At 57.0% G+C, this 56732-nt stretch carries 57 protein-coding genes and 1 pseudogene (2 of these 58 running past the window's edge); 39 read left to right on the forward strand and 19 right to left on the reverse strand.

Going from position 1 to position 56732, the window contains the following annotated elements:
- The 3 genes from ACGS9J_RS11590 to ACGS9J_RS11600 form a co-directional block, all read right to left on the reverse strand.
- Positions 1 to 1242 carry the 5' portion of a GMC family oxidoreductase gene (locus ACGS9J_RS11590; protein ID WP_442231063.1) on the reverse strand. Its footprint begins 540 nt before the window's first position, so 1242 of the gene's 1782 nt are visible here — the first part of the coding sequence; its start codon is at positions 1240 to 1242; its stop codon lies off the left edge, out of view.
- 2 nt (positions 1243 to 1244) lie between these two features.
- Positions 1245 to 1970, reverse strand: a complete 726-nt coding sequence (locus tag ACGS9J_RS11595) for a gluconate 2-dehydrogenase subunit 3 family protein (RefSeq protein ID WP_442231064.1) — start codon at positions 1968 to 1970, stop codon at positions 1245 to 1247.
- 308 nt (positions 1971 to 2278) lie between these two features.
- Positions 2279 to 2944, reverse strand: a complete 666-nt coding sequence (locus ACGS9J_RS11600) for a transglycosylase SLT domain-containing protein (protein ID WP_442231065.1) — start codon at positions 2942 to 2944, stop codon at positions 2279 to 2281.
- A 109-nt stretch (positions 2945 to 3053) separates the two neighbouring features.
- On the opposite strand from ACGS9J_RS11600, the gene ghoS reads away from it, so the two are divergent.
- From ghoS to ACGS9J_RS11625, 5 genes are all read left to right on the forward strand, one after another.
- Positions 3054 to 3353: a type V toxin-antitoxin system endoribonuclease antitoxin GhoS gene (ghoS, locus tag ACGS9J_RS11605; protein ID WP_442231066.1), complete on the forward strand. Its 300-nt coding sequence runs from the start codon at positions 3054 to 3056 to the stop codon at positions 3351 to 3353.
- A gap of 131 nt (positions 3354 to 3484) precedes the next feature.
- On the forward strand, positions 3485 to 4429 hold the full coding sequence (locus tag ACGS9J_RS11610) for a metal ABC transporter substrate-binding protein (protein WP_442231067.1): 945 nt from the start codon (positions 3485 to 3487) through the stop codon (positions 4427 to 4429).
- Positions 4426 to 5316: a manganese/iron ABC transporter ATP-binding protein gene (locus tag ACGS9J_RS11615; protein WP_442231068.1), complete on the forward strand. Its 891-nt coding sequence runs from the start codon at positions 4426 to 4428 to the stop codon at positions 5314 to 5316. The genes ACGS9J_RS11610 and ACGS9J_RS11615 overlap by 4 nt, the downstream gene beginning before the upstream one ends.
- A complete protein-coding gene (gene yfeC, locus ACGS9J_RS11620; RefSeq protein ID WP_046373759.1) occupies positions 5316 to 6176 on the forward strand; it encodes an iron/manganese ABC transporter permease subunit YfeC in 861 nt (286 codons plus the stop codon). Before ACGS9J_RS11615 ends, yfeC begins: the two co-directional genes overlap by 1 nt.
- Complete coding sequence (locus ACGS9J_RS11625; RefSeq protein ID WP_442231069.1) at positions 6176 to 7036, forward strand: metal ABC transporter permease; 861 nt, start codon at positions 6176 to 6178, stop codon at positions 7034 to 7036. Before yfeC ends, ACGS9J_RS11625 begins: the two co-directional genes overlap by 1 nt.
- Before the next feature lie 37 nt (positions 7037 to 7073).
- On the opposite strand, the pseudogene ACGS9J_RS11630 reads toward ACGS9J_RS11625, so the two are convergent.
- A pseudogene (locus tag ACGS9J_RS11630) lies at positions 7074 to 7163 on the reverse strand (GNAT family N-acetyltransferase); the annotation flags it as partial.
- A 206-nt stretch (positions 7164 to 7369) separates the two neighbouring features.
- Between ACGS9J_RS11630 and ACGS9J_RS11635 the strand changes: the two are divergent.
- Positions 7370 to 8239, forward strand: a complete 870-nt coding sequence (locus ACGS9J_RS11635; RefSeq protein WP_442231070.1) for a fructosamine kinase family protein — start codon at positions 7370 to 7372, stop codon at positions 8237 to 8239.
- 46 nt (positions 8240 to 8285) lie between these two features.
- Here ACGS9J_RS11635 and ACGS9J_RS11640 read toward each other — a convergent pair whose 3' ends face one another.
- Positions 8286 to 8846 (reverse strand): YniB family protein, encoded by a 561-nt coding sequence (locus ACGS9J_RS11640; protein ID WP_442231071.1) that lies wholly within the window; start codon positions 8844 to 8846, stop codon positions 8286 to 8288.
- A gap of 195 nt (positions 8847 to 9041) precedes the next feature.
- Between ACGS9J_RS11640 and ACGS9J_RS11645 the strand changes: the two genes are divergently transcribed.
- From ACGS9J_RS11645 to ACGS9J_RS11660, 4 genes are all read left to right on the forward strand, one after another.
- Positions 9042 to 10322, forward strand: coding sequence for a protease (locus ACGS9J_RS11645; RefSeq protein WP_442231072.1), 1281 nt, complete (start codon positions 9042 to 9044; stop codon positions 10320 to 10322).
- A 64-nt stretch (positions 10323 to 10386) separates the two neighbouring features.
- Positions 10387 to 11052: a hexitol phosphatase HxpB gene (gene hxpB / locus ACGS9J_RS11650; protein WP_442231073.1), complete on the forward strand. Its 666-nt coding sequence runs from the start codon at positions 10387 to 10389 to the stop codon at positions 11050 to 11052.
- A gap of 398 nt (positions 11053 to 11450) precedes the next feature.
- Complete coding sequence (locus tag ACGS9J_RS11655; RefSeq protein ID WP_442231074.1) at positions 11451 to 11999, forward strand: metal-dependent hydrolase; 549 nt, start codon at positions 11451 to 11453, stop codon at positions 11997 to 11999.
- 184 nt (positions 12000 to 12183) lie between these two features.
- On the forward strand, positions 12184 to 13575 hold the full coding sequence (locus tag ACGS9J_RS11660) for an L-cystine transporter (protein WP_442231075.1): 1392 nt from the start codon (positions 12184 to 12186) through the stop codon (positions 13573 to 13575).
- Positions 13576 to 13644: 69 nt separating this feature from the next.
- Here the strand turns inward: ACGS9J_RS11660 and phnX are convergent, their stop codons facing one another.
- Positions 13645 to 14454: a phosphonoacetaldehyde hydrolase gene (gene phnX / locus ACGS9J_RS11665; protein WP_442231076.1), complete on the reverse strand. Its 810-nt coding sequence runs from the start codon at positions 14452 to 14454 to the stop codon at positions 13645 to 13647.
- Between the two features lie 8 nt (positions 14455 to 14462).
- Positions 14463 to 15566, reverse strand: coding sequence for a 2-aminoethylphosphonate--pyruvate transaminase (gene phnW / locus ACGS9J_RS11670; protein ID WP_442231077.1), 1104 nt, complete (start codon positions 15564 to 15566; stop codon positions 14463 to 14465).
- Positions 15567 to 15710: 144 nt separating this feature from the next.
- On the opposite strand from phnW, the gene phnR reads away from it, so the two are divergent.
- Positions 15711 to 16430: a phosphonate utilization transcriptional regulator PhnR gene (phnR, locus tag ACGS9J_RS11675; RefSeq protein ID WP_442231078.1), complete on the forward strand. Its 720-nt coding sequence runs from the start codon at positions 15711 to 15713 to the stop codon at positions 16428 to 16430.
- Positions 16431 to 16502: 72 nt separating this feature from the next.
- Here phnR and kdgR read toward each other — a convergent pair whose 3' ends face one another.
- Complete coding sequence (gene kdgR, locus ACGS9J_RS11680) at positions 16503 to 17294, reverse strand: DNA-binding transcriptional regulator KdgR (RefSeq protein ID WP_442231079.1); 792 nt, start codon at positions 17292 to 17294, stop codon at positions 16503 to 16505.
- Positions 17295 to 17527: 233 nt separating this feature from the next.
- Here kdgR and ACGS9J_RS11685 point away from each other — a divergent pair, with 233 nt between their 5' ends.
- Positions 17528 to 18922, forward strand: a complete 1395-nt coding sequence (locus tag ACGS9J_RS11685; protein ID WP_442231240.1) for an MFS transporter — start codon at positions 17528 to 17530, stop codon at positions 18920 to 18922.
- Positions 18923 to 18969: 47 nt separating this feature from the next.
- Here the strand turns inward: ACGS9J_RS11685 and htpX are convergent, their stop codons facing one another.
- The gene (gene htpX, locus ACGS9J_RS11690) at positions 18970 to 19848 is read right to left on the reverse strand and encodes a protease HtpX (protein WP_442231080.1); all 879 of its coding nucleotides are present in this window, start codon (positions 19846 to 19848) and stop codon (positions 18970 to 18972) included.
- Positions 19849 to 20299: 451 nt separating this feature from the next.
- Here htpX and ACGS9J_RS11695 point away from each other — a divergent pair, with 451 nt between their 5' ends.
- On the forward strand, positions 20300 to 20533 hold the full coding sequence (locus ACGS9J_RS11695; RefSeq protein ID WP_442231081.1) for a hypothetical protein: 234 nt from the start codon (positions 20300 to 20302) through the stop codon (positions 20531 to 20533).
- 64 nt (positions 20534 to 20597) lie between these two features.
- Here ACGS9J_RS11695 and ACGS9J_RS11700 read toward each other — a convergent pair whose 3' ends face one another.
- From ACGS9J_RS11700 to ACGS9J_RS11720, 5 genes are all read right to left on the reverse strand, one after another.
- On the reverse strand, positions 20598 to 21431 hold the full coding sequence (locus tag ACGS9J_RS11700) for a radical SAM/SPASM domain-containing protein (RefSeq protein WP_442231082.1): 834 nt from the start codon (positions 21429 to 21431) through the stop codon (positions 20598 to 20600).
- A gap of 250 nt (positions 21432 to 21681) precedes the next feature.
- Complete coding sequence (locus ACGS9J_RS11705; RefSeq protein ID WP_442231083.1) at positions 21682 to 21816, reverse strand: hypothetical protein; 135 nt, start codon at positions 21814 to 21816, stop codon at positions 21682 to 21684.
- A gap of 266 nt (positions 21817 to 22082) precedes the next feature.
- On the reverse strand, positions 22083 to 24116 hold the full coding sequence (gene prc / locus ACGS9J_RS11710; RefSeq protein ID WP_442231084.1) for a carboxy terminal-processing peptidase: 2034 nt from the start codon (positions 24114 to 24116) through the stop codon (positions 22083 to 22085).
- A 19-nt stretch (positions 24117 to 24135) separates the two neighbouring features.
- Complete coding sequence (gene proQ, locus ACGS9J_RS11715) at positions 24136 to 24846, reverse strand: RNA chaperone ProQ (RefSeq protein ID WP_442231085.1); 711 nt, start codon at positions 24844 to 24846, stop codon at positions 24136 to 24138.
- 95 nt (positions 24847 to 24941) lie between these two features.
- Complete coding sequence (locus ACGS9J_RS11720) at positions 24942 to 25439, reverse strand: GAF domain-containing protein (protein ID WP_442231086.1); 498 nt, start codon at positions 25437 to 25439, stop codon at positions 24942 to 24944.
- Between the two features lie 245 nt (positions 25440 to 25684).
- Here ACGS9J_RS11720 and yebS point away from each other — a divergent pair, with 245 nt between their 5' ends.
- The 10 genes from yebS to ACGS9J_RS11770 all read left to right on the forward strand — a co-directional run bounded on the left by yebS (position 25685) and on the right by ACGS9J_RS11770 (position 37557).
- Entirely contained in the window at positions 25685 to 26932 is a 1248-nt protein-coding gene (gene yebS, locus ACGS9J_RS11725) for a membrane integrity lipid transport subunit YebS (protein WP_442231241.1), read from the forward strand.
- Positions 26901 to 29531, forward strand: coding sequence for an MlaD family protein (locus ACGS9J_RS11730; RefSeq protein ID WP_442231087.1), 2631 nt, complete (start codon positions 26901 to 26903; stop codon positions 29529 to 29531). Before yebS ends, ACGS9J_RS11730 begins: the two co-directional genes overlap by 32 nt.
- 102 nt (positions 29532 to 29633) lie before the next feature.
- The gene (gene rsmF, locus ACGS9J_RS11735; RefSeq protein WP_442231088.1) at positions 29634 to 31070 is read left to right on the forward strand and encodes a 16S rRNA (cytosine(1407)-C(5))-methyltransferase RsmF; all 1437 of its coding nucleotides are present in this window, start codon (positions 29634 to 29636) and stop codon (positions 31068 to 31070) included.
- 278 nt (positions 31071 to 31348) lie between these two features.
- Positions 31349 to 31885, forward strand: a complete 537-nt coding sequence (locus tag ACGS9J_RS11740; RefSeq protein ID WP_442231089.1) for a Csu type fimbrial protein — start codon at positions 31349 to 31351, stop codon at positions 31883 to 31885.
- A gap of 2 nt (positions 31886 to 31887) precedes the next feature.
- Complete coding sequence (locus ACGS9J_RS11745; RefSeq protein WP_442231090.1) at positions 31888 to 32391, forward strand: Csu type fimbrial protein; 504 nt, start codon at positions 31888 to 31890, stop codon at positions 32389 to 32391.
- Positions 32392 to 32396: 5 nt separating this feature from the next.
- Positions 32397 to 32945 (forward strand): Csu type fimbrial protein, encoded by a 549-nt coding sequence (locus ACGS9J_RS11750; protein ID WP_442231091.1) that lies wholly within the window; start codon positions 32397 to 32399, stop codon positions 32943 to 32945.
- A 23-nt stretch (positions 32946 to 32968) separates the two neighbouring features.
- Complete coding sequence (locus ACGS9J_RS11755; RefSeq protein ID WP_442231092.1) at positions 32969 to 33733, forward strand: fimbrial biogenesis chaperone; 765 nt, start codon at positions 32969 to 32971, stop codon at positions 33731 to 33733.
- A 76-nt stretch (positions 33734 to 33809) separates the two neighbouring features.
- Positions 33810 to 36230 (forward strand): fimbria/pilus outer membrane usher protein, encoded by a 2421-nt coding sequence (locus ACGS9J_RS11760; RefSeq protein WP_442231242.1) that lies wholly within the window; start codon positions 33810 to 33812, stop codon positions 36228 to 36230.
- Positions 36231 to 36248: 18 nt separating this feature from the next.
- On the forward strand, positions 36249 to 37181 hold the full coding sequence (locus ACGS9J_RS11765) for a Csu type fimbrial protein (RefSeq protein ID WP_442231093.1): 933 nt from the start codon (positions 36249 to 36251) through the stop codon (positions 37179 to 37181).
- A gap of 136 nt (positions 37182 to 37317) precedes the next feature.
- Entirely contained in the window at positions 37318 to 37557 is a 240-nt protein-coding gene (locus ACGS9J_RS11770; RefSeq protein ID WP_442231094.1) for a DUF1480 family protein, read from the forward strand.
- A gap of 54 nt (positions 37558 to 37611) precedes the next feature.
- Here ACGS9J_RS11770 and ACGS9J_RS11775 read toward each other — a convergent pair whose 3' ends face one another.
- Together ACGS9J_RS11775 and ACGS9J_RS11780 are read right to left on the reverse strand one after the other, a co-directional pair.
- Positions 37612 to 38214 (reverse strand): hypothetical protein, encoded by a 603-nt coding sequence (locus ACGS9J_RS11775; protein WP_442231095.1) that lies wholly within the window; start codon positions 38212 to 38214, stop codon positions 37612 to 37614.
- Position 38215: 1 nt separating this feature from the next.
- Positions 38216 to 38608, reverse strand: coding sequence for an ASCH domain-containing protein (locus ACGS9J_RS11780; protein WP_442231096.1), 393 nt, complete (start codon positions 38606 to 38608; stop codon positions 38216 to 38218).
- A gap of 343 nt (positions 38609 to 38951) precedes the next feature.
- On the opposite strand from ACGS9J_RS11780, the gene yniD reads away from it, so the two are divergent.
- The gene (gene yniD / locus ACGS9J_RS11785) at positions 38952 to 39044 is read left to right on the forward strand and encodes a small membrane protein YniD (RefSeq protein WP_369982358.1); all 93 of its coding nucleotides are present in this window, start codon (positions 38952 to 38954) and stop codon (positions 39042 to 39044) included.
- Between the two features lie 18 nt (positions 39045 to 39062).
- Complete coding sequence (locus ACGS9J_RS11790; protein ID WP_017892602.1) at positions 39063 to 39200, forward strand: hypothetical protein; 138 nt, start codon at positions 39063 to 39065, stop codon at positions 39198 to 39200.
- Positions 39201 to 39231: 31 nt separating this feature from the next.
- Here ACGS9J_RS11790 and ACGS9J_RS11795 read toward each other — a convergent pair whose 3' ends face one another.
- Positions 39232 to 39402 (reverse strand): hypothetical protein, encoded by a 171-nt coding sequence (locus tag ACGS9J_RS11795; protein ID WP_442231249.1) that lies wholly within the window; start codon positions 39400 to 39402, stop codon positions 39232 to 39234.
- A gap of 165 nt (positions 39403 to 39567) precedes the next feature.
- On the opposite strand from ACGS9J_RS11795, the gene ACGS9J_RS11800 reads away from it, so the two are divergent.
- Positions 39568 to 39777 (forward strand): hypothetical protein, encoded by a 210-nt coding sequence (locus tag ACGS9J_RS11800; RefSeq protein WP_442231097.1) that lies wholly within the window; start codon positions 39568 to 39570, stop codon positions 39775 to 39777.
- 429 nt (positions 39778 to 40206) lie between these two features.
- On the opposite strand, the gene ACGS9J_RS11805 is transcribed toward ACGS9J_RS11800, so the two are convergent.
- A complete protein-coding gene (locus tag ACGS9J_RS11805; RefSeq protein WP_442231098.1) occupies positions 40207 to 41550 on the reverse strand; it encodes a 2-hydroxycarboxylate transporter family protein in 1344 nt (447 codons plus the stop codon).
- A 466-nt stretch (positions 41551 to 42016) separates the two neighbouring features.
- Here ACGS9J_RS11805 and pckA point away from each other — a divergent pair, with 466 nt between their 5' ends.
- From pckA to aroQ, 5 genes are all read left to right on the forward strand, one after another.
- A complete protein-coding gene (pckA, locus tag ACGS9J_RS11810; RefSeq protein ID WP_442231099.1) occupies positions 42017 to 43636 on the forward strand; it encodes a phosphoenolpyruvate carboxykinase (ATP) in 1620 nt (539 codons plus the stop codon).
- A gap of 395 nt (positions 43637 to 44031) precedes the next feature.
- On the forward strand, positions 44032 to 45411 hold the full coding sequence (locus ACGS9J_RS11815; RefSeq protein ID WP_442231100.1) for an MFS transporter: 1380 nt from the start codon (positions 44032 to 44034) through the stop codon (positions 45409 to 45411).
- A gap of 24 nt (positions 45412 to 45435) precedes the next feature.
- Positions 45436 to 46698: a gallate dioxygenase gene (locus tag ACGS9J_RS11820; RefSeq protein WP_442231101.1), complete on the forward strand. Its 1263-nt coding sequence runs from the start codon at positions 45436 to 45438 to the stop codon at positions 46696 to 46698.
- Complete coding sequence (locus ACGS9J_RS11825) at positions 46695 to 47525, forward strand: amidohydrolase family protein (protein WP_442231102.1); 831 nt, start codon at positions 46695 to 46697, stop codon at positions 47523 to 47525. Before ACGS9J_RS11820 ends, ACGS9J_RS11825 begins: the two co-directional genes overlap by 4 nt.
- A 12-nt stretch (positions 47526 to 47537) precedes the next feature.
- A complete protein-coding gene (aroQ, locus tag ACGS9J_RS11830; protein WP_442231243.1) occupies positions 47538 to 47966 on the forward strand; it encodes a type II 3-dehydroquinate dehydratase in 429 nt (142 codons plus the stop codon).
- 3 nt (positions 47967 to 47969) lie between these two features.
- On the opposite strand, the gene ACGS9J_RS11835 is transcribed toward aroQ, so the two are convergent.
- Complete coding sequence (locus ACGS9J_RS11835; protein ID WP_442231103.1) at positions 47970 to 49196, reverse strand: LysR substrate-binding domain-containing protein; 1227 nt, start codon at positions 49194 to 49196, stop codon at positions 47970 to 47972.
- Between the two features lie 128 nt (positions 49197 to 49324).
- Here ACGS9J_RS11835 and galB point away from each other — a divergent pair, with 128 nt between their 5' ends.
- From galB to ACGS9J_RS11875, 8 genes are all read left to right on the forward strand, one after another.
- Complete coding sequence (galB, locus tag ACGS9J_RS11840; protein ID WP_442231244.1) at positions 49325 to 50065, forward strand: 4-oxalmesaconate hydratase; 741 nt, start codon at positions 49325 to 49327, stop codon at positions 50063 to 50065.
- The gene (locus ACGS9J_RS11845) at positions 50062 to 50775 is read left to right on the forward strand and encodes a 4-carboxy-4-hydroxy-2-oxoadipate aldolase/oxaloacetate decarboxylase (protein ID WP_442231104.1); all 714 of its coding nucleotides are present in this window, start codon (positions 50062 to 50064) and stop codon (positions 50773 to 50775) included. The genes galB and ACGS9J_RS11845 overlap by 4 nt, the downstream gene beginning before the upstream one ends.
- A gap of 1 nt (position 50776) precedes the next feature.
- On the forward strand, positions 50777 to 51868 hold the full coding sequence (locus tag ACGS9J_RS11850) for a 4-oxalomesaconate tautomerase (RefSeq protein WP_442231105.1): 1092 nt from the start codon (positions 50777 to 50779) through the stop codon (positions 51866 to 51868).
- Between the two features lie 13 nt (positions 51869 to 51881).
- On the forward strand, positions 51882 to 52769 hold the full coding sequence (locus ACGS9J_RS11855; RefSeq protein WP_442231106.1) for a DUF1932 domain-containing protein: 888 nt from the start codon (positions 51882 to 51884) through the stop codon (positions 52767 to 52769).
- A 141-nt stretch (positions 52770 to 52910) separates the two neighbouring features.
- Complete coding sequence (locus ACGS9J_RS11860; RefSeq protein WP_442231245.1) at positions 52911 to 53366, forward strand: GlcG/HbpS family heme-binding protein; 456 nt, start codon at positions 52911 to 52913, stop codon at positions 53364 to 53366.
- 34 nt (positions 53367 to 53400) lie between these two features.
- A complete protein-coding gene (locus ACGS9J_RS11865) occupies positions 53401 to 53922 on the forward strand; it encodes a sugar dehydrogenase complex small subunit (protein ID WP_442231107.1) in 522 nt (173 codons plus the stop codon).
- Positions 53915 to 55531, forward strand: coding sequence for a GMC family oxidoreductase (locus ACGS9J_RS11870; protein ID WP_442231108.1), 1617 nt, complete (start codon positions 53915 to 53917; stop codon positions 55529 to 55531). Before ACGS9J_RS11865 ends, ACGS9J_RS11870 begins: the two co-directional genes overlap by 8 nt.
- Positions 55528 to 56732, forward strand: partial view of a c-type cytochrome gene (locus ACGS9J_RS11875; RefSeq protein WP_442231109.1) — the 5' portion only. 94 nt of this gene lie beyond the right edge of the window; the window shows 1205 of its 1299 coding nt (coding positions 1-1205); it begins with the start codon at positions 55528 to 55530; its stop codon lies off the right edge, out of view. Before ACGS9J_RS11870 ends, ACGS9J_RS11875 begins: the two co-directional genes overlap by 4 nt.

The raw sequence follows: 56732 nt of genomic DNA on the forward strand, positions 1-56732 counted from the left end.
AGGCGTTGGCAAACCGGAAATGGGCTTGGTCCCCGCCTGGTTGACCCAGAACGGCGATCCGCCGACAAAGCCTTCTTTGGCATGGTCAAAGTTATCGGCGTTGAAGTCGTCGACCCCAACACCATTACCGCCGGCGCCGATGAACGGGTTGGTGAACACGTCCTTGTCGAAGAACGCCTTGATGGTGGTCATGTTCTGGTAGGCGAAGTTGCGCCCTACCACACCCTCGCCGGTAACCGGATCGTAGGGTTTACCAATGCCGGACAGCAGCATCAGATGCACGTTGTGGAACTGGAACGCGCCCAGGATCACCAGCTCCGCCGGTTGCTCGACTTCACGGCCCTGCGCATCGATATAATTCACCCCGGTGGCACGGGATTTATCGGCGGTCAGATTGACTTTCAACACGTTGGCGTTGGTACGCAGCTCGAAGCGTTTCTCCATGCGCAGCGCCGGCAGAATGTTGACGTTCGGCGAAGCCTTGGAATACATGTAGCAGGCGTAACCGCTGCAGAAACCGCAGAAGTTGCACGGCCCCATCTGCGCGCCGTACGGGTTGGTGTAGGAATCCGAGGTGTTGGCAGAAGGCAGGTTATACGGGTGATACCCCACTTCCCGCGCCGCCTTCTCAAACAGCTGGGCCGAGAAGGTGTTTTTCTGCGCCGGCAGCGGGAAGTCGTCCGAGCGGTCGCCGGCAAACGGGTTGCCGCCCTTTTGCCCTACTTTCTGGCCTTTGACGGTCCAGGCGGTACCGGAGGTGCCGAACACTTTCTCGGCCTTGTCGAAGAACGGCTCCAGCTCCGCGTAGCTTACGCCGAAATCCTGAATGGTCATGTCTTTCGGGATAAAGCTCTTGCCGTAGCGCTCTTCGTAATGGCTGCGCATCCGCAGTTCAATAGGATCGACCCGGAAATGCACGCCGGACCAGTGCAGACCCGCGCCGCCCACGCCGGTGCCCGGCAGGAACGCGGCCAACTGACGGTAAGGTACCGCTGTCTGGCTGGTATTGTGACGAATGGTCACGGTGCTTTTCGACAGATCCTGGAACAGTTTGCGGCGAATATTATAGGTCAGCTCGTCGATCACCTGCGGGTAGGAACCGTCCGGGTAGGTATCGCGCATCGGACCGCGCTCCAGCGCCACCACGTTCAGGCCCGCTTCGGTCAGCTCTTTGGCCATAATGGCGCCCACCCAACCGAAACCGACGATCACCGCGTCTACTTTTTTCATTACCGTTGCCATTGTTACCCCCTCTCCCCACGAATCGATACTGGAGGTAAGGGATAACGTTCCCCTCGCTCAACCCAGTCCATAAAGTCGGCGCGTGCGCCCGGAAAATTAATCAGCTTCCAGCCAACCATGTCTTTGTTACCGCCATGGATCGGATCGCTGAAGAAACCTTCGCGGGTGTTTTGCAACAGGTAAGAGAAGAACAGTTTTGCAGGCAACTGCGAGAATTCCGCCTCTCCGGACTCAAACTTCTGCAACAGCGCATCCTGCTGTGCCGCGTCCAGTTCAGCAAAAGGTTTGCCGGCCGTTTTCTTGCAGTAGGCATCGGCATCCGCAATGCCCAGGTTGTAGATCTGTTTTGGCACCAGCGGCAGTTGATAACCCATTTCTTTCGGAGCATCCGGGTTAAACGGCCCCTGCATGTACCAAATAGACCCGGTGGCATACGGGGTATTCATCTGGCGATCGATGAACTCCGGCACCCCGGCTTCCAGCGCACCGGGGCCACGATCGTCCGCCGGGATCAGGCGCGCCGAAGCGGCTTTGACGAAAGCCCACTCTTCTGGCGTAAAGAAAGTCGGTTGGTAGTCTGGTTGTTTCGGGGTGTCTGTTGCTGCGACCGCCGGCAATGGGGCTGTCAGCGCACTTACGCCACTGCCACCAATCACCGCTGCGGGAATTAAAGTCATCGATTTCAACAGGAAATCGCGCCGTGAATTGTTAGTTTTATCGTCCGACATATCACATTCCATCCAAAGATAATCACAACTATTTAACCTCAACCTTGCGGTCGATGCGGGTTTTAAACACAAATTGTTACTTATTTGTATATTTATTGAAGACCACAATCTGAGCAAACGCCAAAATGTTACCGGTAACTTGTTGAATGAACGTAAAGATTTGATGGCTAATGTAAAATTAACTATTCGTGCGGTTTTTCAGGTAACAGGATGGGAAATAACGAAAAATGGGAGATGCGTCGCGAATTTATCGCGAGCCAATAAAAAAACCGGCTGCTGATGCGGCCGGTTTTACACAGAAATTTTGGCTAGGGTGACATCGCCTGGTAGGCAGTGGTCACCTTCCATAAATAGCGCGGTGCCTGTGGGGCCGGATGCTTTTTCTGGATGTGTTGATAAAACTCGTCCGGGCTCATCTGGTTGATGCGGTTGACCGCCACGCGCTTGTCTGACGCGAAAGTGCGTAGCATGGCACCCGCCCCATTCACGTAAGAAACGATGGTGGCGTAACGCAACGTTTGTGGGTTGTTTATCCCGGCTAGCTGCTGGCTTTGAAGAATATTGATATAGGCCGTTCCCAGATCAATATTGACCGCCGGATCCTTCAACTCACGCGAGCTTGGTTGCCCGCTTCTTCCTTTCAGACGATAGGCATCACGCCCGGCGGTTGAAGGCTTCAGTTGCATCAATCCCACGGCATTCGAAGTGCTGACTGCGTTCGGGTTAAACCCGGACTCCACCTGAATAATCGCTTTAATCAGCGTTTCGTCAACGCCATAGCTGCTGGCGGCCTGACGAATGTAATCGTTATAGGCTATCGGTGTCCCCGTGCGGTTTACCGGAGCCTGCGGGGGGGTCTGTAACCAACCGCCACGCGATGTGCCACTGCCTGAATTATTGGTTGCTGTTTGCGGGTCTTTGGCGCACCCCGACAAGAGCAAAATTGCCGTCAGGCAACCTATTTTTGTTTTCACAGAATCCCTCACTCCTTTCAATGAGTTGCGTAGCATATACAACTTGTAAGGACGCCTGTATGGTTTTTTTGGTCTACTCTCAAGCTACTCGTATACCAAGAGGTGATTTATGAGTCAATCTGCAACGACGTGTTTTGTGGTGACTTTTCGCTATCAGGAAGAAGGATTAGCTGATTTAGCCAAGCTGACAGGACAATTAACCCTGCAGGGATTTGTCACGTCGGTGAGCGACGAAAATGGCGTTCCGCACGAGCTGGGCAGCAACAGTTTTGCGTTAATAACCCCACAGGATCAAGCAGATGTGCGACTACTGGCGGAGAAGCTTGGGCAGGTCGCCTTGGGCAAAGCGCCGGAGGTCGATATCGTCACCTATGAGGACTACCTAAAGCGGTTACATGCTGATACATAAAATGCTATAACTCACTGCGCGGTATTATTTCCCTCATTGCGGAAATAACCGGCAGTTAGCCTGCAGGTGATGCTTGACTTTGCTCTAATTGATATTGATAATCATTTTCATTTGAGCCAGGAGATGTCACCATGCATTTGAAACAACGCGCTTTTCCCCGCCTGTCCTTTAATCAAGTCAGGGTATTTTTCCGCCCTTTCGCCCTGCTGTGCCTATTATTGACCGCCGGTCTTGCCAGCCATGCCGCATTGGCGGAAAAAAAGCTGCGCGTGGTGACCACCTTTACCATCATCCAGGACATCGCGCAGAACGTGGCCGGTGACGCGGCCACAGTGGAGTCGATCACCAAGCCGGGCGCCGAGATCCACGATTACCAACCGACGCCACGCGATATCGTCAAGGCGCAGCACGCGGATCTGATCCTGTGGAACGGCATGAATCTGGAGCGCTGGTTCCAACGCTTCTTCGAGAACATCAAGCAAGTGCCCGCCGCCGTGGTCACCGAAGGCATTACCCCGCTGCCGATCCGCGAAGGGCCGTATAACGGCAACCCGAATCCGCACGCCTGGATGTCTGCCAGCAATGCGCAGGTGTACATCGAGAATATCCGTAAAGCGCTGGTGCAGCACGACCCGGCCAATGCCGAAACCTACAATCGCAATGCCAAAGCCTACGCCGCCAAAATTGCCGCGCTGGATGCCCCGTTGCGCGAACGCCTGTCGCGCATTCCTGAGGCCCAGCGTTGGCTGGTCACCAGCGAAGGTGCCTTCAGCTATCTGGCGAAAGACTATCAGTTGAAAGAAGTCTATCTGTGGCCAATCAATGCCGATGAACAAGGCTCACCGCAGCAGGTCCGCCGGGTAATTGACGCCGTGCGCGCCAACCATATCCCGGTGGTATTCAGCGAAAGCACCATTTCTGACAAGCCGGCCAAGCAGGTCGCGAAAGAAACCGGCGCAAAATACGGCGGCGTACTGTATGTCGACTCCCTGTCCACTCAGGATGGCCCGGTACCGACCTATATCGATCTGCTCAATGTCACCGTACAAACTATTGCCAAAGGATTTGATCAATGACCACCGAGGTTTTTGTCCGCCCTGAGTTGAGCGTGGACGACGTTACCGTAACCTACAACAATGGCCATACCGCGATCCACAACGCCAGCTTTACCCTCAGCGGCGGCGCCATCTGCGCGCTGGTGGGCGTCAACGGCAGCGGCAAATCGACCTTGTTCAAAAGCATCATGGGCCTGGTCCGGCCCACCACGGGCCGGGTACAGCTCAACGAACAACCGGTCGCGCAAGCGCTGAAGAAAAACGTTATTGCCTACGTTCCGCAAACCGAAGACGTCGACTGGAATTTCCCGGTGCTGGTGGAAGACGTAGTGATGATGGGCCGCTACGGCAAGATGAACTTCCTGCGAATTCCTTCAAAGGAAGACCGCCTGCGGGTGGATAAGGCGCTGGAACGCGTTGGGTTGAGCGAACTGCGCACCCGCCAGATCGGCGAGCTGTCCGGCGGCCAGAAAAAACGCGTCTTTCTGGCGCGTGCGCTGGCGCAACAAGGCAGCGTTCTGCTGCTGGACGAGCCCTTCACCGGCGTCGACGTCAAGACCGAGAACGCCATTATCGACCTGCTGCGTGCGCTGCGCGATGAAGGCCACCTGATCCTGGTGTCGACCCATAATCTGGGCAGCGTGCCGGAGTTTTGCGATCGGGTGATCCTGATTAACCGCACGGTATTGGCTGCCGGCCCGACCGAAACCACCTTTACCCAGAGCAACCTGGAACAGGCCTTCGGCGGCGTGCTGCGCCATATCAATCTGTCAGGGCCGGACCTGCACGACGACAACGACCCGCGCACCGTGACGGTATTGACCGACGATGAACGCCCGGCGGTGTTCTATGGCCATACCAAGAGCGATCCGCCCGCGCAAAGCCAGCCAAAGGAGAAACAACCCTGATGCTGGAACTTCTGCTGCAACCCTTCAGTTACAACTACATGGTCAAAGCCATTTGGGTCAGCGCCATCGTCGGTGCCGCCTGTGCGTTCCTTTCGGCCTACCTGATGCTGAAAGGCTGGTCGCTGATGGGCGACGCGCTGTCCCACTCGGTGGTGCCCGGCGTCGCCGGTGCCTATGCGCTTGGCCTGCCCTACGCCGCCGGGGCCTTCTTCACCGGCATGCTGGCCGCGCTGGCGATGACGCTGGTGCGCCACGTTACCCGCCTGCGTGAAGACGCCATTATCGGCTTTATCTTTTCCACCTTCTTTGCCGTGGGCCTGCTGATCGTTTCACTTAATCCTACTTCGGTTAACGTCCAGTCGATTATCTTCGGCAATATCCTCGGCATCGCCGATGAAGACGTATTGCAGGTTGAGATTATCATTGGGGTTTCGCTGCTGATCTTGTGCCTGGTGTGGAAAGACCTGCTGGCGGTGTTCTTTGACGAAAACCACGCGGTGTCGATCGGCCTGTCGCCGTTACGGTTAAAAATCCTGTTCTTCACCCTGCTCAGCGCCTGTACCGTAGCGGCGTTACAAACCGTTGGCGCCATTTTGGTGATCGCCATGGTGATCACGCCGGGGGCCACAGCCTATCTGTTGACCGACCGTTTCAGTCGACTGGTGATCATCGCCATCGTGATTGGCGCGCTGACCAGCGGCCTCGGCGCTTATCTGAGCTTCTTCCTCGACGGCGCGACCGGCGGTGTGATCGTAACCCTGCAAACGCTGGTGTTCCTGGCGGCCTTTTTCTTCGCCCCCAAACATGGCCTGCTGGCGTCCAAACGCCGCGTGGCGCGTGAACAGACCGGAGGCCACTGATGGAAACCCTGTATCAACTGCTCAGCGAACCCTTCGCCTACCCGTTTATGCAGCGGGCGATCCTGGCCGCCATCGTCACCGGCGTGGTGTGTGCGGTGCTCTCCTGCTATCTGGTGCTTAAGGGCTGGTCGCTGATGGGCGACGCCATCTCGCATGCGGTATTGCCCGGCATCGTGGTGGCGTTCGTGCTCGGTATCCCGGTGGTCATAGGGGCGTTCTTCTCCGGCATTTTCTGCGCGGTAGCCACCGGTTACCTGAAAGAAAACAGCCGGGTGAAAGAGGACACGGTGATGGGCATCGTCTTCTCCGGCATGTTTGCCTTCGGGCTGGTGCTGTTTTCCCGCATCGATACCGATCAGCATCTGAGTCATATCCTGTTCGGCAATATGCTGGGCATTACCGACGCAGAGCTGAAGCAGACTCTGCTGATGGCCGGCATTACCCTGGTGGTGGTGCTGTTGAAGCGCAAAGATTTGATGCTCTACTGTTTCGATCCCAACCATGCCAAAGTGATTGGCCTGCCGGTGAAACTGTTGCACTACGGGCTGCTGTGCCTGCTGGCGCTGACCATTGTCGCCTCGCTGCAGGCCGTCGGGGTCATTCTGGTGATTGCGATGCTGATCGCGCCGGGCATCATTGCCTTTATGCTGTGCCGCAGCTTCGACCGCATGCTGATTGTCGCCACGCTAGTGTCGGTCTTCTCCTGCGTGCTCGGCACCTTGATCAGCTTCCACATCGACGGCGCCACCGGCCCCTGCATTGTGATAGTCCAGGCCATTCTGTTCGTGTTCGCCCTGCTCTACAGCAAATTCAAGCCGTTACAACGTCACAAGGAAAGCTTGCTCAACGTGAAACCTTAAAACGGACGGCGGTGCGCAATGGCACCGCCGCTTCGCATTACTGCTGCCGGTAGATATCCGGTCGGACAATGTGCCAGACAAAATCCTCGCGGTTTATCGCTTCATAGCCCACCTTCTGGTACAGCCAGAACACAATTTGGTGAAACATCGCTCTCGCGCCGCCAAGTTGCAACAGACGCAGTGCTTAAATTAATCAATAGCGTATATACTTTGAGCAAACGCGGTGGCGATAAAATCGCCTATTGTTGGCGCCAGCTGTGCGCCAGGTCGTGTTTTCACCGGGCTAAAGACGCTAACCTAATGAATTCGCAGGCAGTACAGAGGGGGTGTACCATGTGGCAAGCCGTTAGCCGTCTGTTAAGTGAACATCTTGGCAGCGAAGAAATCCGCGAAAAGACCGAACTGGCCGGGGGTGAAATCCACCCGGCGTGGCGCGTGAGTTACGGTGACAACCCGGTGTTTGTCAAATGCGATGCTCGCGAACTGTTGCCCATCTTCACCGCCGAGGCCGATCAACTGGCCCTGCTGGCGCGCAGTAAAACCGTGCGCGTGCCACAGGTGTACGGCGTCGGCAGCGATCGTGATTACAGCTTTTTGCTGTTGGAATACCACCCTCTGAAGCCCCTCGACGCCCATGGCGCCTACTGTCTCGGCCAACAGCTGGCCAATCTGCACAAATGGAGCGAACAGCCGCAGTTCGGCCTCGACTTCGACAACGACCTGTCCACCACCCCGCAACCCAATGCCTGGCAACGTCGCTGGTCAGAGTTTTTTGCCGAGCAGCGCATTGGTTGGCAGTTGCAGATGGCGGCGGAGAAAGGCATGACCTTCGGTGATATCGATGAGATTGTCGACGCCGTGTATCTGCGTTTGCAGCATCATCAGCCGCAGCCTTCGCTGCTGCATGGTGATCTGTGGCCGGCCAACTGCGCCATGACCGCAGACGGCCCGTTGCTGTTTGATCCGGCCTGTTATTGGGGGGACAGAGAGTGCGACCTGGCGATGCTGCCGCTGTACCCGGAATTGCCACCGCAGATTTATGATGGCTACCAGAGCGTCTGGCCGTTGGAGAACGGGTTTATTGAGCGTCAGCCGCTGTATCAGCTGTATTACCTGTTAAACCGCAGCAACCTGTTTGGCGGTCAGCATCTGGTCAAGGCTCAGCGCGCGGTAGAAGCCTTGCTGCATCCAGAAACCCGATAAACTAAAGGCGCTGATTTCAGCGCCTTTATCTCATTGCCTCTCGCTATCAGGCCGCGCCGGCCAGTTGGCCGAGCAGCTTGATCACAAACCAGGCGATCACCGCAATCACCACCGGTAAAATGTACAGCGGGAAGTATTGCAGCAAAATGGTGTGGTGCGGCAGTGTAATACGTTCTTCCAACTGCGCACGCGTGTGCCCTTCACTGCCTTTGGCCTGCTCGAGGATCATCTGATCCTCTAACCCTTCACGGATAAACTTCACCTGGCGTGACATACGCGCGCCGGAGGCCTGCAGTGCCAGCCCGACAAAAATCAGAATATAAATGAGGATAAACATCAGATTCGCGCCGCTGAACAGACTTTTCTCTACGTCCGGCACCGGTGAGTTATACCAGAAGACATTCAGGAACGAAGTATTGAAGCGCACCATATCCACCATCACGTGGATGAAATCCAGCATTACCGCATTGATGCCTTTGGTCTTTTCGCTGTGCTGATAAACAAACATCAGCATTGAGATCAGCGTCGACAGTAACGCAGGGATGAAAACTACCCAGCCAAGAATACGTTTTATAATGGCGATGCGCCCAGCCTGTTGATACGTCATGTGTTCCCCTTGTAAGCGACGTAACCGTAATCGGCTAAGTCTACCTGTAGTTACCGAACCTCGCCCACCGTTTTCTTCAGCGTTGCTGTGCTACAAGCGTAGCCGCGATTATCCGAAATCAACAGCTTAACGGCAGCCGCGCATTAGCGGGAAATAGTTATATAGTTAAATCAATCCATTTAAACAGGGGCCTCCATGATTCGGCTGATTATCTTATTGCTGGGCGCGCAAGCTCTGCACGGTCAGCGCCGTCTGTTAATGCTGTTCGGCTGGGGCTGGATCGCCGTCGGGGCACTGATGCTGCTGGACGTGCTGCAGGACGGCCGTTCCGTGCTGGCGTTGGATGCACTGGCAGTGCTGCTGGCGCTGGAGGGATTGGTGGCGATTTCTGCCGCGTTGGTGATTGGCTCTTCCGCCAGTCGGCCGGTGCTGCTGAAAGGGCTGGGCTTTTTGTTTCTGGCCTTTATGGTGCTGGACGTACCCGCCGACGATAACATCGTCGCCACGCTGGTGTTTGGCAGCGCGCTGTTGCTTGATGGGGCGGTTCGCATCGCCTCCTCCACGGTGATCCAACACAGCCGCTGGAAACCGGTCGCGCTGGCGGGCAGCGGCGAGATCCTGCTGTCGCTGATGATTTTTATCGGCTGGCCGGTGCCGCACCGGATGACGGTGCCTTTTTGTATCGGCGTGATGATCCTGCTTTCCGGCTGGGCGCTGTTGCGCATTGCGCGGCGGCTGGAGAGTTTTTCACTGAATCAGAATCCACAACACCCCGCGCAGCCCGCGACGAATGAAGCCACCCCGCTCACGGTGCATGTCTGGACCCCCACGGGGTCGGCCAAAGATGCTCGTCGACGTTACATTGTCGATCGCTACATCGCGGCGGTGGACGGCAGTGGCAATATTTCCACCGGACATGCCGCCCTGGCGTTAGCGCCGGATTTGTATATCAGCCACTATCCGCTTAACGATATCCGCCAATCCGCACAGGATTTCCGCCGACTGTTGCATTCCGGGGAGCAGAACAACGTCGACGGGCGCTTTCTGCCGGGTCTGCAACAGGAAGTGGCGGCCTGGTGCCCGCCGAACAAAAAAATTCAGTTTCACCGCTATAACCCAACGGCGCTGCGCGCCTTCTGGCAGCGTTATCAGCAGGATGCCACTTACAATTTGACCCGCCGCAACTGTTCCACCACGGTCATCCAGGCACTGGATAGCGCGTTGGAAGGCGTGCTGGGTGATAAACATCTGTGGCGGCGTTTCCTGTTGCTGATACTCGATCCCAATTTGTGGATGCTGGCGGTACTGCGCAGCCGGGGTGAAAGCATGACCTGGACGCCAGGGCTGGTGCTGGATTATGCCCGCATGCTGCAGCAGGTCACCGAACGTCAGCATCAGCGCTGGTGGCTAAAACTGCAGGAGATGTGGCGGATCCTGCGTTTTGGCAAGGCGCAGCCACGCAGGCAAAAGTTTTAGTCTCGCCGTCGGCGATGATAAAGTGTCGGGCACATTCACCGGCATCGGCAGGAGTTAACCGTTAATGGCCTATTCGCAACGCATTGAAACCGCTATTTTTGATATGGACGGTTTATTGATCGATTCAGAACCCCTGTGGCTACAGGCGGAGCTGGATATCTTTGGCGCACTGGGGCTGGATCTGTCCGACCGCCACAAGCTGCCGGATACCCTGGGCTTGCGCATCGATCTGGTGGTGAAGATGTGGTATCAGGCAATGCCGTGGCAAGGGGCCTCGCAGGAGGAAGTCTCCGCACGGATTATCGAACGCGCCATCGAGCTGGTGCGCGAAAAACGCCCTTTGCTGCCCGGCGTACGCCAGGCGCTGGAACTGTGCCGCAGCCTGGATCTGAATATCGGCCTGGCCTCCGCCTCGCCGCTGCACATGCAACAGCAAGTGCTGCAGATGTTTGATCTCGAGGGTTACTTTGATCAGTTGGTTTCCGCCGAGTATCTGCCTTACAGCAAACCGCACCCTGAAGTGTACCTGATCGCCGCCGAACGCCTCGGTAGCGATCCCCTGCGCTGCATCACCCTGGAAGACTCGTTCAACGGCATGATTGCCACCAAGGCCGCGAGAATGCGTTCTATCGTTATCCCGGCGCACGAGTATCACCATGATGGCCGCTGGGCACTGGCCGACCACAAACTGGAAACGCTGGAACAACTCACGTCTGAGCACCTGGCATAATTTTCGCGGCATCGGTTGTCCCCCGGTGCCGCTATCATTACCTTTACCTTCCCCGCTCCTGCTTAATTTCAAAACCACGTTCTGCGTCATAAAATAAATAAAACATTATTTCATTTTTATTGAGTTACTGTGCCGCCCTCTTTATGCTGGCTCACCAGAAAGTGGCCGGACGATCGGCATCGGCTGTCACTGCCACGCAGCCTGACCCTGTCGCCCGGCGCTTTCTCCTCCCTTCATCCGTCTTCACGCATCACAAACGCGCAATGCTTGACCACTTAAGTAACAAACCATTGTAAAACCAAGTAAAATAAACAATTGGTTACAGGGTAACTGCTTCCACTACTGGGAATTTTCCCATATACTGGATAAATTAACAGTTTATTAGTCGGAACAGCAGTATGACCGCGGAAGGGCATCTTATTTTTTCTGTCGCTTGCGCGATTTTCGCCAAGAAGGCCGAGGTGACGCCGGAGCTGGCCACTGGCGACTGGTGGCATATCATTCCCGCCGCGCTATTGACCTCGCTGCTGCCCGATATCGATCACCCCAAGTCGGTGCTCGGCCAGCGCCTGCGCTGGATTGCCATTCCGATCTCACGCGCTTTCGGCCACCGCGGTTTTACCCATAGCCTGTTAGCGATCGCCGGCGGCATGGCGCTGTTCCAGCTTGACGTGCCGCGCAGTTGGCCTATCCCGGCCGACGTGCTGCATGCCATGATCATCGGTTATTTCAGCCATCTGCTGGCAGATATGCTCACCCCGGCCGGCGTGCCCTTATTGTGGCCGTGCCGCTGGCGTTTTCGCCTGCCGCTGCTAAATTCTCAGAAAGGCAATCAGCTCGAGCGCGCCCTGTGCTTGTGTCTGGTGGCTTTCGCGATCTATTGGCAAGGCGGATGCACCATTCCAGTGCAGTCATATTTAGAGCAAATAAAAAATATCAGACTGTGATCACAAAAAATCGGCCACTTAAGCGCCAAAAAGCCCATTAATTAAACAAATTCACACAGCGAGTTATATCAAATTCCATTTGGATATAAGTGAGCCGTTACGCAAACTGTTACGATATTTAGTATCGCTACGCCATGGTGCATAGCCATTTTCATATAAGAAGAAATAATTGGAGACATTGGGGATGAATTTTCCGCTGGTTATTAACGTGGTGATTTTTGTCGCCCTCCTTTTGCTGTTGGCGCAAAGTCGCCATAAGCAATGGAGCCTGGCGAAAAAAGTACTGGTCGGCCTGGTCATGGGCGTGCTGTTCGGTCTGGCACTGCAACTGGTTTACGGCTCGGACAACCCGGTACTGAAAGATTCCATCAGTTGGTTCAACATTGTCGGTAACGGCTATGTGCAACTGCTGCAAATGATTGTCATGCCGCTGGTCTTCGCCTCGATTCTGAGCGCGGTCGCCAAGCTGCACAACGCCTCCTCCCTGGGGAAAATCAGCTTCCTGACTATTGGCACCCTGTTGTTCACTACGCTTATTTCGGCGCTGGTGGGCGTACTGGTGACCAACCTGTTCGGTCTGACCGCTGAAGGCCTGGTGCAAGGGGCGCAGGAAAGCGCGCGTCTGTCTGCGATCCAAAGCAACTATGTGGGCAAACTGGCCGACCTGACCGTGCCGCAGATGGTGCTGTCCTTCATCCCTAAAAACCCGTTTGCCGATCTGACCGGTGCCAGCCCAACGTCGATCATCAGCGTGGTGATCTTCGCGACCTTCCTCGGTGTGGCGTCGCTGCAACTGCTGAAAGATGACAAACCGAAAGGCGAACGCGTACTGGTGGCTATCGATACCCTGCAGGCCTGGGTGATGAAGCTGGTGCGTCTGGTGATGAAACTGACCCCGTACGGCGTCCTGGCGCTGATGACCAAAGTGGTAGCCGGCTCTAACGTTCACGACATCATCAAACTGGGTAGCTTCGTGATCGCCTCTTATCTGGGTCTGGCGATTATGTTTGCGGTGCACGCTGCCCTGCTGGCCTTCACCGGCGTTAACCCGATGAAGTTCTTCCGCAAGGTATGGCCGGTCATCACTTTCGCCTTTACCAGCCGCTCCAGCGCCGCCAGCATTCCACTGAACGTGGAAGCGCAAACCCGTCGCTTGGGCGTGCCGGAATCCATCGCCAGCTTCTCGGCGTCGTTCGGTGCCACCATTGGCCAGAACGGCTGTGCAGGCCTGTACCCGGCCATGCTGGCGGTGATGGTTGCCCCAACCGTCGGAATTAACCCGCTGGATCCGGTGTGGATCGCCACCTTGGTCGGTATCGTCACCATCAGCTCCGCCGGTGTGGCCGGTGTGGGTGGCGGCGCGACCTTCGCCGCGCTGATCGTGCTGCCGGCAATGGGCCTGCCAGTGACGCTGGTTGCCCTGCTGATTTCGGTTGAACCGCTGATCGACATGGGCCGTACTGCCCTGAACGTCAACGGTTCGATGGCTGCCGGTACCATCACCAGCCAACTGATGAAGCAAACTGACAAGTCCATTATGGACAGCGAAGACGAAGTGGAACTGGCTCACCAGTAAATTTCGTCGGCAATAAAAAACCGGGGCTGCTCAAGGCCCCGGTTTTTTTTATTGGCGTCATTCACTCACTCAGGGCTGTTCGCCCGCCGCCAACCGCTGATTGATTTCGGCGATCACCTCCGGTAATTGCGCCAGCGAATCAATCACGTAGTGCGCCCCGGCGGCATACAGTTTTTCGGTCGCCAACGCGCGCCGCCTGTCGATTTCCGCCGCACTCATTTGTTGGTATTCCTGCCAGGTGGCACCAAATTCATTGCCGGACAGCGCCAGCCCGACGCTCCACATACCCGCATTCAATCCCTCGCTGATGCCCGGCACGGCGTCATCCACTTTCACGCAGTGCGCCACCGCATCGATACCCAACGCAATCACGTTCTGCAGTGCCATCCACGGGCCAGGACGGCCGCCAACGGCCAAATCGTCAGTAGCGACCCAGTGATCCGGCGCATAACCGCGTTGGGCCGCCGCCGGTGCCAGCACTTCCATCACCGCCCGCGGATAGCCGGAGCAAGAACCGATCTTGATCCCCTGCTCACGCAATGCGGCAATCACCTGAGGAACCCCTTCGATCGGATCGGCAAAGTCGACCACCTTGGCGATTTGCAACGGCATAAAGGCCCGGTACAGCGCATCAATGTCCTGATGGCTCATGGAACGGCCAAGCTGCCGCCGCCAGCGCGCATCCACCTCAGGCAGTTTGCCCAAGGCCTCGATGTGCTGCCACTTGCCCAACCCCATCGGAATACGCGCTTGTGCCAGGCTGATGTCGATATCAAAGGTCTGCTTAAAGGCTTCGACAAAAATCTGCGTCGGCGCAAAAGAGCCGAAATCTACCGTGGTGCCGGCCCAATCCAGTATCACTGCGTTAATCTGGCGCATGCTCATCCTTATTGATTCCAGTACATTGCCTGCCCGACCGCGGCCAGCAAACGTTCGATATCCTGCGGGTAAATTTCGCCGATATTGCCCATGCGAAAACAGTCACTCTGCGACACCTTGCCCGGATAGATGACAAAGCCCTGCTGCTTGAGGCGCTGATAAAACTCCGTAAAGCGGTAGGTCTCCGCCTCAGGCGAATAGAACGCGGTGATGATCGGCGAGTGCAGCTCGTCGTCGAGCAGGGTCTCAAACCCCAGCTTTCGCATCCCAGCCACCAACCGCTGCTGGTTAGCGCGATAACGGGCATGGCGGGCACCAACGCCCCCTTCCTGCTCCAGCTCGCGCAATGCCTGCGCAAAGGCCAGCAGGGTATGCGTCGGCGAAGTAAAGCGCCATTTGCCGGCGTTATCCTCCATGCAGCGCCACTGGGCATACAGATCCAGTGACAGCGAACGCGAGCGCCCGGCGCATTTTTCCAACTCGCTACGGCGGGCAATCACGAAGGCAAAGCCCGGCACGCCCTGAATGCATTTATTGGCGGAGCTGATCAGGTAATCAATGCCCAGCGCATCCACATCCAGCGGGATACCGCCAAAACTGCTCATCGCATCGACGATCAGGGTTTTGCCATTACGCGCCGCCAGACCAGAGACGCGCTGCAACGGATTGAGCATGCCGGTGGTGGTTTCGCAATGCACCATGGCGATATGACTGATACCTGCATCGTCTTTCAATACCGCCTCCATCGCCTCGACATCCGGCTCATTCACCTCACCGCAGTTAAATGCGTGGTGATTGATATCCATCAGCCGGGCCATTTCGATCATCCGCGCACCGTAAGCGCCGTTATTGACGATCAGCAGCTTGTCCTGCGGCCCGATCACCGTGCCCAGCACCGCCTCGACCGCAAAACTGCCGCTGCCCTGCAACAGCACCGAGGTGTAGCCTGTCGACTGGGTCGCCAATGCCTCCAGCTTCTGGCGAATGCTCTGCACCACGCCCAGGTTGTAATCTTCATCCCAGGTACAGCTATCGAACAGCATCGCCTCCTTCACCGTTTTTGAGGTGGTCAGCGGGCCGGGGGTTAACAGCAGGTAATTGTGCTCAGACATTTCACTCACCCATTTGGTCTATACCAGATTGCCGTTATACTGACGGCAACCTGACCCCCGGGTCAAACGCCAACCGCTGATGAAACAAAAAATTCATCTGCGCATGTATAATAAGCGCGTGCCGTAACGCCATAGCGAGATGAAATGAAAGACCTTCAGGGTGAATTGCCCCACTACCTGCAAATCAAGGAACAGCTGCAGGCGCGCATTACTCGCGGCGCATTGCAGGCGGGCGATAAGCTGCCTTCCGAGCGTGAACTGTGCGCCATTTTTTCCACCACCCGCGTCACCGTGCGTGAAAGCCTGGCGCAGCTGGAGGCCACCGGCGCCATTTACCGTGCCGATCGCCGGGGCTGGTTTGTTACGCCGGAGCGGCTGTGGCTGGATCCGACACAAAACACCAACTTCCACCGGCTTTGCCAGGAGCAGGGACGCACGCCGCGCACCGCGTTGTTATCCGCCGAAAAAACCACGGTGCCGCTCGACGTAATGCAGCCGTTGGCGCTGGAGCCGTTTGATCAAGTCTATCTGCTGCGCCGCGTGCGCTATGCCGATGACCGGGCGATTTGCTATTGCGAAAACCACTGCCTGCCGCAGCGGGTGCCTGAATTGCTGAGCCAGGAGCTTAACGGCAGCCTGACCGAGGTTTATCAACAACAATACCGTCTGATCTACCACAGGATGCACCTGTCGTTTTACCCGACCGCCCTGCCATACCACGCCGCCACGGCGCTGGGCGCCATGGTTGGCCTGCCTGCACTGCTGCTGCGTCGATTGAATTACGATCAGCACGGGCGCATTCTCGATTTTGATATCGAATACTGGCGTCATGACAGTCTGCGCATAGAGGTTGATACGCTGTAATCTCTCTGGCATAGACCAAAAAAAGGCGCTACCGGTGTATGGCAGCGCCCTTAATTATCCCCACTGACACAGTCAGAACGGGTAGTGGTGGTAGCCCATTTGCTCGGAAATGTTGCGCGCGGCGGTGTGCAGTCGTTTAACGTAATCTGCCCTGGCGTCTTCAGAGTAACGAATCGACGGGAAGGAAATGCTCAGGCCGGCGGTTACCACGCCAAAGCGGTCAAATACCGGCACCGCGATGCAGCGCAGCCCTTCTTCCTGCTCTTCAATGTCCTCGCCCACGCCCTGTTCACGCACCTGTTCCAACTGCGACAACAGCGCAGCAGCATCGCTCAGGGTATTTGGCGTGCTGCGAGTGAATTCGATCTGCGACAGAAGTTGCGCCACTTCCGCCCGGTCACGCCAGGCCAGCAACACTTTACCTATCGCCGTACTGTGCAACGGGTTGCGACGGCCGATGCGCGAATACATGCGCAGGTTATACTGCGCGTCGATTTTGTGGATATAGACGATGCCGTCTTCGTCCAGCGCCCCCAGGTGGATGGCTTCCCGGGTGTGGTTCGACAGCTCGCGCATTTGGATATCGGCGCTGCGGATCAGATCGACGCTCTGCAGCGACTTGGCCCCCAGTTCAAACAGCTTGAGCGTCAGCGCATATTTTTCCGATTCGCCCTCCTGCGACACATAGCCCAGTGACTTCATGGTCTGCAGAAAACGGTAGACGGTGCTTTTGGACATCATCACCCGCTGTGAAAGTTCGGTAATGCCGATCTCGCGTTCTTCGCCCAGCGCCTGCAAGATACCGAATACCTTCAGCACAGATGAAACCGCATCCGGTTGTTTATCTGGATCTGCGTTAACCATAGTCAATATCCCACCCAGCTTTTGTGTTTTAAGAAATTTGAACAAGGGTTTCAGTATACGCGGTACCCCAGAAGCCACGCAATCAGGCCCGGGGAGGAATGCCCTCGGGGGGACGGATTGGCCCGCCCGGCTCTCATCGGTTATTACAATTGGACGGGAAACTGTGGATGCAATCGCAGACGAATATGATTAGCATGGTAATACTCCCCCGGATTAATACCTTCGAGATCAACATGCGTTCTTGTACCGACGGCCTGCCCGTCCCGCAACGCTATGGGGCAATCCTCGCCATTGCCCTCGGCATCACCGTTTCCGTGCTCGACGGCGCGATCGCCAACGTGGCATTGCCCACTATCGCCCGCGATCTGAACGCCAGCCCGGCCAGCTCCATCTGGGTGGTGAACGCCTACCAGTTGGCCATCACCATTTCACTGCTGTCGCTGGCCTCGCTCGGCGATCTGATTGGCTATCGCCGTATCTATCAGGCGGGTCTGCTGGTCTTCAGCATAACCTCGCTATTTTGCGCATTGTCCGACTCGCTGACGACGCTGACCATTGCCCGCGTGCTGCAGGGCTTTGGCGCGGCGGCCATCATGAGCGTCAATACCGCGCTGATCCGCATTATCTATCCGCAACGTTTTCTCGGGCGCGGCATGGGCATCAACTCGCTGATTGTCGCTTTTTCCTCGGCCGCCGGGCCCACGGTCGCGGCAGCCATCCTGTCGGTGGCTTCCTGGCAATGGCTGTTTGCCATCAACCTGCCCATCGGCATTGTGGCGCTGCTGCTGGGGATGAAATATCTGCCCGGCAACAGCCAGAAAAGCACCAACCAGCGTTTCGATCCGACCAGTGCCGTGATGAACGCCCTGACTTTCGGGCTGTTGATCACCGCCATCAGCGGCTTTGCCCAGGGCCAGAGCCTGACGCTGATTTTCAGTGAAATCGCCGCGCTGTTGGTCATCGGTTTCTTCTTCGTCCGTCGCCAACTGCGCCAGGAGTTTCCACTGCTGCCGGTCGATCTGCTGCGTATCCCGATTTTTGCCCTGTCGATGGGCACTTCGATTTGTTCGTTTGCCGCGCAAATGCTGGCGATGGTGTCGTTACCCTTCTTTCTGCAAAGCACGCTGGGCCGCGATGAAGTCGCCACCGGACTGTTGCTGACCCCCTGGCCACTGGCGATTATCGTCATGGCACCACTGGCCGGACGGCTGGTGGAGCGGATCCATGCCGGATTATTAGGCTGCATCGGCCTGGCGGTATTTGCGTTGGGGTTATTCCTGCTGGCGCTGCTGCCACATAACCCTTCGGATCTGGACATTATCTGGCGCATGGTGCTGTGCGGTGCCGGCTTTGGGCTGTTCCAATCACCCAATAACCACACCATCATTTCCGCCGCCCCACGTAACCGCAGCGGTGGCGCCAGCGGCATGCTGGGTACCGCCCGCTTGCTGGGACAAACCTCCGGCGCCGCCCTGGTGGCGTTGATGTTCAATCTGTTCCCCGCCTCCGGCACCCACGCCTCGCTGATCCTGGCGGGCAGCTTCGCCACGCTGGCGGCAGCGGTCAGCAGCCTGCGCATTACCCAACCCCGTGCGCAAGCGGTAGAAAGCAGTCAGCAAGCCAAATAACAGGCATAAAAAACCCCGGCAAGCCGGGGTTCTTCAGGTACTTTGGGTTACTTCAGATACTGGCCGGAACGCAGCGCTTCGATACGTTTATCGAGCGGCGGGTGCGACATGAACAGTTCGCTGAACGACTTGGATTTGCCGTTAATGCAAAACGCCATCATGCTGCCCGCTTCCTGTGGTTCGTAGCTGGTTTTCAGCCGTTGCAGCGCCGCGATCATCTTCTCGCGGCCCACCAGTTTGGCGGAGCCTGCATCGGCGTAGAACTCACGGTGACGCGAGAACCACATGGTGATGATGCTGGCCAGAATGCCGAACACCAGTTCCAGTACCATCGACACGCCGAAATAGATCATCGGGTTGCCGTTACCTTCCCCTTCGCCGTCACGGTTGCCCAGGAAGCCGGCGGCCACCTGTGCAATCAGGCGTGAGATAAAGATCACGAAGGTGTTCACGATACCCTGAATCAGCGTCATGGTGACCATGTCGCCATTGGCGACGTGGCTGATTTCGTGGGCGATGACCGCCTCCGCTTCGTCACGGCTCATGCTCTGCAGCAGGCCGGTACTGACGGCGACCAGCGAAGCATTACGACGTGCGCCGGTGGCGAAGGCGTTAATGTCCGGTGCGTGATAAATAGCGACCTGCGGCATGGCAATGCCCGCCTGCTGCGACTGACGGCGCACCGTTTCCAGCAGCCAGTTTTCGGTTTCGTTACGCGGCTGTTCAATCACTTCCCCGCCGACGGAGCGCAGCGCCATCCATTTGGACATCAGCAGTGAGACAAACGAACCGCCGAAACCGAACAGACCGGCCATGATCATCAGGCCCTGAACGCTACTGGATTGGATTCCTGTCAGGCTGAGCACCAGCCCGAAAACCAACATCACCGCCAGGTTGGTGAGCAGGAACAGAGCTATACGCATCATAAAATGTTTACTTCCTCATAAATGTTAACAAAACGCTGCCTCGGATACCCTAGATGGTATGGGCATTCGTCACAGTTTCAAGAGTTGCACGTCATTAACCTACTAAAAATACGAAACTTTACAAAAACGACGCTCAAGCAATACCTTTCAAATTGTAAACGATTGTTGCACAAAGCGGTGGGTTTTTTGACGGAAAATCAGCGCCGTTTGTTATTCAAACGCCCCAGGGGCGTAAAACCGAAACCCTCGGCATGCATCGGCAGAGCTAAATCGCTCATCCTGGCCCCACAGAGAGTTTTACGTCGACAAGCTCCCTCGGGCGCACCCATTAAAAAACTGTACGCGGAACGTAGCAGGAAGAAGACAGACAGGGCAGTAATTCCGGCTTTCCGCCCCTGCTATAGATGCAAATGGCGGTGTCAGCTGGCCGCCAGGGGGAGATTTTGAGGGGATGACACGCCGAAAACGGTGGGCCTTCAATGAGTATCTGATAGCGGAAGCGAAGAAAGCACGCAGCCAGCAGCCAACGGAGTACCCGCACGCCAAAAAATCGGCGCATCTGGTAGAGAAAATTGCCGACTTTGCAGCATCTATCGGGCTGACGTTTACCGAACTGGAGGCTGAGAAACGCAGCGCCATCATGATCAAGGTGTATGCCATGAAAAACCACCGTATGCAGGAATAGCTGCATGTTTTACTTATGATTATGAAAAAGTCTAACTAAATTAAAAAGCGCAGATTACACTGCGCTATGTAATCCCTACACATTTCTTACACATATCAAGATTAAACACTCCTGATCTTATCTCTTTCCTTACCCTACGAAACTCTTGGCTGTACCATATATCAAGAAGACTGTTGTCGTTGACGTTACCAAAAACATGCGACTCGCCAAAGTCATTAGTGCAAACAACATTTCCCGTATGCGTGATTGATATTTCATCTGAAAGGTAATAACACCGTTCCATTTTCCTTTCTTTCTTTGGCTTAACTGAACCGGCCCTGTTGAAAAGAGTTATATTATCCAAAGACCTAACCTTTAATGTTCCATGTTTGGCATATTTGCTATCAATAATGCTGACAATGTTCTTAGGCATTGTTTTAGTGTGTTGTGTTACCAAGAAACCAGTAACACCAGCATCAATACAGGCGTCATATCGCTCCTTACTAAGCCTTATTCCATTTGTGTGAATTATTATTTGAGATTTAGGAAGCTTATATCTGACATAACGCATCAATTCTGGAAGTCTTTCATCCAGAAGTGGCTCGCCAAAGAAATGGGGAGAGATTCGACCCGAATAGTTAATTTTCGATAGATCATCGATTGCCTTTTTAAAGGTTTCTATAGGCATTAGGTTTTTCCCCCTTCCATCTTTAAAAGAAGCAGGGCAATAGCTACATTCTAGATTGCAATCTGAATTTATCTCAAAGTCAAGAGCAGTAAATATATCTCGCTCCCTGAAGCCATATGTCAGTATTTTGTTTAACTCATTATACCAGCCCCTCAGAGTAGGTTTGATAACCTCAGGGGTATTCTGTGCTAAAAGACGATAAAACGAATTCAATACCAGAGGAAGTCTCATTGTTGACACCACGATGTTTTGAATGATTCATAACCTATAGCACGTCAATTCGATAACTGTAAATTGGCATAGTTCTTATTATCCATGCTGACCCTGCCGCTGATCGCCTCAGTACGCCCCGGCGCTATGGTCAACGGCCAACGTATAACCCGTGTTGCATATTGTCGGTGTTCGTCAAAGCATATCTGCTGCGCTACAGCTGCAGGCGGGTGCCACCACAATCGGCGATGGCGTGGCTAACATCCTCACCCTACTGACCAAAACCCTCGACCTGGTCGACGCTGGCACAACGAACGGCAGAGCATACCCACAGCAACACCGGCACCCCAACAAACGCCGCCGAGATAGCACAGGCATCGGCAACAGCCACCGCGCTGAAAGACAAATACAGCCCTCTGATCGGCTAGACCAGAAAGCCCTCGAAACCAAACCCACCATTTAAACGCAACCAGCGGCCCATCACGAGCCGCTGCTGCATCATGTCGAAGATGGCAAAATGTGAACAACACAGGTCGCAATGAGGTCAACAACCTACAAACGTGGTCGTATTGTGGGCAATGAAATTATAAAAACCAATAAAATCAACAGATAATACAAACAAAAAACGCACCCGAAGGTGCGCTTTGCGTTTTGCTTGCTGACTCGGCTGAGTTACTTCGCCGCCGGCTGCGCCTGTTCAAGGTGCGCCAGATCCAGCGCGATATGCACGGTTTCATCCAGATATGGGTCTGGTTCCTGGTAATCCTTCGGCAGATCGTCCAACGCCTTCAGTGGTTTCTTACCGGCGCGCTTCAGACGGTCATTAACGCGCTGCAAACGGGTCGCATCATCATCGTGGTTCTCTTTCTCGCGCTGGGCAAGGTTGAGTGAAACGATGTTGCGCTTGTCCTTCAGTGCCTTGTAATGCGCGATATCCTGCGCGATGTACTGGAACTCAGGATCCTTGGCGATACGCTGCTCATGATCTTTCAGCAGTTCAGGATCGAAAGGTTTCAGATCGCCGGTTTTGGTGTAGGTCGCCGCATTAATGCTGTCCCACGGCATGGCGTTATCTTCAAAGGCTTCACCGGTTTCCGCAGGATCAATGCCGCTTGGCATCAGGATATCCGGGGTCACGCCTTTACGCTGGGTGCTGCCGCCATTCACGCGGTAGAACTTCTGAATGGTGTATTGCACCGAGCCCAACGCCGGCCATTCAGGGCGCAGCATCTGATCGTAAATGCGGTTCAGCGAACGGTACTGCTGCACGGTGCCTTTACCGAAGGTCGGTTCACCGACGATCAGCGCACGGCCATAGTCCTGCATCGCCGCGGCAAAGATCTCGGAAGCCGAGGCGCTGAAACGGTCGACCAGCACCACCAGCGGCCCTTTGTAGTAGGTCACGCCGTCGGTATCCGCGTCTTCACGCACTTTGCCGTTGTTGTCACGTACCTGCACCACCGGACCGCTCGGAATGAACAGACCGGACAGCGATACTGCTTCGGTCAGCGCGCCGCCGCCGTTGGTACGCAGATCGATGATCAGGCTCTTGACGTTCTGCTTGGCCATCTTCTGCAACTGAACTTTCACGTCATCGGTCAGACCGACGTAGAAGCCGGGAATGTCCATCACCGCGACTTTCTCTTTGCCGACGGTCTTGATGGTCATTTTCACCGCGCGATCTTCCAGACGGATGCGTTCACGGGTCAGTGTCACTACGCGAGTTTTGGTGCCCTTGCCCGCAGGCAGGATATCCAGGCGCACTTTACTGCCCTTCGGTCCCTTGATCAGCGAAACCACATCGTCCAGACGCCAGCCGATGACATCAACCATAGGTTTGCCTGCCTGGCCAACGCCAACAATACGGTCACCCACGGTGATCGCCTTGCTCTTCGCCGCCGGGCCGCCTGGCACCATGGAGTTGATCAGGGTGTAGTCGTCATCCATCTGCAACACCGCACCGATGCCTTCCAGTGACAGGCTCATCTCAGTGTTGAACTGTTCGGTATTGCGCGGGGACAGGTAGTTGGTATGCGGGTCGATTTCATGCGCGAAGGCATTCATCGCCAGTTGAAATACGTCTTCGCTGTTGCTTTGCGTCAGACGCTTGATCGCGAACTGATAGCGTTTGGTCAGCGTTTCGCGAATTTCCTTGTCGGTCTTGCCGGTCAGCTTGAGGTTCAGCTCGTCATATTTGACTTTGGCATCCCACAGGCTGTCCAGTTCGGCCTTGTCTTTCGGCCACGGCGCTTTGCTGCGGTCGAGATCGATAGTGTCGTTGCCGGTGAAGCTCATTGGCTTTTCCAGCAGCGACAAGGCATAGGTGTAACGCTCAAAACGGCGTTTCTGGGCCAGATTGTACAGCGCGTATGGCGTATCCAGCTTACCGCTTTTCAGTTCTTCGCCAAGCTGGTTGCGCTTGTTGGCGAATTGCGCCACGTCGGAGGCCAGCAACACGTTATGGTTGTAGTCCAGCATATTCAGGTAACGATCGAAGATCTTGCCTGAAAAGTCCGCATCAAGGGCAAACTGGCGGTAATGAGAGCGAGTGAAGCGCGAAGTGACGCGCTCACTCACCGTTGCATGTTGCGGTTCCTGCTGAAGCTGAGGCAGTTGATCGATGCGGATGTTGGCTGTGTCCGCTCCGTAACTGACGCCCGCCCACAACAGACCCGCGACTGCTGTTAATCTGACAAATTTGTTCATGCCTTGGTTGGCCTCCGTATCAGAACTGCAAGTGTTCTGCGCGCACAATCATCGCCAGACCGGAAGAGAGCTGCACACGTACGCCATCTTTAGCGATTTCAAGTACGGTAGCATCCATCGCGCTCTTGCCTGCTCTGACTTTGATTTCTTGGCCAATTTGCAGTTTAGAGATATCCGTGACTGGCACATGGCGCTGCTGGCTTTCCTCTTTGACTTCACGAGGTTGGCGAGCGGACTGTGGGCGAGTTTGTGGGCGCGGCTTGCGGTTCTCCGGTGCAGCTCCGCCTTCGCGACGTGCAGCAGGTTTTTTACCGGCTGGACGTGGACGACGCGGTTGTGCATCGGCTGATTCGCCGGCAGCTTCACGTTTTTTGGCGTTTTGTTCGGCACGCTGTGCCTGAACGCGCGCTTTCGCTTCTTCAAGCTGTTGGCGGGCATGATCGACATGCTGCTGTTCCAGTTCACCGCACGGGTTGCCGTCTAAATCGACGCGCTGGGCGCCAACTTTGACGCCGTACAGGTAACGCCAGCTAGAGGTGTACAGGCGCAGGGCAGAACGCAATTGCGTTTTGCTGAGATTCTCTTCCCCTTGAACACGCTCGACCAGATCCTGAAAAATGCCGATTTTCAACGGGCGAGCTTCGCCCTCGGCGCTAAAGCAGAGCGGAAAACGCTCGGCAAGAAAAGCAATGACTTCTTTACTAGAGTTCAACTTAGGTTGATTTTCCATGAAATTTCCTGATTACAACGGGTTTGCCAACCAGCGCAGGCATGAACAGGCGTCATTATAATGACGCCATCGGTAAATGCCACGTTAACCGTAGATCAACTTGCTGTCACAGTGACGTATTTCGCACTATCACACTGCTCCAGCTGCGCGCAAAGCCCCGCCACCACTGCTTCCAGGCCCCTTTCATCCTGTTCGTCGAAACGTTGATAAACTGTGCTGTCGATATCGAGAACGCCGATAATCTGACCACCGACATTCAGCGGCAGCACAATTTCTGCATTACTGGCCGCGTCACAGGCGATATGACCCGGGAACGCATGGACATCGCCAACGCGCTGCACAAGGTTTTCCGCCACGGCGGTACCGCACACGCCCTTGCCTACCGGAATACGCACGCAGGCGATTTTCCCCTGGAACGGACCGAGCACCAGTTGCGCGCCGTCCATCAGGTAAAAACCAGCCCAGTTAACGTCGTCAAGGCGTTCGTTAATCAACGCACTGGCGTTGGACAACGCGGCGATAAAGTTGGTTTCTCCGTCGAGCAGAGCGCACAAATCACGTTTTAATTCCGCGTAGAATTGTTCTTTTGTCATGTATTAACCATTGATACTGTGAAGATGGCCAGAAGCCCAAAGCTTAAGCCCTATAAAATAAGCATTAAATGCGTATAGCCACAAGGTTAATCATCTGTTGCTTCACAAAACCCTACCGGGCAAGGTATGTTTGCCGCTCAGAAACCCTGTTTTGCCGCCCGGTGCTTGACCCTATAAGGCACGGACAGATTTATTTTTCAGCTACGCTAACAGTTCCGGCGGGCTTTAGGGCAGCTTTTGTCATGATGAAAATACACGCGATCACCGGCCCACTTTCCAAAGCACGCCACCAGCGCTGTTGCGAATGCGACCTGCTGTTTGTGTTGCCGCCGCTCAGCGCCAAGCAGGCGGCCTACTGCCCGCGTTGCGATGCGAAGGTCGTCAGCGGACGCGACTGGTCGATGACCCGACTGACCGCCATGGCGGTGACCATGCTGCTGTTGATGCCCTTCGCCTTCAGCGAGCCGCTGATCAGCATCCGCTTGTTGGGGGTCCGTATCGACGCCAGCCTGCTGGAAGGCATCTGGCAGATGAGCCGCCAGGGCGACCCTATCACGGCCAGTATGGTGGCGTTCTGCACCATAGGTGCTCCACTGACGTTGGCGCTGTCGCTTCTGTACCTGCGTTTCGGCCATGCGCTGGGCATGAACCTACGCCCGGTCCTGCTGATGCTGGATCGATTGAAAGAGTGGGTGATGCTCGACATTTACCTGATCGGTATGGCCGTGGCCACCATCAAGGTCAAAGAGTACGCCGATATTCAGGCCGGCAGCGCGCTGATCGCCTACCTGTCGCTCACCCTGCTCAGCATCCTGACGCTGATCCACGTGAATCTGGAACAGCTGTGGGAGCGCTATTACCCGCAAGAGCAGCCGAAAGGCCTGCCGACCGCCCTGCATATCTGTCTGTCGTGCCATTTCACCGGTTACCCGGATGAACGCGGCCGCTGCCCGCGATGCCATGTTCCGATGTGTCACCGGCAGCCCTACAGCCTGCAGAAAACCTGGGCGGCTCTGATTGCGGCGATGATTTTACTGATCCCGGCCAACCTGCTGCCGATTTCGATCATTTACGCCAACGGCGCGCGGATGGAAGACACCATCTTCTCCGGGGTGGTGTCGTTGGCAACCTCCGGCAATGTGCCCATCGCAGCCATCGTCTTCATCGCCAGCGTACTGGTTCCCTTTACCAAAGTCATTGTGCTGATCACCTTGCTGTTCAGCATCCACTTCAAAACCTCGCACAGCCTGAAAACGCGTATTCGCCTGCTGCGCCTGGTGACTTGGATCGGGCGCTGGTCGATGCTCGATCTGTTCGTTATTGCGTTGATGATGTCGCTGGTGAATCGCGACCAATTGTTATCTTTTACTATGGGGCCGGCAGCCTTTTACTTTGGGTCTGCGGTTATTTTAACTATTCTTGCCGTAGAGTGGCTGGATAGCCGATTGATTTGGGATGCACATGCAACAGGAAACGCCGAATACACCGACTGAAGCGCGGGTCAAAAACAAGCGCCGCATTTCGCCATTCTGGTTACTGCCGTTTATTGCCCTGCTGATTGCGGGGTGGCTGGTCTATAGCAATTTCCAGGAACGCGGCACCACGGTGACCATTGATTTTCAGTCTGCGGCAGGCATCGTCGCCGGGCGCACCCCGGTGCGTTATCAAGGGGTGGAAGTCGGCACCGTACAAAGCATCAGCCTGAGCAAGGATCTGCGCAGCATCGTGGTCGAAGCCAGCATCAAGAGCGATCTGGAAGACTCGCTGCGCGACGGCACCCAGTTCTGGCTGGTCACGCCGAAAGCCTCGCTGGCGGGCGTATCCGGCCTGGATGCGCTGGTAGGCGGCAACTACATTGGCATGATGCCGGGCAGCGGCCAGCCGCAAACCCACTTCACCGCCCTCGATACCCAGCCCAAATACCGGTTGAACACCGGCGAACTGATGATTCATCTGCATGCCGACGATCTGGGCTCGCTCAACACCGGGTCGTTGGTGTATTACCGTAAAATTCCGGTCGGTAAAGTGTATGACTACACCATCTCCGAAGGGAACAAAGGCGTCACCATCGATGTGCTGATCGACCGCCGCTTTGCCAATCTGGTGAAGGGCAGCAGCCGTTTTTGGAACGTCTCGGGTTTTAAAGGCGATTTCAGCCTGTCGGGCGCATCAGTACAGATGGAAAGCCTGACCGCGTTGGTCAACGGTGCCATCGCCTTTGACTCGCCGCTCGACGGCCAGCAGGCCAAGGCCGATCAAAGCTACACCCTGTATCCGGATCTGGCGCACAGCCAGCGCGGCGTCAACATTACGCTTGATCTGCCCAGCGGTAACAGCCTGAGTGAAAATCACACGCCGCTGATTTATCAGGGGCTGCAGGTCGGTACCCTGACCAAGCTGACGCTGGAACAAGACAGCAAGGTCACCGGCGAACTGACTATCGATCCGTCGGTGGTGGATTTAATGCGCAGCGGTACGCGGATTGTCATGCGCAGCCCGCGCCTGAGCCTGAACGACGCCAAACTCAGCCAGTTGCTGACCGGCAATACGCTGGAGCTGGTGCCGGGCGATGGCGAGCCGCAGCAGCATTTCAACGTGCTGGACAGCAGTGAAACCCTGCTGCAGCAGCCGGGCGTGTTGACCGTCACGCTGAACGCGCCGCAAAGCTACGGCATCGACGTCGGCCAACCGCTGGTGGTGCACGGCGTCAAGGTCGGCCAGATAATGAGCCGCGCCTTGACCGACAGCGGCGTGGTGTTTACCGCCGCCGTCGAAGCCCAATATCGCCGCCTGCTGCACAAAGACAGCAAGTTTGTGGTTAACAGCCGCGTCGACGTCAAGCTGGGGCTGGACGGCATGGAAGTGCTGGGTGCCAGCGCACAGGAATGGCTGGACGGCGGCGTGCGTATCATCCCCGGCAGCAAGGGCGATCCTGTCGGCCAGTACCCGTTGTACGGCAATAGCGAAAAAGCCGAAGCCGGTATCGTCGGCAACACCCCAACCCCTACCCTGACGTTGAACGCCGTCAGCCTGCCGGACGTGCAGGCCGGATCGGTGGTGCTGTACCGTAAATTCCAGGTGGGCGAGATTGTTAGCGTGCGCCCGAAAGCCAACGAGTTTGAGGTCGATGTCTATATCAGCCCGGAATACCGCAAGCTGTTGACCCGCGAAAGTATCTTCTGGGCCGAAGGCGGCGCCAAGGTGCAACTGAACGGTAACGGCCTGACGGTGCAAGCTTCGCCGCTCAACCGGGCGTTGAAAGGCGCCATCAGTTTCGACAACTTGCAGGGTGTGACTCTGGACAAAGGTGCCAAACGCATGCTCTACGCCACGGAAACCGCGGCCCGTGCGGTGGGCAGCCAAATCATCCTGAAAACCTATGACGCCAGCAAACTGTCGCCAGGCATGCCGCTGCGTTATCTTGGCATCGATATCGGTCAGGTAGATTCATTGAAACTGGCGCCAGAGCGCAATGAAGTGCTGGCCAAAGCGGTGCTGTACCCGGAATACGTGCAGACCTTCGCGCGCCTGGGCAGCCGCTTCTCCATCGTGTCGCCGGAGATTTCCGCCGCCGGGGTCAGCAACCTCGATACCCTGCTGCAGCCCTACATCAACGTGGAACCGGGCCGGGGTCGCGAGTTGCGCAGTTTTGAACTGCAGGAAGCCAGCATCACCGACTCGCGCTATCTGGACGGCCTGAGCGTGATCCTCGACGCGGCCGAAACCGGCTCGCTGCAAATTGGCACCCCGGTGCTGTTCCGCGGCGTGGAAGTGGGTACCGTCACCGGTTTCTATCTGGGCGCCATGTCCGATCGCATCCACGTCGCGCTGCGTATCAGCAAGAAATATCAGTACCTGGTCCGCAACAACAGCGTGTTCTGGCAGGCCTCCGGCTACAACCTGCAATTCGGTCTGACCGGTGGCGTGATCAAGAGCGGCACCTTCCAGCAATTCATCCGCGGCGGCATTGCATTCGCTACCCCGCCAAGCATTCCGTTGGCGCCCAAGGCCACGCCGCACAAGCACTTTATGCTGAATGCGGAAGAGCCGAAAGACTGGCGAGACTGGGGCACCGCCATCCCTAAAGAGTAAACAGGCTCTACCTTCAGGGGCTCAGCAATGCTGGGCCCCTACTGTTTCCCGGTTTGTGGTAAACTCCCGCCCTTATTTTGACAGCTGCCAGAGAGCTCACCCGTGGCCAAACCTGCCTCCGTTTATTTGCCGACCGCCTTTCTCGACGCGACACGCGCCATCATGCCCGCCGACCTGTCGATGGACGATTTTATTGCCGCCTGCCAGCGCCCGCTGCGTCGCAGCCTGCGGGTCAATACGCTGAAAATCAGCGTCGCCGACTTCCTGACGCTGGTGCAGGATCACGACTGGCGGCTGGAGCCTATCCCCTGGTGTGCAGAAGGGTTTTGGATCGAACGCAAGGACGAGGAGCTGCGACTGGGCAGCGCAGCGGAGCATTTAAGCGGTCTGTTTTACATTCAGGAAGCCAGCTCGATGCTGCCGGTCAGCGCCCTGTTCGCCGCCGGGGAAACACCGCGCCGGGTGCTGGACGTCGCCGCGGCACCGGGCTCCAAAACCACCCAGATTGCCGCCTTGATGAACAACCAGGGCGGCATTGTGGCTAACGAATACTCCGCCAGCCGGGTCAAGGTGCTGCACGCCAACATCAGCCGCTGCGGTGTTAAAAACGCGGCGCTGACCCATTTTGACGGCCGGGTGTTCGGCGCGGCGTTGCCGGAAAGCTTCGACGCCATTTTGCTGGATGCGCCCTGCTCCGGTGAAGGTGTCGTGCGCAAAGATCCGGACGCCATGAGCAACTGGTCACCGGAAAGCGTCGCCTCCATCGCCGAGACCCAGCGCGAGCTGATCGACAGCGCCTTCCATGCCCTGGCTCCGGGCGGCGTGATGGTTTACTCCACCTGCACGCTCAACGCGCAGGAAAATCAGCAGGTCGTCAACGGGTTGCTGGCAACCTACGGCGACGCGGTCAGCATCGAGCCGTTGGGCGACCTGTTCCCAGGCGCAAAACACGCCTTGACCGCCGAAGGCTTCCTGCATGTGTTCCCGCAGATCTACGACAGTGAAGGCTTCTTCGTGGCGCGCTTGCGCAAGCATCACTCCGTGCCTGCACTGGCGAAACCAACTTATAAATTGGGTAAATTCCCGTTCGCGCCGCTGTCCGGCAAGGACTCGGCCGAAATCGCCCAGGCGGCCGCCGCTTCGGGGTTGGTCTGGGATGAAACCAGCCGCCTGTGGGCGCGCGATAAAGAAATTTGGCTGTTCCCTGCCGAACTGGAAGCCTTGGTCAACAAGGTGCGTTTCTCGCGTATCGGGCTGAAGCTGGCCGAGCGTTTCACCAAAGGCTACCGCTGGCAGCACGAAGCGGTGATCGCGCTGGCGGCGGCCGACGGCAAGCAGCGCTTTGAACTGGATGCCGCGCTGGCGCAGGAGTGGTACCACGGCCGTGATCTGTACCCGGACTCGCCGCCGTTGACCGATGAATGCATAGTCACCTATCAGCAACAGCCGTTGGGGATCGCCAAACGCATCGGCAGCCGGATAAAAAACAACCTGCCACGCGAACTGGTTCGTGACGGCGTGTTGGACTTTCATCAGTAATTTCGATAAAACGGGCCGAAAAACTCCGGCCCGTTAATGTTTCTGATAATATTCCGATCAGGGAATATTATTACTCCAATCATTTCACCCTACAGGTACTTTCCCTGCTTGCTTGCCGTCATCGGCGACCCTCTTAAAAATAAAGCCTTTTTTCGGCCTGTCACCAAGACAATTCCGGGTTCTTAACCTATTAATTAAATTGTCAGTAAATTAATACTTTTCTTATTGCCAGGTGGCATTTTTTTTAGGCTTCTCTTTCACACAGCAAGGAATAAAACATGAAAAAGATTCTGATGACATTGTCCTCGGTTGCTACCCTGCTGTGCGCAAATGGCGCCGCCAATGCAGGCACCATTCAGGGGAATCTGGGCGTGAGCCTGACCATCGGTGCCGGTTGCGTGGTGGCCGGTGGCGACAGCAGCGGCAGCGTCAACGATTTCGGCTCCATCAACTTCGGCACCTACTCTTCCCTGTCCAACATTATCGACGCCAGCGCAACCGGTTCCGCCGGTGCCGGCACCCTGACGCTGACCTGCACCACCGGCACGCCTTACACCGTGGCGTTGAACGACGGCCTGCACGTCACCACCGGCAACCAACGTCGCATGTCCAGCGTTGCCGGCGCATTTATCAGTTACAACCTCTACAAGGATCAGGCCCGTACCAGCTCCTGGGCCAACGGCGCCAATGCCCTGACCGGCACTGGTACCGGTGCCGCGGTTCCCCTGATTGTCTATGCTCGCGTCCCGGCAGCGGTCACCACGCCGGATCCCGATACCTACAACGATACCGTGACGATGACGGTAACCTGGTAAGGGTGCGGCAGGCAGTCATTGGCTACGGGTTACTGGCGCTGAGCCTGGCGGCGAATGCCGACAGCAAAACCGCCACCATTGGCGTCAGTGCCACCTTGTTGAAGACTTGTGAAGCCGGCAGCAGCTCGGGTGGCAATGTCAGCTTCGGTTCACTGAATTTCGGTACAGTCTATTTTCTCAGTACCAGCGTCAGCGTAGCCGGGCAGCAGAATGCCGGAGCCATCCGCGTCAAGTGCAATAACGGCACCAGCTACAACGTTTTGCTTGGCGGTGGGCAAAGCGGCAACGTCGCCGCTCGCTATCTGAAAAGCGCCGCCGGGCAACAGGTGAACTACAACCTGTACACCAACAGCGCCCACAGCACCCTCTGGGATAACCTGACCGGGGTGTCTCAGACCGCCAACGGCCAGGATAACTGGCTACCGGTGTATGGCATGATCCCCGTGCAAGCCACGCCACCGGTCGGCAGCTACACCGATACCGTACAGGTCACCATCAATTGGTAACGCCAATGCGCATGTCCCGCTGTGGGTTTCTGCTCTGGATGGCAGCATCGCCGGTTCTGGGCGATACCGGCGTCAACGAGCTGCAAAAAAGCACGCCGTTAACCGTCAATGCCACGGTCGTCAAAGGCTGCATATTGGGCAGCGGCAGCAGTGATGTCTCCACGTTCGGCAGCCTCAGCTTCGGCCAGGTCTCTTCGTTGGCCAGCAATATCAGCATTGTTTCCAGCTCCGGAGCCGGCTCCATCCTGTTCCGTTGCAACCCGGGCCTGAGCGTGACGCTGGCGCTGGGTATCGGCAATAACGTTACCGGCTCTATCTCCGCCGGTCGCAAATTAAAAAATACCCTGACCTCCGAGACCCTGCTCTATCAGCTCTATCAGGACAGCAACTATTCCACCCTTTGGGGTGATGGCAGTAACGGCGGCAACTCGGAGATCGTTGCGGCGACCGGCATCACCCAGGAAATAAAAGTTTATGCCCGCTTGTTTTCGACCAGTACCCTGCCCACCAGTGGCATTTACAGCGATACGGTCTTACTGACGGTGACTTATTAAGTATTTTGAATAAGGATTTAGCCATGCGAATACCTTCCCTACTGCCGCTGACGGCAGTGCTGCTGATTGCCGGCCAGCAACAGGCCCTGGCCGCCGCGTCGATTCTGATTTGGCCTATCGACCCGGCGATTGAAGATCAACAACCCGCCACCGCGTTGTGGCTGGAGAACCGCGACAGCAAGCCGGTTTATATGCAGGTCCGGGTGCTCGGCTGGAAACAGACCGCCGGCAAAGACGATTACAGCAACCAGAGCGAAGTGATCGCCAGCCCGCCGGTCGCCTCGATTGCGCCGGGTAAACGTCAACTGATCCGGTTGATTAAGCAAACCCCGCCGCCCGCCGGGCAGGAACGCGCCTACCGCATTCTGATTGATGAAGTCCCGGTGAAAGATCCCGGCAACTCAACCGCGCCGGATGGGGCCCAGATGGGGTTGAAATTCCAGATGCGCTATTCGGTACCGCTGTTTGTCAGCGGCCAGGGCGTCTGGACCAAGCAGGATCCTGAAAAACCGCGCGACTACGCCACGGCCAGTCAGCCGCAGCTCAGCTACCGCCTGCTGCAGCAAAGCAGCCAACGCTGGCTGGAGGTACGCAACCAGGGCATCGTGCATGCACGCATTTCCAAAGTGACGATGCAAGGGAGAACGCTCAATGCCGGCCTCATGGGCTATGTGTTGCCCGGCTCGCAAATGCGCTTTGCCTTGCCGGCCTCGGGCAGTTTCAACAGCGGTCAATTGCAGGCGACGGTCAACGACAATAAAAAGCCGATAACCGTGCCTGTTTACTGAGTCTCAGGTGCCGTTAACCCGCTTGCCGTCCCCCAGGTGCAACGGATCCGGATTGAAACCGTTGGCATTCGCCGTCATGTGCGCAGTGGCCTCTCCCTGGCTACCCTATGCTTACGCCGATGATTTGCCCCCGCCGCCCAGCGCCATCAGCATGCCGGACACTACCCTGTATCTGGAGCCGGTGGTCAACGGCCGTCAGACCGGTAAAGTGGTGCCGGTGAATTACCGTGCCGGCCACTATTACCTCACGCCACAGCAGTTAATCGACGCCGGCCTGCCGGTCACGGATAAACAGGCAAAAGAAATTGCGGTCGACCAATGGGAAAAGGTGGATGTCACCTACAGCGGTGAAACCCAACAGTTACTGATCAACGTGCCCAATGACTGGCTGCCCAGGCAACGGTTTAACGCTCAGAATCCCCTGGACCGCCTGCCGGCGCAAAGCAGCCTCGGCCTGTTGTTCAATTACGATCTTTACGCCAGCCAGAGCAGCGCCAACGGCCAGCCGGGCTACCTTTCCGCCTGGAGCGAACAGCGGTTGTTCGACGGCTTTGGCGTGCTGTCCAACACCGGTATTTTCCGCGGCAGTTTCAACACCACGGCCGACAGCAGCCAGGATAACCGTTATCTCCGCTACGACAGTCAGTGGCGCTACAATGACGATGAAAACCTGCTCAGTTATACCGCCGGCGATCTCACCACCGGGGCGCTGACCTGGAGCAGCTCGGTACGCATTGGTGGCGTCCAGTTGGCGCGTAATTTTGCCTCCCGGCCGGACCTGATCACCTACCCATTACCGCAGTTTTCCGGTCAGGCGGCCCTGCCGAGCAGCATCGATTTATATATCAACAGCTACAAAAACAGCACCACCAGCGTCAACCCCGGCCCTTTCACCCTGGATACCGTGCCCTACATTAACGGCGCCGGGCAGGCCACCGTCGTGACCACCGACGCGCTGGGCCGACAAGTCAGTACCCTGGTGCCGTTTTATGTCGCCAGCAACCTGTTGCAGCAAGGCATGAGCGACTTCAGCCTTTCCACCGGTGCCTTGCGCCGTAATTATGGCCTTGATTCAGCCGATTACGGCCAGTGGGTGGCCAGCGGCAGCGGGCGTTACGGCGTCACTGATTGGTTAACCCTGGAAGGTCGTGCCGAAGGTGCCGCAGAACTGGCGGTCGGTGGTGCGGGCGCGGATATCCGCCTTGGCCACTGGGGAGTATTCAATGCCTCGTACAGCTATAGCCAGGCCAGCGACAACGCTTTTAACGATTACCAGCCTTCCCAGCGCCCTGACTACTACGATCCCCTGACCGGTCAACCCTTGCCGCAACCCGACACGCAGCCGGTCTACCAATACAGCACCAACCACGGCGATCAGAGCAGCGTCGGCTATACCTACAGCAACAGTTATTACAGCCTCAATGCACAACGCATCCTGCGCAGTGCGGGTTTCGGCGATATTTCGGTATACAAGAGCGACTATCGTCTGAGCCGTCGAACCGATCAGCTGACGGGCAGCGTCGGCCTTAACCGCTTCGGCAGTATCGGTGCCGGTTACTTCGACGTGCGTGACGCTACCGGTCAACGTACCCGCCTGGTCAACTTCTCTTACAGCATTTCGCTGTGGCGCAACACCAGTCTGTATGCGTCAGTCAACCGCGAAATCGGCAGCAGCGGCTACAGCGCTCAACTGCAGCTTTCGATTCCCTTCGACAGTTGGGGCACCGCCGGTGTCAGCGCCGCCCGCGACAACGAAAACCGCTGGAACCAACGCGTCAGCTACAGCCGCGCCGCGCCAACCGATGGCGGTCTGGGCTGGAACCTGGCCTACGCGGACGGGCAAAGCAGCGACAGCTACCGTCAGGCCGATATCACCTGGCGCACTCGCCTGCTCGAGGCCCGCGGCGGGATGTACGGCAGCAGCCACGATTATACTCGCTGGGGGGAAGTGAGCGGCTCGCTGGTGGCGATGAAAGGCGATCTGTACGCCACCAACACCATCAACGATGCTTTCGCCCTGGTTTCAACCCAAGGCTACCCGGACATTCCAGTGCGTTATGAAAATCAGTTAATCGGCGTGACCAACGACAAAGGCTTTCTGCTGGTCCCGACCGTGACCTCGTATTACCACGCCAAATTCCAGATAGATCCGCTCAACCTGCCGGCAGACGTCGACGTTCCTGTCGTTGAGAAAACCGTAGCCATTCGCGATCACAGCGGTTTCCTGGTCGATTTCCCGATCCAGCCCATCTCCGCCGCCGACGTTAAATTGGTCGACGCTCAGGGGAAACCGCTGGCCAACGGCAGCGAGGTGGCCATCATCGGCAGCAAACAGCAAAGCTATGTCGGCTGGGATGGCATGGTGTATGTGGATCCGGTGCAGCTGCAGAACCGGTTGAGCGTTATCCCTGCCGACGGCAGCGCCCCCTGTCAGGCGCAATTCAGCCTGACGAAAACTCAGGGCATCCAAAGTATCGGGCCGATCCTGTGCCAGTAACCCATAATGGAGAAAGATATGATCCGTGGAACCCAGGCGTTATTACTGGCTCTGTTGCTGTTCGCAGGCCGCCAGGCGTTCGCCGACTGCGTCACCACCAACGGTAGCGTGACGCTGCCCGGCAGCAGCTCTTTTGCCGTCTACAACGGCTCGCTCAGCGCTCAAGGCACCGCCGGACTCAACTGCAGCGGCCTTGGCCTGTCGCTGCTGACGCAAAATACCGTGACGGTCAAGATTAACTCGACCACCCACAATATGGCGCTGACCAACACCGACGGTTCCGGCGATCAAATCCCTTATTTGATTTACCCCGACTCGAATTACCAGTATCCCTACAGCGTCGGGCAAACCATTGATTACAGTTCTCTCAACCTGCTGACGCTGATCCTTATCTCCCCCAACGTCAACTTTCCGCTGTATATCAAGACCACCGCCGGGGCTAACGTCCGTTCAGGCACCTATACCGACACCGTCAACCTGGTGTGGAACTACCACATCTGCGGCCTGGGCTTAATCGGGCTGTGCATCTGGTGGGATGGCACCAATAAACCCAGCACCGTGACGATCAATCTGGTGATCACCAAAGACTGTTTGCTGGGCACCGCGCAAAACGTCGATTTCGGCAGCATGGCGTTGGTGGGCCAGTTTAATCCGGTGAACCAAAGCATCACCCTCACCTGCACCAAGACCGAGGGCTATATCACCTACTTTACCGATGGCAATAACCCGATCACCGGCTGGCGACGCATGAAAAACGGCACCAGCAACTATCTGCAGTATCAAATTTACCTGCCCAACACCACCACGGTGTGGAACAGCACCAACAAACAACCCGGTTCCGGAACCGGGCTGGCGCAAAGCATCCCTTACCTGGCGGCCGTCAATTCCGCGCAAACCGAAGTCCCGGTGGGCGCCTACCAGGACAATCTCAGTTTTGTCGTGGAGTATTAAGCCCATGCGCTAGCCGCTGAGCGACAATGTTGCCAGCTTGTATTTTTTATGTGGCATTTTTTGCTCATTTAGCTATGCTGATTAAGATGACCCAACTGGTCATACCTCATACCAGCAGATCAAGCAAGGAGTTCCAATGGGCAAAACCGTGGTGAAAATAGGCAGTTTCGAGGTCGATGATGCGCATTTGTCCTCCTCGCCCGATAAGGTCAGCACGCTGACGATCCCTTGCAAATCGGATCCCGATCTGTGCATGCAGTTAGACGGTTGGGATGAACACACCAGCATCCCGGCCATACTCGATGGCAAGCAATCGCTGCTGTATAAGCAACATTACGATCGGCAAACCGATGCCTGGGTAATGCGGTTGGATTGAATGACGAAATACTGGAGAACGCGCGCTGTTTCGCTGGGAACAACGCGCGTTTTTTTATGCGATGGCGATACCGCGGCCGGCGAAAAAGCGGCCAAAGCGGCTCAGCGGTAACCTCACCTGCTGCCGCGTTTCCGGCCGATCGCCGGAAGGATTGTGGAAAGTCACGCTCTGCGCCTCAACGGCGGTAACCAATACCAGATGGCCGCCCCGCTGTGGCGGTGCCCGTTCGGGCCAACGAATGCCGGGGTGTACCGAAGCCATAAAATAGCGCCGTTGCGCCAACAGCTGTGGCAATGCCTCTGCCTCGATGCCAACCTGAACCTCGGCCTCCAGGGCAAATTGCTCACGCACAAAGTCGACAAAGGGAGCGTAAATCAGCCCCTTGATGCGCTCGCCCTCACGCACGTAAGCCCCGTACGGCAGGCTGCGGCGTGCCAGTTCCAGCAGCGGCGGCGCATCGCCGTCGCGATGGCTCAGCACCATTTTCAGGCAGGCCATGCCGCAGACGTGGTTGGCCCATTCGATATATTCCGCCCGATCGCGCGCGCCACTGAGCGCCCAATTGGCGTCATCCGCCAGCGTCGCGCGGCCGGCAATCAGATCGGCCGCCAGCTCAGGCGTCGCCCACTGGCAGACGTAAGGAACAGAGGAGGTCAAATCAGAAAGTCTCTGTCACTTTAAAATTCATCAGCACCAGCGTCATATCCGGTGAGAACAGCTCGTATTCTTCAAAGAAGCTCTGCAGCTCTTTACGCCAATAGGCCAGCGAACGGTCACCTTCGCCTTCGGCAAAAGCATGGGCTTCATCAACCTGATCGTAGGTTTTCATCTCGACCGACGTCAGTTCCACCGCACACACCGGTTGACCTTTACCATCCACCACCACAAATACGTCGCCGGCCAACGGAATGCCTTCGCCGTCAAGATTGGAACAGGTGGCCGTCTTGGTGCCGTTGAGGATCAGCTTGGCCACGTCATCGGCCTGCTGCTCGGTCTTGCCGAACGCCCAACGCTCGGTATTTTCGTATTTCTTCGGAATTTCGCTCGCCATTGCCATACCTTTTTGAATAAATCATTGTGCAGACAGAATAGTACAACGTATCCCTCGCCGCCTGCACTGCCGAATTCACCCCGCAGCCGCCTAATCAGGCTCTTTTACCGGTTGTTTAGGGTAAATCCCTGTGCCTATGCCGACACAACAGGCATACTGTGAGCGCAATTCACTCAATGGTTAACGGCCAGGCGGTAAAATGAAGAATGACGATAAAGATCCCGATGACACCTTCAGTGACTTATTGAAAGTTTTGGCGGTGGCGGTGATTGTGATCTTTGTTATTGGCGGCTGGTATTTCAGCTGATCACCCTTACAGGAGGTCATGTTGGCCACCAAACGCATGCGCAGCAAACACTGGAAGATGTTTTTAATATTATTGCTGATCTGTCTCGCCCTACTGTTATTGCGCTGGGCGGCGATAGTCTTTGGCTAACCGCAAGGAGCAGAACCCATGGCAAAACGAAATGGCAACGGCGTACAAATCGCCTTACTGCTGCTGGCGCTGGTTATTTTGGTCTGCGGCATTTTGATGATCACCACCGAGCTGGGCCATCAGGTGCTTGAAGAGATCGAAGATATCCTCGAGTAACGCCAGTCCGGCCGGACACTGGCGGCCCTGCTTATCCGAGCTTGCGTTCCGCGGGTTGTTCGGCCTCAGGCTCCAACAACTCGCGCAGATAGGCAATTCTTGCCTCCCCTTGCGGCAACCATAAACGACACAGCCAATGCTGCACTTCTGCCCGCTGGCTCCGGCGATGGTACTCAGCCAGTTGATCGACCAGTTTCATCATTCACCCTCCAGATATTCGACACTGTCAGTATTGGATGAAAAAACCAGAAGAAACACTGATGGCTTATTTTTAATACTTCCTGTTTTAGCATTGTGCGATCGGCACGCTGGCGAACCCCAGGTCCAACTGCTACATTGACCAAAAATCACCCAGCCGAGGTAACCCATGATGTTCTCGGAGCAGGAGATAAAGCCCGTGTGGGATGAAGTGGCACGCTTGATTGGCGACAGCGTGATGCAGTTGCGTCACCGCGGCGAGGTCTTATCGGTCGAAACGCTGGCGAAACACCTGGCGCAGCAACTGGCCGAAAGCAACGACATTGAACGCCGCATCCTGATCGGCACGGCGATCAACATGCTGAAAGATGGAAAATGAATCGCCAACCGGAATGGTTGGCGATTCGGCAGAAGCCCGAGGTATGCAAGCCCGGCCTTCTGTGCGCTACTATGTCAGGCTAACATGACGAAATTAATAGGAATTGTCGGGTTTTTCCCAAAAAAGCACTATTTTTGTTGCTCATAGCCACCAAACCAGCACGAAATCACTGACGGATGGCCTGAGTGGCCGTGGGCGGTGCTGAATAAATGCGGAGATCTCGGTCATGCGATCGGCCCCCCCATGAGCACTATTAATGAGAACGATAATCCCTTAAAGAAAAGAACAGTCAATTTATTAAAATACAGAATTATCCGATTAAAAATATTCTCGCTAATTTTCATTCCATTTGAGTATTTATTATTCGTGGGTGGCGAAAATAAAAAAACCGGAGCAATCCACCCCGGCAATCCTTAATTTAGCCTGGATTCAAATTAACCAACCCAACAATAGCGTGGCGCCAATCACGGTGGAGGCACCACCGATACGTGTGGCGATTTGCGCGAATGGCATCAGCCCCATTCGGTTGGATGCGGAAAGAATAGCGACGTCGCCGGTACCGCCTAACCCACTGTGACAACAGGTCACAATCGCCGCTTCAACCGGGAACATTTTCAGATAAGGCGCAATCAGGAAACTCACCAGCCCCATCGACAACACCACCGAACCGCAGACCACCACATAACCAACCGAAAACACCGCCACTACGCTTTCCAGTGGCACATACAGCATGCCAAGGCCAATCATCAGCGGCCACACCAGCGCGGTTGAAACAAACTTATAAAAACTGTGCGCGCCGGTCTCCATCGAAGTCGGGATCACCCGGCAATATTTGCACAATACCGCAAACAGGATCATCAGCACCGGGCCGGGAATATGAACGATGTGTTCGAACAGGCCGCCGACGATAAAGAAGGCGCAGATCACCAGTAACCCGCCGCCCATCAGTTGGAAATCGACATTGCCGCCGGTTTCCTTGATATCAAACACCGCATTTTCCTGCGCCGAACGGATCAGCATGCCGTCACCGCTCAGAGCCTTGCGCTTCATGCCCAGTCGCGCCAACACCCCGGCCGCCACAATGGCGAAGATATTGCCCAGCACCGCCGCAGGCGCCAATTGCGCGACATACACGTCGGGTGTCGATCCCAGAATGGCGGAGTAAGCCAGCGACAGCGGTAAAATCCCCTCGCCGATACCGCCACCGATGATCGGCACGATAATAAAGAAGAAGGTGTGGTAGAAGCTGAAGCCAAACAGCTTGCCCACCAGCAACCCGGTCGCCACCGCCGTGACCGTACCCACCACCAGCGGGACGAACATGCGGATCATGCCCTGGATCAGGATCACCCGGTTCATGCCAAGAATGCTGCCGACCACCAGGCTGGCGATCACGAAGTACAGCAGATTGGCGTCTTTCATCAGCAGATGAACGGTGCCCATCACATTCGGCTGGAAGAAATTAAAGTAGACCAATACCGAAGGCACCATCAGGCACAGAATGGCCGGACCGCCAATATCACGCAGCACCGGAATGCTTTTGCCTAAATGCGCCAGCGCAAACCCCAGCGTCATGATCACCGCCAGGCCGCCGATCATGTTTTTTGGCAAGAAGTTGGCGTAGGCCGACACGGCGACAATCGCGCAAATGGTGATAAACAGCGCGACCGGCACTGCGCCGATATCCATTTGGCGGATTTGATTCATCAGTCCCGAGGAATCAGGTTGCGGTAGCTCTTTCTCACAGGTCATTTCTGCATTTATCTGTTTCATTATTCACCCTGCTGACAAGTGTTCTGTGCGGCGCGGATCGCCTGGCGATATAGGAAATAACTTATAGACTTGAAACAAATCCTCCCTCGGGGAATTTGCTTTTTATAATGAATAAAATAGTGGACAGCACTGACGATATGATAAAAAATAAAAATACAAAACCAAATTACGCCTTATTAATTCAATATTGTGAGCCTCCACTAATGTTGGTTTTAATTAATTATCGTCAGCGTTTTGTAATTAAATTAATCAGGCGCTAATTCACTGCTATGCTATAGATGGAAGTAAAAATCCGTGCGTTTATTAATGAGAACCGGAGCGGTAAATAGCTGAATCCGGTCAGCTGTACCCGAGCCTGGCTCTGCATGCGGCACCGTGCAGAAAATAGGCACATAATATATGCTCTCTCGCTTTCGAAGGCTGCGGCCTGAAAAACGACGGCATAGAACTAATAAGGAAGTAGGATATGTCTTCAATCGCGATTACCCCACAAACGCTGGCCCGCTACGGTATCCATCAGGCTACCGAGATCGTCCATAACCCAAGCTATGAGCAACTGTTTATCGAGGAAACCCGTGCCGACCTGCCGGCTCTGGAACGCGGTACGCTCACTCAGTTGGGTGCGGTCAACGTCGATACCGGTGAATTCACCGGCCGTTCACCGAAAGACAAATACATCGTCCGTGACGACACCACGCGCGATACCGTCTGGTGGTCCGATAACGGCACCGGCAAAAACGACAACCAGCCGCTGTCGCCGGAAGTGTGGCAGCATCTGAAAACCCTGGTGGGCAATCAGCTTTCCGGCAAGCGTCTGTTTGTGGTGGACGCCTTCTGCGGCGCCAACGCCGACACCCGCCTGAAGGTGCGCTTTATCACCGAAGTGGCCTGGCAGGCGCATTTTGTCAAAAACATGTTTATCCGCCCCACTGACGAGGAACTGCAGAATTTCGAGCCGGACTTCGTGGTGATGAACGGCGCCAAATGCACCAACCCGGATTGGCAACAGCAAGGGCTGCATTCAGAAAACTTCGTTGCCTTCAACCTGACCGAGCGCATCCAACTGATCGGCGGCACCTGGTACGGCGGCGAAATGAAGAAAGGCCTGTTCTCGATCATGAACTACCTGCTGCCGCTGCAGGGTATCGCCTCGATGCACTGCTCCGCCAACGTCGGCGAACAGGGCGACGTGGCGGTGTTCTTTGGCCTGTCCGGCACCGGCAAAACCACCCTTTCCACCGATCCCAAACGTCAGTTGATCGGCGATGACGAGCACGGCTGGGACGACGATGGCGTGTTCAACTTTGAAGGGGGCTGCTACGCCAAAACCATCAAGCTCTCCCCGCAGGCCGAGCCGGAAATCTATCAGGCGATCCGCCGTGATGCCCTGTTGGAAAACGTGCAGGTGCTGGCCGATGGCAGCATTGATTTCGATGACGCCGGCAAAACTGAAAATACCCGCGTCTCTTACCCGATTGACCACATCGAAAATATCGTCAAGCCGGTCTCCAAAGCCGGGCATGCCAAGAAAATCATCTTCCTGACGGCGGATGCCTTCGGGGTACTGCCGCCGGTATCGCGCCTGACGCCGGAACAGACCCAATACCACTTCCTGTCCGGCTTCACCGCCAAGCTGGCCGGGACCGAACGCGGCATCACCACGCCAACCCCGACCTTCTCCGCCTGTTTTGGCGCGGCGTTCCTGACGCTGCACCCGACGCAGTACGCCGAAGTATTGGTGAAACGCATGGAAGCGGCCGGAGCACAAGCCTATCTGGTGAATACCGGCTGGAACGGCAGCGGCAAGCGCATTTCCATTAAGGACACGCGCGGCATCATCGACGCTATTTTGAACGGGGAGATTGAGCACGCTGAAACCTTCACCCTGCCGATCTTTGGTCTGGCAGTGCCAAAGGCATTACCGGGCGTTGATCCTTCGATTCTTGATCCGCGCAAAACCTACGCCGACGAATCGCTGTGGCAGGAAAAAGCGCAGGATCTGGCCCAGCGCTTTATCGATAACTTCGCGAAATACACCGTCACCCCGACCGGTGAAAAACTGGTGAGCGCCGGTCCTAAACTCTAAGCCAGCGCGCGATTTATCATCCATACCAGGGGCCGCTCGGCCCCTTTTCCATGCCCGTTGCTTATCCAGATTAATCCGCGCCTGTGCCGGCTCCCTGGCCCCATTGGCGTCGTGGGTAATGTCGAACACATCACCGCCAGAGGCCTGTCTTACTTCCTCTCTAAATAAACAAAACTCATACCTCGTTAATCATTTTCCGGCAGACATCCGCCCGTGCAGTCCCTAAGTTGGTAACTGAGCGGTCAGCCAGAAATCATACAATTAGCTGTTTTTTATAAGATAAATGATATAAATATTCTGTTAACGCCCCCTGGCGCTCATTCAATACGTTTCCGGCCTGCAGCGAAAGTTTTAATCAGATCACATATTAATAAAAAAAACAGAGAGCGTACCCGATGAGCAACCGCAACATTGTCGACGTCAAAGCGTGGATTGATTCCCGCCCCATATCCGGCTACCAGTGGCTGGTGTTAGCACTGTGCTTCGTGATCATCATGTTTGATGGCTATGACGCCGCCGTGATGGGCTTTATTGCCCCGGCGCTGATCGAAGACTGGGGGATATCACGCGCCGAAATGGGCCCCATTCTCGGTGCGGCGATGTTTGGCGTCGCATTGGGCGCGCTGATCGCCGGCCCCTATTCCGACCGCTTTGGGCGTAAGAAAGTGCTGCTGTTGTCCATCTTGTGTTTTGCGCTGTTCAGCCTGCTGAGCACCTTTGCCCGAACGCCGCTGGAAATGGCACTGCTGCGTTTCCTTACGGGGCTGGGTCTGGGCGCAGTGATGCCCAACTGCGTCACGCTGGTATCGGAATATATGCCGGAACGCCGACGCGGCTTAATGATCACCCTGATGTACAGCGGTTTTAATATCGGCTCCGGCGCGGGCGGTTTTATCGCCGCCGGCATGTTGCCGCACTACGGCTGGAAGGCGGTGCTGTTCTTCGGCGGCATCATACCGCTGGCGCTGTTGCCGCTGCTGGTGTGGATCCTGCCGGAATCGACGCTGTATATGGTGGTGCGTAATCACCACAAGGACAAGATCGCCAAAATCCTGCGTCGCGCCGGGGGCGTGTTCAACGCCGGCACCACCTTCATCCTGAAAACCCCGGTGATCCCCAAAAAAGCCCGCGTGCTGCAACTGTTCAGCAACGGCTACGCCAAAGGCACTCTGGTGCTGTGGCTGACTTATTTTATGGGGTTATTCGTGATTTACCTGCTCAACGGTTGGCTGCCGACCATCGTGCGCGGCGCCGGTTTCTCGCTGGAGCGCGCCGCCATTATTGCAGGACTGTTTCAACTGGGCGGTACCCTGGGCGGCCTGCTGGTCGGCTACCTGATGGACCGTTTCACCGCCAAACGGGTGATCGGTCTGTTTTATCTGATGGGCATGTTCTGCCTGCTTTCCCAGGGTATCTGGGGCTTCGGTCCGACGCTGTTGGCGGTATTGGTGTTTGTCAGCGGCATGTGCATTAACGGCGCTCAAACCGGTCTGCAGGCGTTCTCACCGGCATTTTACCCGACCGAGATGCGGGCCACCGGCGTCAGCTGGATGCATGGCATCGGCCGCAGCGGCGCTATTATCAGTTCGTCGATGGGCGGCGTCCTGCTGGGTATTTTCCCCGGCGCCACCAGCATTTTCATCATTCTGGCGATCCCGGCGTTATTGGCGGCGATCACTATCATTAACCATCAGAAGGCACATCCGGTTGAAATGGTTAAAGGCATCGACATCACCGATCTGCCTGCGTTGTCACGCACCATGAATAACCGGTAATTCTTTTTAATACAGAGGTAAACGATGGCTAAGATTATTGGCGGGCTGGCGGTGTCACACACCCCAACCATCGGTTTTGCAGTAGATCATAACAAGCAGCATGAAAGCGCCTGGGCGCCGATTTTTGATGGTTTCGCACCGATGCAGCAATGGCTGGAAGAGAAAAAACCGGACGTGCTGTTGTATGTCTTCAACGATCACGTGACTTCGTTTTTCTTCGATCACTATTCGGCATTCGTGCTCGGCATTGACGACAGCTACGCAGTGGCTGATGAAGGGGGCGGCCCGCGCGATTTACCACCGGTACAGGGGCACGCGGCCCTGTCGCAGCACATTGGTGCCAGCCTGATGGCCGACGAGTTTGATATGTCCTTCTTCCAGGATAAACCGCTCGACCACGGGTTGTTCTCACCACTCTCCGCCCTGCTGCCGTGGCAGAACGGCTGGCCGATGCAGGTGGTGCCGCTGCAGGTCGGCGTGCTGCAATTCCCGATCCCTTCAGCCCGCCGCTGCTACAAACTCGGCCAGGCGCTGCGCCGGGCGATCGAAAGCTTCCCGGAGGACTTGCGCGTCGCGGTGGTAGCCACCGGTGGCGTCTCGCATCAGGTACATGGCGAACGTTGCGGTTTCAATAATCCGCAGTGGGATGAGCAGTTTGTCGACATGCTGGTCAACGACCCGGAGCGCCTGACCGAAATCACGCTGGCAGAGTACGCCACCCTGGGTGGGCTGGAAGGCGCAGAGGTGATCATGTGGCTGATTATGCGCGGCGCCCTGTCGGCCAACGTCGAAAAACTGCACCAGGCGTATTACCTGCCGTCAATGACCGGCATCGCCACGCTGATCCTGGAAAATCAGGCACGCGAAGCGCCGGTGGACGTGCACCAACGCCAGCGCGATAAAATCAATCTGCAACTGGCCGGGGTCGAACAGCTCCCTGGCACCTATCCCTTTACCCATGCGCGCAGCCTGAAGGCGATCCGCATCAACCGTTTCCTGCACCGGCTGATCCAGCCGGCCTGGCGCGAGCGTTTCAATAACGCCCAGCAGGCGCTGTTCGACGAAGCGCAACTCACTCACGAAGAACAACAACTGCTGCGCGAACTGGACTGGCGGGGACTGATCCATTACGGCGTCAGTTTCTTCCTGCTGGAAAAACTCGGGGCCGTGGTCGGCGTGTCCAATCTGCATATCTATGCGGCGATGCGCGGCCAGACGCTGGAAGAGTTTCAGCAAACCCGTAATCAGCAGGTGTTGTATTCCGTAGCGGGGAAAGCGGCCCAATGAGCATTTTTGACCAACCTAAAATTGACTGTCACCACCATATTTTCGATCCACAGCAGTTCCCTTATGCGGCGGACAGTGGCTACAACCCCGAGGGTCACGAGTTGGCGACCCTGGAACATTACCGTGCGGTGATGCAGGCCTACGGTATTCGCCATTCGTTGATTGTCGGCCCGACGTCGGCCTACAACACCGATAACCGTTGCCTGCTGGCGGCACTGGCCTGCGGCGAAGGCCGCCACAAAGGCATCGCCGTGGTACCCCGCGATGTGGACAGCCGGCGACTGGCCGAGTTACAGGCGCAAGGGGTGGTCGGTATCGCCCTCAACGTGGCGATGCTCGGCGTCGACCCTTTCTTGCAGTTGGATCGGCTGATGGGACAGCTGGCAGAGCTGGGAATGTTCGCGCAGATCCAGGTGCAAGACGATCAGTTGTCGGCGCTGATGCCGCTGTTGGGGCGCACCCGCACCCGGCTGTTGTTCGACCATTCAGGCCGGCCGGACGTCGGGGCCGGCTTGCAACAGCCGGCGTTTCAAGCCCTATTGTCGTTGGCGCAGCGTGAGCATACCTACGTCAAGCTCTCCGGTCTGGCGAAATTTTCGCGTCAGCACTATCCCTTCAACGACGCTCAACCTTACGCGTTGGCCTTGTTGGCGGCCTACAGCGGCGAGAAATGCATGTGGGGATCCGACTGGCCGTTCCTGCGCGCCACCGAACGTATGGACATGGGCACGCTGTTGATGCTGGCCGAACAGATGTTTCCCGACGCGCAAACGCGCCGACAGATTTTATGGCAGACGCCGCAGCGGCTGTTTGGTTTTAGCGAATGATCGGAGTGAATGATGAAAACCCTTTACGTGCTTAATGGCCCTAACCTCAACCTGTTGGGCACCCGTGAGCCCGAAACTTACGGTCACGACACCTTGGCGACCATTGAACAGCTGTGCCGCAGCACCGCCGCCGAGCTGGGGTTTCAGCTGGAGTTTCGCCAGACCAATCATGAAGGCGAGATGATTGACTGGATCCAGCAAACGCGCGGCCAGGCGCACGCCCTGGTGATCAACCCTGCCGCCTGGACGCATACCTCGGTAGCGATACGTGACGCCGTCACGGCGGTGGCCTTGCCGCTGTTCGAGGTGCATATCACCAACGTGCACAAGCGCGAGCCGTTCCGCCATCACTCCTATCTGTCCGACGTGGCTAATGGGGTCATTTGCGGCTTTGGCATTCAGGGATACCGCTACGCACTGATGCAGGCGGCGCAGTTATAATCGCTAAAGATTGACCGCACAGACCTCGTGCAAGCAGGCGATCAACGCCTGCGCCGCCGGGGAATGCAGACTGCCAGTACGGCAGGTCAAGCCGATGGCCCGCCCGGTATTGGGCAGCGCCATCGGCAACTGAACCAGTTCTCCGGAGGCCAGTTCATATTCCAACTGGTGGGCGGACACCGCCGCCAGCATATCCGAATTCAACAGCAGCCCCCTCACCAAGGCCAAATCGCCGGTTTCCACTACCGGATTGGGCGCCGGGATGTTCATCGCCAGGAAGCAATCATCCAACAACTGCCGCGCCGGCGTGGCTGAACGCGGCAACACCCAACGTGCCTCTCGCAGTTGTTCGGGCAATAGCCCCGGCGTTGCCCATGGGTGACCGCGCCGCGCCAGCAGCACCATCTCCTCGGTAAACAAGGTTTCACTGTAGACGTCGGCGGCATAATCGCTGGCACGCAGGGCGCCAAAAATAAAATCGATATCCCCGGAACGCAGCTCGCTGGCCAGGGTGGCAAAAGCGCTTTCGTTGGTCACCACGCTGACGCCCGGGTAGCGCGAGGTCAGTTGGACGATGGCCTGCGGCAACAGCCGGGTACGCCCCAGCGGCAGCGCGCCGACCCGCACCCGCCCCTCCAGCACCCCGCTACGCGCAGCGATATCGGCGGGAATATGTTGCAGCTCATTCAGTGCACGGCGAACGTTAGGCTCGATTTCACGTCCCGCCAGCGATGGCACCATGCCGTGGGGCGTTCGCTCCAGCAAGGGCACGCCGGCACCGTTTTCCAGCACTTTGAGCGCGGCGCTGATTGCCGGCTGGCTCAGTCCAAGCAAGGTGGCGACGGTTTGCATATGTCGGGTTTCACACAGGCAGACGAAGATCTGCAGCCGCCGTACGTTGAACAGATAGAGCGGCTCGGTATCGCCGCGCGCCGGTGCGCCCTTGCCTTGCAAGCGTTTGAGCAATGCCGGTATCTGATGCAGTTCATCAATCGCCCGCCGGGCGCGGGGCAGCACGCATTTGCCGAAGTCGGTCAACAGCATGCCGCTGGCATGACGTTCAAACAGCGGCACCGCCAATCGCTGCTCCAGATCGCGGATTGAACGGGTGATCGCCGACTGGGTTCGGAATAATTCATCGGCGGCGCGTGAAACGCTGCCCTGGGTAACCACCTGACTGAATGCTCTGATTTGCATCAAATTTGTCAGCGCGTGTTCATCATATTCCATCGCGTCCTCTCCCTTTCATATTGCAGGCAATATAAATAAAACGCATACCTGCTGCAATCAAATGAATTATCCGCCGCCGACCAGAGCTGACAGCATGAAGTCATTACACCGACCTAAGGAATCCGATGATGACTGATCTCACCCCGAACAAAACCGCCCTGGTAGTCAGCGCCCATTCCGCCGATTTTGTCTGGCGCGCCGGCGGCGCCATCGCCCTGCACACCCAGTTGGGCTATCAGGTACACGTCGTGTGCCTGTCATTTGGCGAACGTGGCGAATCGGCCAAGCTGTGGCGCAAAGGGCAGATGACCGAAACCAAGGTGAAGGCCTCTCGCCGCGAAGAAGCCCACGCCGCCGCCGAAATCCTTGGCGCCAGCATCGAGTTCTTTGATATGGGTGACTATCCGTTGCGCGCCGGCAAAGAGGCCCTGTTTCGCCTGGCTGACGTGTTCCGCAAGGTTCAGCCGCACTTTGTCCTGACCCATTCCCTGAAAGATCCGTACAACTACGACCACCCGCTTGCCAGCCACCTGACCCAGGAAGCCCGCATCATCGCTCAGGCGGAAGGTTACCGCCCAGGCGAGACCATCGTCGGCGCACCGCCGGTCTACCTGTTCGAACCGCACCAGCCGGAACAGTGCGATTGGAAACCGGATGTCCTGCTGGATATCACCGAGGTGTGGGACAAAAAATATCAGGCGATCCAGTGCATGGCCGGTCAGGAACACCTGTGGGAATACTATACCCGCGTCGCCCAGCAGCGTGGCGTTCAGGCCAAACGTAACGTCGGCATCACCAGCAGTAAAAACATCGTTTACGGCGAAGGTTACCAAAGCATCTTCCCGCGCGTCGCAGGAGAATTGGCATGAGCCTCATCGGCAAAAAAGGCGTGGTAGTTCGCAATATTCCCCGGGCAAACGCCAATACCCTTGATGCCCTGGCGGAATACGGCGTGGCCACGGTGCACGAAGCGCAGGGCCGAAAAGGCCTGCTGGACCCGGCAATCCGGCCAATTCAACAAGATCTCGGCATTGCCGGCAGCGCGGTAACGGTACTGGTCGCGCCCGGTGATAACTGGATGTTTCACGTGGCGGTCGAGCAGTGCCGCCCCGGCGATATTCTGGTCGTCGCCCCCACGTCTCCCTGCTGCGACGGCTATTTCGGCGACCTGCTGGCCACCTCATTGAAAGCGCGCGGCGTACGCGGCCTGATTGCCGATCTTGGCGTGCGCGACACCCGCACGCTACGTGAAATGGGCTTCCCGGTCTGGTCACGGGCGGTTTATGCCCAAGGCACGGTGAAAGAAACGCTCGGTTCGGTCAACGTACCGCTGGTCTGCGCCGGACAACTGATTTACCCCGGCGACGCGATGATCGCCGATGACGATGGCGTTGTGGTAGTGCGGCAAGCCGAAGCGGAACAGGTGCTGGCGGCCAGCCGTCAACGTGCCGAGCTGGAAGAGAGCAAACGTCTGCGCATGGCCGGCGGCGAGTTGGGGCTGGATATCTATCAGATGCGTCCACGGCTGGCGGAAAAAGGCCTGAAATATTACGACTCGCTGGATCTGCTGGAGGATTGACATGCGCCAACGCCGAATCCCTTGTTTGCTGATGCGCGGCGGCACTTCCAAAGGCGCTTTCTTTCTTGCCGAGGATCTGCCCGCCGATAATGACCAACGTGATCGGGTGCTGTTGGCGGTGATGGGCTCTCCAGACCTGCGTCAGATTGATGGTCTGGGCGGTGCCGATCCGCTGACCAGCAAGGTGGCGATCGTCAGCCGCTCGCAGCGTGACGACGCCGATGTCGACTATCTGTTTGCTCAGGTCAGCGTTGACCAGCCACAGGTGGACTACGGCCAGAACTGCGGCAATATCCTTGCGGCGGTCGGTCCGTTCGCCATCGAGCGCGGGTTGGTTAACCCTGGCCCGACGACCACCGAAGTGCGGATCTTTATGCAGAACACCGGCCAGATTGCTCTGGCGCGCATTGCTACCCCCGACGGGGCCGTGCAATACGACGGCGAACTGGCGATTGACGGTGTGCCCGGCAGCGCAGCGGAAATCGCGCTGACCTTCAGCGATATTGCCGGTTCCAGCTGCGGTTCGCTGCTGCCGACCGGTAACCCGCAGGACAGCTTTGACGGCGTGGCGGTGACCTGTATCGACAACGGCATGCCCGTGGTGGTGTTACGCGCGGCGGATCTCGGCTGCACTGGCTATGAAACCCGCGAGCAACTGGACGCCGATGGCGAGCTGAAAGCCCGCCTGGAAAGTATCCGGCTGCAGGCCGGCCCCAAAATGAACCTCGGGGACGTCCGCCAACGCACGGTACCCAAAATGACCCTGATTGCCCAGGCGCGCGACGGCGGCACCCTCAGCAGCCGGACCTTCATCCCCCACCGCTGCCATGCCTCAATCGGGGTACTGGGCGCGGTCAGCGTCGCCACGGCCTGCCTGATCCCCGGCAGCGTCACCCAAGGGCTGGCCCAGGTTGGCGGCGGCGCGGAACTGCGTCTGAGCATTGAACACCCGAGCGGCGAGTTCAGTGTGCTGCTGCAGCGCGATCCTGCCCACAGCGGTGCAGAGTCACTGCTCGGGGCCGGCTTGCTGCGTACTGCTCGGCTGATTTTCAGCGGCGAAGTCTGCATTCCCGGCGCCGTATGGCCCCAATAATCAAGGAGATCCCATGAGCTTACCTCTCCCCTCGGTAGCGTTAATCGGTTTTGGCGAAGTGGGCGGCATTCTGGCGCAGGAGTTGCTGGCGCAAAACATTGCCGTCTGCGCCTTTGACCAACAAACCTCGCCGGCGCTGACCCAGAAAGCCGCTGCCTGCGGCGCCTACCTGGCCCCGACGCTGGCCCAGGCGTTGGAAGGCGCAACGCTGGTGTTTTCCGCCGTTACCGCCGCCAACACGCTGGCGGTGGCACAACAGTGCGCGTCGTTGCTGCGCCCGGGCCAAACCTTTCTCGATCTCAACTCTGCGGCGCCCAATACCAAACGTGCCGCCGCCGAGGCGGTCAACGCCAGCGGGGCGCTCTACGTCGAGGTGGCGGTGATGGCACCGGTACCGCCCAAGCGCTTGAGAACCCCACTGCTGCTGGGTGGAAGCGCTGCAGAGGTGACCCGCGATCGGCTCACTGCGTTGGGGTTCAATTGTCAGGTTTACAGCACCAACATCGGTGAAGCCTCGGCAATCAAAATGTGCCGCAGCGTCATGATCAAAGGGTTGGAAGCCCTGACCACCGAGTGCCTGCTCGCCGCGCAGCGTTACGGCGTCGAGCAACCGGTCCTCGAATCTCTGCACGCCAGTTTCCCCTCGTTGGGCTGGGACCAGCAATTCCCCCACTACCTGATCAGCCGGGTGGCCGAGCACGGCAAGCGCCGGGCCGAAGAGATGCGCGAAGTGGTGCAGACACTGCGGGATGTGGGTGTCGAACCGCACCAAAGCCTGGCCATCGTCGCCACTCAACAGGGACTGGTGGATGCCATGAGCGCGCAGGCAGTGACCTATTCGGAACTGCTGCCTTTCGTTTGGCAAACCGCGCTGGGCAAAATTTATCCGACCAACGATTAACATCAAAAAAACTAAAATATTTCACACACCGATGATTGTTAACATTCCTATAACGGCGTATTTTGTACCAAACGATTCATAGCAAGCTAATTATGTCCTTTTTCGGGGCTATGACGCCCCTTTGCACTGGAAAACAATGTGATGAAATCTCTCTCTTACTCCTTCTGCGCCATGGCGCTGCTGGCTTCGGTCGGCACCGCGTCAGCCTCGCAACTCAATAACAGCCAGGCTAATCAGGTGGTCGCCAGCGTACAGTCAACGCTGAAAGCGCAAAACAGCGTCGGTTGTGTGGCGGTGGTCGACAGCAGCGGAACTCTGCTGGCCTTCCAGCGTTTCGACGGAGCACCGCTCGGCTGCGTCGATGCCTCTATCGGCAAAGCGCGCGCCTCAGCACTGTATCGCGCGCCAACATTGAAATTTATGCAGCGCCTGCAAAACGGCGAAACCACCGTGCTAAGCATTCCGCACGTGGTCGCCCTCGGCGGCGGTTATCCGTTAGCACTCAACGGCGAAGTGGTCGGTGCGGTCGGCGTCAGCACGCCAAAACAGGAGATCGACAATCAGGCGTCACAAACCGCAGCCGGAGCGCTGAAATAACCCCGGCCCGACCTTCCCGTTCGAGGAACTCAATATGATTTCAATGACACGCCGCCGGCTGGTGCTGGGTTCGGCGAGCCTGCTGGTGGTTGGCGCTGTGGGTCAGAACCTGTTGGGCCGTGCCGCTTTTGCTCAAACGCCACCTGCCGCCATGCCGGACAATTTCCTGGCCATTTCGCGCCTGTTAACGGGCATTCCGCTGCCCGATCCGCACCTGGCACAGCGTTTGTACACCGCGCTGCAGCCCCTGTTTCCCCAGTTCGAACAGCAGATTACACAGCTGGCCGACCTGATGGCGCAGCATGCCGACCTGAGCGGCGAAGCCTTCCATAGCCTGATTGGACGCCAGCCGGAGCAACTTGCGGCGCTGTACCAGATGCTAATGAGCGGCTGGTATCTCGGCGTGGTCGGTGATCCGCTCAAGCCAACCTGTGTCGCCTTTGAAAATATCGTCAGCTACCGGTTGGTGCGCGACTCGTTGCTGCCGCCGAGCTACTGCCCTGGCGAACCCAACTTCTGGACTCACCCCCCGCGTAAGGAGACTGCGCATGTCTGATTCATTAACTGCCGACGTTGTGGTGATTGGCGCAGGCATTGCCGGCTCGCTGGCGGCATTGAAAATTGTGCAGGCCGGCGCTTCGGTACTGATGCTGGAGTCCGGCCCGGAAATCAAACGCGACGAAGCGGTAGAGCTGTTTCGCAACTCGCCGTTTAAAGGCGACTTCACCGAGCCCTACCCGCCCGAACCCTGGGCACCGCAGCCGAAATTTGTGCCGACGGATAATAATTATTTGATCCAGAAAGGCCCCGATCCGTACCGCGCTCAGTATCTGCGCGGCGTGGGTGGCACGACCTGGCACTGGGCAGGACAGGCCTTCCGCCTGCTGCCGAACGACATGCGATTGAAAACCCTGTACGGGGTGGGCCGCGACTGGCCGATCGGTTATGAGCAGTTGGAACCTTATTATTGCGAAGCGGAATACCAGATGGGGGTTTCTGGCGACAGCGAGCTGGACTCGCCGCGTTCTCGCCCTTACCCGCTGCCCGGCATCCCTCTGCCTTATGGCTTTGAACGCCTGAAACAACGTATCGCCGGGCTGGGCTACCAGGTAGGTATCGGCCCGCAGGCGCGCAATAGCGTACCTTATGACGGCCGCCCGGCCTGTTGCGGCAATAATAACTGTATGCCGGTTTGTCCTATCGATGCGCAATACCACGGCGGTATTTCGGCGCGTAAGGCCTTGGCCGCCGGAGTCCGCATTGTCGCCAATGCGGTAGTGCATCGCATTGAGGCGAATGACCAGGGGCAGATCGTGGCGGTGCATTATCTCGATCGCAATAAAATCAGCCATCGCGTTACCGGCAAGCGCTTCGTCCTGACCGCCAACGGGATTGAAAGCCCGAAAATTCTGCTGCTGTCCACCAGCGAACGTTACCCGAACGGCATCGCCAACGGCTCCGGCATGGTGGGCCGCAACCTGATGGACCACCCCGGCAGTTCGGTGGAGTTCTACGCCGATGAGCCGGTCTGGTTCGGCCGAGGCCCGATGCGGCCCGGCAGCATCAACAACCTGCGCGATGGCGCGTTCCGGGCCGAACGCTCAGCGCTGCGCGTTGACGTATCCAATACCTCGCCGGTGCGTTACCTCACCGAACGCTTGATCCGCCAGGGTTACTACGGCAAAGCGCTGAACGACAAGCTGGCCTTCCAGTCCGAACGCTATATCCAGCTGAAATGCCTGTTGGAAATGCTGCCGGAGCCGGAAAACCGTGTCCAGTTGAGTAAAACAGAGAAGGATGCCTGGGGTATTCCCAAACTGGAGGTGTACTACAAATTCCCGGAATACGTTCACCGCGGTTATGACCAGTCAATGCTGGATTTCCAGCGTATCGTCAAGCAAATGGGCGGCAGCGAAGCGGTCTACAGCCAGCGCGGCGTGTATGACAACAACCAGCATATTACCGGCACCATGATCATGGGCCGCGACGGGCGCGACTCGGTAGTGGACGGCGAGTGCCGCAGCCACGATCACCCTAACCTGTTTATTGCCGGCACCGGCGTAATGCCCTCCGCGTCGACCGTTAACTCAACCCTGACCGGTGTGGCACTGGCGCTGCATATGGCCGACCGGGTGCTGGAAAGCCTGAAAGGAGGTATGGCGTGAAAAAAACCTTACTGGCGTGGTTACCGCTTCTGGTCAGCAGCTCTCTCTGGGCGCAACAAAGTGGCGCTGAACTGATCCAACGCGGCGAATATCTGGCGCGGGCCGCCGACTGCACCGCCTGTCACACCGCACCGGGCGGGCCGGCCTTTGGCGGAGGTTATCCGGTCAATACGCCGTTCGGCGTGATTTACGGTACCAATATTTCCGCCGATAAAAAGTTCGGTATCGGCAACTGGAGTGACGATGAATTTGTCGCTGCCGTACGTGACGGCATCGGCAAAGACGGGGATCAACTGTATCCGGCAATGCCCTATGATGCCTTCACCAAAATGACCCGCGACGACGTGTTGGCGATCAAGGCCTACCTGATGTCGCAACCGGCGGTACATCAATCCACGCCGAAAACCGATCTTTCCTTCCCGTTCAACCAGCGTTGGGGGATGCGTTTCTGGAAATGGTTCAACTTCGATCGCGGTGAGCTAAAGCCGGACCCGGCACAAAGCGCGCAGTGGAATCAGGGCCGTTATCTGGTAGAAGCGCTGGCACATTGTGGCACCTGCCATACCCCGCGTAACCTGACCATGGGCATGGACACCGGCAAGGCGTTCGCCGGCGGCGATCTCGGTGCCTGGACCGCCTATAACATCACGCCGGACAAAAACGCCGGTATCGGTAACTGGTCACAACAGGATTTGGTCGACTACCTGAAAACCGGCAATGTCCCCGGCCGCGCTTCGGCCTCCGGCCCGATGGCAGAAGCGGTTGAACACAGTTTGCAGTACCTGCCGGATGCGGATCTGCAGGCCATCGCGGTTTATCTTCGCAGCATGCCGGCCATCGCCGACGCGCAACAAAGCAAACCGCGTGACAGCTGGGGCAAGGCGTCGCAGGATTATCTCGACCAACGCGGTACCGGCATCTCCCCGCAGGACGGGGCGGCCTTGTTTAACGGCAACTGTGCCGCCTGCCACGGTGCGGATGGCGGCGGTACGGGTAAAGGTTTCCATGCCTATCCGTCGCTGTTTAACCACGGCAGTACCGGGGCAGCCGAGGGTAAAAATCTGGTGTCGGTGATCCTCAACGGGGTACACCGCGACATGCAACAGGGGGAAATCCTGATGCCGTCGTTCGCCAGTGAGCTGAGCGACTCACAGATTGCACAACTGAGTCACTACATCAGTCAGCAATTTGGCAACCCTGC

It is taken from the genome of Serratia quinivorans (genome assembly GCF_052113645.1).
Classification (GTDB): Bacteria; Pseudomonadota; Gammaproteobacteria; order Enterobacterales; family Enterobacteriaceae; genus Serratia; species Serratia quinivorans_B.

Bases quoted from the DNA above. Each gene is read 5' to 3' on its own strand.
- ACGS9J_RS11595 (WP_442231064.1), bottom strand. From the start codon at position 1,970: ATGTCGGACGATAAAACTAACAATTCACGGCGCGATTTCCTGTTGAAA.
- ghoS (WP_442231066.1), top strand. From the start codon at position 3,054: ATGAGTCAATCTGCAACGACGTGTTTTGTGGTGACTTTTCGCTATCAG.
- ACGS9J_RS11610 (WP_442231067.1), top strand. From the start codon at position 3,485: ATGCATTTGAAACAACGCGCTTTTCCCCGCCTGTCCTTTAATCAAGTC.
- ACGS9J_RS11615 (WP_442231068.1), top strand. From the start codon at position 4,426: ATGACCACCGAGGTTTTTGTCCGCCCTGAGTTGAGCGTGGACGACGTT.
- yfeC (WP_046373759.1), top strand. From the start codon at position 5,316: ATGCTGGAACTTCTGCTGCAACCCTTCAGTTACAACTACATGGTCAAA.
- ACGS9J_RS11625 (WP_442231069.1), top strand. From the start codon at position 6,176: ATGGAAACCCTGTATCAACTGCTCAGCGAACCCTTCGCCTACCCGTTT.
- ACGS9J_RS11635 (WP_442231070.1), top strand. From the start codon at position 7,370: ATGTGGCAAGCCGTTAGCCGTCTGTTAAGTGAACATCTTGGCAGCGAA.
- ACGS9J_RS11640 (WP_442231071.1), bottom strand. From the start codon at position 8,846: ATGACGTATCAACAGGCTGGGCGCATCGCCATTATAAAACGTATTCTT.
- ACGS9J_RS11645 (WP_442231072.1), top strand. From the start codon at position 9,042: ATGATTCGGCTGATTATCTTATTGCTGGGCGCGCAAGCTCTGCACGGT.
- hxpB (WP_442231073.1), top strand. From the start codon at position 10,387: ATGGCCTATTCGCAACGCATTGAAACCGCTATTTTTGATATGGACGGT.
- ACGS9J_RS11655 (WP_442231074.1), top strand. From the start codon at position 11,451: ATGACCGCGGAAGGGCATCTTATTTTTTCTGTCGCTTGCGCGATTTTC.
- ACGS9J_RS11660 (WP_442231075.1), top strand. From the start codon at position 12,184: ATGAATTTTCCGCTGGTTATTAACGTGGTGATTTTTGTCGCCCTCCTT.
- phnX (WP_442231076.1), bottom strand. From the start codon at position 14,454: ATGCGCCAGATTAACGCAGTGATACTGGATTGGGCCGGCACCACGGTA.
- phnW (WP_442231077.1), bottom strand. From the start codon at position 15,566: ATGTCTGAGCACAATTACCTGCTGTTAACCCCCGGCCCGCTGACCACC.
- phnR (WP_442231078.1), top strand. From the start codon at position 15,711: ATGAAAGACCTTCAGGGTGAATTGCCCCACTACCTGCAAATCAAGGAA.
- kdgR (WP_442231079.1), bottom strand. From the start codon at position 17,294: ATGGTTAACGCAGATCCAGATAAACAACCGGATGCGGTTTCATCTGTG.
- ACGS9J_RS11685 (WP_442231240.1), top strand. From the start codon at position 17,528: ATGCGTTCTTGTACCGACGGCCTGCCCGTCCCGCAACGCTATGGGGCA.
- htpX (WP_442231080.1), bottom strand. From the start codon at position 19,848: ATGATGCGTATAGCTCTGTTCCTGCTCACCAACCTGGCGGTGATGTTG.
- ACGS9J_RS11695 (WP_442231081.1), top strand. From the start codon at position 20,300: ATGACACGCCGAAAACGGTGGGCCTTCAATGAGTATCTGATAGCGGAA.
- ACGS9J_RS11700 (WP_442231082.1), bottom strand. From the start codon at position 21,431: ATGAGACTTCCTCTGGTATTGAATTCGTTTTATCGTCTTTTAGCACAG.
- prc (WP_442231084.1), bottom strand. From the start codon at position 24,116: ATGAACAAATTTGTCAGATTAACAGCAGTCGCGGGTCTGTTGTGGGCG.
- proQ (WP_442231085.1), bottom strand. From the start codon at position 24,846: ATGGAAAATCAACCTAAGTTGAACTCTAGTAAAGAAGTCATTGCTTTT.
- ACGS9J_RS11720 (WP_442231086.1), bottom strand. From the start codon at position 25,439: ATGACAAAAGAACAATTCTACGCGGAATTAAAACGTGATTTGTGCGCT.
- yebS (WP_442231241.1), top strand. From the start codon at position 25,685: ATGAAAATACACGCGATCACCGGCCCACTTTCCAAAGCACGCCACCAG.
- ACGS9J_RS11730 (WP_442231087.1), top strand. From the start codon at position 26,901: ATGCAACAGGAAACGCCGAATACACCGACTGAAGCGCGGGTCAAAAAC.
- ACGS9J_RS11740 (WP_442231089.1), top strand. From the start codon at position 31,349: ATGAAAAAGATTCTGATGACATTGTCCTCGGTTGCTACCCTGCTGTGC.
- ACGS9J_RS11750 (WP_442231091.1), top strand. From the start codon at position 32,397: ATGCGCATGTCCCGCTGTGGGTTTCTGCTCTGGATGGCAGCATCGCCG.
- ACGS9J_RS11755 (WP_442231092.1), top strand. From the start codon at position 32,969: ATGCGAATACCTTCCCTACTGCCGCTGACGGCAGTGCTGCTGATTGCC.
- ACGS9J_RS11760 (WP_442231242.1), top strand. From the start codon at position 33,810: ATGTGCGCAGTGGCCTCTCCCTGGCTACCCTATGCTTACGCCGATGAT.
- ACGS9J_RS11765 (WP_442231093.1), top strand. From the start codon at position 36,249: ATGATCCGTGGAACCCAGGCGTTATTACTGGCTCTGTTGCTGTTCGCA.
- ACGS9J_RS11770 (WP_442231094.1), top strand. From the start codon at position 37,318: ATGGGCAAAACCGTGGTGAAAATAGGCAGTTTCGAGGTCGATGATGCG.
- ACGS9J_RS11780 (WP_442231096.1), bottom strand. From the start codon at position 38,608: ATGGCGAGCGAAATTCCGAAGAAATACGAAAATACCGAGCGTTGGGCG.
- yniD (WP_369982358.1), top strand. From the start codon at position 38,952: ATGCGCAGCAAACACTGGAAGATGTTTTTAATATTATTGCTGATCTGT.
- ACGS9J_RS11790 (WP_017892602.1), top strand. From the start codon at position 39,063: ATGGCAAAACGAAATGGCAACGGCGTACAAATCGCCTTACTGCTGCTG.
- ACGS9J_RS11795 (WP_442231249.1), bottom strand. From the start codon at position 39,402: ATGATGAAACTGGTCGATCAACTGGCTGAGTACCATCGCCGGAGCCAG.
- ACGS9J_RS11800 (WP_442231097.1), top strand. From the start codon at position 39,568: ATGATGTTCTCGGAGCAGGAGATAAAGCCCGTGTGGGATGAAGTGGCA.
- ACGS9J_RS11805 (WP_442231098.1), bottom strand. From the start codon at position 41,550: ATGAAACAGATAAATGCAGAAATGACCTGTGAGAAAGAGCTACCGCAA.
- pckA (WP_442231099.1), top strand. From the start codon at position 42,017: ATGTCTTCAATCGCGATTACCCCACAAACGCTGGCCCGCTACGGTATC.
- ACGS9J_RS11815 (WP_442231100.1), top strand. From the start codon at position 44,032: ATGAGCAACCGCAACATTGTCGACGTCAAAGCGTGGATTGATTCCCGC.
- ACGS9J_RS11820 (WP_442231101.1), top strand. From the start codon at position 45,436: ATGGCTAAGATTATTGGCGGGCTGGCGGTGTCACACACCCCAACCATC.
- ACGS9J_RS11825 (WP_442231102.1), top strand. From the start codon at position 46,695: ATGAGCATTTTTGACCAACCTAAAATTGACTGTCACCACCATATTTTC.
- aroQ (WP_442231243.1), top strand. From the start codon at position 47,538: ATGAAAACCCTTTACGTGCTTAATGGCCCTAACCTCAACCTGTTGGGC.
- ACGS9J_RS11835 (WP_442231103.1), bottom strand. From the start codon at position 49,196: ATGGAATATGATGAACACGCGCTGACAAATTTGATGCAAATCAGAGCA.
- galB (WP_442231244.1), top strand. From the start codon at position 49,325: ATGACTGATCTCACCCCGAACAAAACCGCCCTGGTAGTCAGCGCCCAT.
- ACGS9J_RS11845 (WP_442231104.1), top strand. From the start codon at position 50,062: ATGAGCCTCATCGGCAAAAAAGGCGTGGTAGTTCGCAATATTCCCCGG.
- ACGS9J_RS11850 (WP_442231105.1), top strand. From the start codon at position 50,777: ATGCGCCAACGCCGAATCCCTTGTTTGCTGATGCGCGGCGGCACTTCC.
- ACGS9J_RS11855 (WP_442231106.1), top strand. From the start codon at position 51,882: ATGAGCTTACCTCTCCCCTCGGTAGCGTTAATCGGTTTTGGCGAAGTG.
- ACGS9J_RS11860 (WP_442231245.1), top strand. From the start codon at position 52,911: ATGAAATCTCTCTCTTACTCCTTCTGCGCCATGGCGCTGCTGGCTTCG.
- ACGS9J_RS11865 (WP_442231107.1), top strand. From the start codon at position 53,401: ATGATTTCAATGACACGCCGCCGGCTGGTGCTGGGTTCGGCGAGCCTG.
- ACGS9J_RS11870 (WP_442231108.1), top strand. From the start codon at position 53,915: ATGTCTGATTCATTAACTGCCGACGTTGTGGTGATTGGCGCAGGCATT.